Here is a 54,043-nt window from a genome sequence, read left to right as displayed (position 1 = left end):
AGTTCGACGGCGCGACGGTCGTCGGCACGCCCGAACTCACCGGCTACGTCGAAGCCGAGATGGGCGTCGACGAGACCATCGGCATGAACATCGGCGGGACGGTCGAACTCGGCGACGCGTTCGTCACGATGGTTCGCGCCGACCACACCAACGGTATCAACACCGGCTACGAGCACGAGGCCGGTATGCCCGGCGGCTACATGATTAGCGACACGCTGCCGACACAGGAGTCCGACGCCGACTCCACGACGTTCTACCACGCCGGCGACACGGGCCTCATGACCGACATGCGCGAGATTTTCGGCGCGTACTTCGAACCCGACGCGGCCGCGCTCCCGGTCGGCGACCACTACACGATGGGGCCGTGGCAGGGCGCTATCGCCGCCGACTGGCTCGGCGTCGACCACGTGTTCCCGATGCACTACAACACGTTCCCGGCCATCGAAATCGACGTGCGCGACTTCGAGCGCGAGGTCAAAGCCGCCGGCAGTCAGGCCGAGGTCCACGCCCTCGACGGCGACGAGTCGTTCACCCTCGAATAGCCCTTCGCCTCGCTCGGCGACGCCCCGTTTCGGGTCGTCGCTTGTGCACACCGTTGTCCTATTGAGGAACTTTTAGGGTCGGTCGCTCCGTTCCTCGGAATGAATGTCCGACATCCAGACCTCTACTGTCAGCGAGGACGGTTTCGCATGCACGAGTCAGGTCGGCGACTTCGACCTCCAGATCGACGCCACCGACGAGACGGGTCCGAACCCGAACGCCGCGCTCGTCGCGACGTACGCCTCCTGTTTCCTCCCCGCCTTCCGCGTCGGCGGTCAGAAGACGGGCTTCGACGACCTCGGTAAGGTCCAGATCGACGCCGACGCCGACCTCGACGACGGCGACGACCTCACGAGCATCAACTTCGACGTCTACGTGGAGTCCGACCTCTCGGACGACGAGTTCGCCGAAATCACGGAACTCGCCGAGGACATCTGCCACGTCCACGACGCGCTCCGCGACGAGCTGCAGGCCGACGTGACCGTCGTCGGCGACGCGTTCTAAGCGTCGCTCGCCGCTCGCGCCGACACGCACTCGCATTCTTTTCGCAGAAATCGAAGCCGCCAGCGACGGGTGTCGCGGCGGACTCGGAGACGCCCCGCCGGGTCAGTAGCGGCGCTTCTTATAGCTTCGAAGACTCATAGCCTCGCCTTCCACGATGATAACCTCGCGGTCTTGGGGGTCCGATTCGACGACGTCGTCGACCTGTTCGCGGAAGTACGGGCTGTTCGGCTCTTCCATACCACTCCCTTCGTCCCCCCTAATAAAAATCTTTGTCAGACATTTTCACACGCGATATCGTGTGAGCGGCTCGGCGAATCAGTCGTCCGCGGCCGCTGCGGCCGGTCCGTGGCTGATTTCGGTGCCGAGCACGTCGAGGAACGCCGCCAGCCACTCGGGGTGGTCCGGCCACGCCTGCCCGGTGACGAGGTTGCCGTCGACGGTCACCTCGTCGACCCACGAGCAACCCGCGCGCTCGACTTCCGCACGGACGGCGGGGTAAGCGGTCATCTCGTAGCCGTCGAGGACGCCCGCGGCGGCGAGAATCTGCGGGCCGTGGCAGATTGCGGCGACCGGCTTCCCCTCGTCGAAGAAGTGCCGGACGGCGTCCAGCACCTCGTCGTAGCCGCGGAGATACTCCGGCGCGCGGCCGCCGGGGACGACGAGCGCGTCGTAGTCCGCGGGGTCGATATCGGCGAACGTCGCGTTCAGCGCGAAGTCGTGACCGCGGGTCTCCAGATACGTCTGGTCGCCGCGGAAGTCGTGGACGGCGGTCTTACACCGGTCGCCGTCCTCCTTTTCGGGACACACCGCGTGGACCTCGTGACCCACCATCTGCAGCGCCTGGAACGGTACCATAATCTCGTAGTCCTCGACGAAGTCGCCGGCGAGGAGCAGAATCTTCTTTCCGGACATGGGCATCACCCGGTCGGTAGTTGTCGCGTCAGAACGATAATGATTGTGCAGGTGGGGATGGCGACGGGACAGAAGTCGAGTTTCGACCGCTCTCGCGGCCGAACCGAGCTACTCCGACACGATGCGCCCGATGTCGCCGAGGCCGTCGAGGACGTAGTCGGGTTCGTACTCGCTCGCCGCGAGAGCCGCGTCGTCGGTCACGCCGGTTCGGACGAGCGCGGTCCCCATGCCCGCGTCGAGGCCGAACGCGATGTCGGTGTCGAGACGGTCGCCGACGATGAGCACCTCCTCGGGCGGCAGGCCCAACTTGTCGAGGACGTACTCTTGGGCGACCTTCGAGGGCTTGCCGAGAATCGCGTCGGGGTCGCGCTCGGCGACGCCCGCGACGGCGTTGATAATCGCGCCCGACCCGGGGATGTCGCCGTCCGCGGTCGGGATGATGACGTCGGGGTCGGTGCCGTAGAAGGCGGCCCCAGAGCGGAGCGCGCGGTTGGCGTCGCGGAGGTCGTCGTAGTGGAACTCGCGGTCGATGGCGACGACGACGACTTCGGGGTCGTCGCCGGGGCCGACGAGTTCGAGGCCGGCGTCGCGGAGTTGGTCGCGGAAGCCCGCCTCGCCGACGCAGAACGTCCGCGCGCCGGGATGTCGGTCGGCGAGGTACGCCGTGGTGGTCGTGCCGGAGGTGACGACCTCGTCGGCGGTCGCGTCGATGCCGGCCCCGCGGAGCCGCGCCTCGTAGGCGACGGGGGCCTTCGTCGGGTTGTTCGAGACGAACAGTCGGTCGAGCCCGGCGGCGTCGACGGCGGCGAGCCCGTCGAGCGCGCCCGGAATCGCTTCGTCACCGCGGACCACGGTCCCGTCGACGTCGAGAACGACACCTCGGTAGTTCATCGTCCTCGGTAGGGTGCCGGGGCTGTTGAACGTTCGCCCGAGAGAACCATTATGTTCATTGGTGACATACGTTGTCGTATGGGTGTCTCTTCGAAGCGGTTGGTCGGGTGGCTTCGCGGGCCGGCGACCGGCAACAGCGCCATGGGCGTCTACGGACTCGTGACGGCGATGGTCGCGCTGTTTTTGACCTACTCCATCGTGGCCACGTTCTCCGTCGTCGTCCCGCTGTTGTCGACGACGGCTATCGTCCTCACAGCGCTCGTCGTGTGGGTGCTGACGTGGGCGGTCCTCGACGTGGTCGCCAGCCGGACGATTCGCGATTCGTCGGCCTGAGTCGCCGACGACTCTGACGGCGTGACGCGCTCGCGTCGGCGGTGAGCGCGCCGCGAGCGTCGCGTGCGTCGGTTCCGAGGTTGCGGCGGGACCGTCACAGAACCAAAGACCAATATGCGCGTCGCCCTACTCGTCTACCGTGACGAACACGCAGCTGACACTCGTCCAAATCGACAACTACGGGCCGTGGACGGTCACTCCGGACCCGCGGCGGGAGATGGACCTCCAGACGCTCCAGTCGCGGCTCTTCGCCGACTTGGCCCAGTTCGTCGGCTCTCGCGACGGGTACGCGTTTTTCACCCGGTTCGACAACATGGTCGCGGTCACGAACGGACTCGACCGCGATGACCACGAACTGCTGCAGGAGTCTATCGGGAACCGCTATCCCGTAACGCTCAGTCTCGGTATCGGTGCCGACCGGTCGCCCGCGGTCGCGCTCGAACGCGCCACCGACCGCATCCAGCGCGCCGGAAGCGCGCAGGACGGCGACCGCCGCGAGGTGCTCTCCGGGGAGACCCTCGCGGACGCCGACCGCTCGGACACCGACCTCCAAATCGCGCACTTCGACGTGAACGACGCGACGGGCAAGTACACCGACCGCCTCAACGAGTTCGACACGTTCATCCACATCGAACAGGGCTACGCGTCGCTCATGCGCCACCTGCGCGAGGAACACGGCGCGCTGTCGTTCTTCGTCGGCGGCGACAACATCATCTCGGTCACGCCCGACCTCACCGAAGACCAGTACCGCGCCGCCATCGACCACGTCGAGGCCGAGGCGGACGTCGAACTGAAAGTCGGCGTCGGCACGGCGTCGAACGCCCACGAGGCCGGCTTCGCGGCCAAGCACGCGCTCGAAGACTGCCGCCACCGCGGCACGATCGTCGAGTTCGCCGACGCCGCCGTCGAGACCGCAGACGACTGAACGATGGAGGGTCGCGCGGTCTACTTCGTGGCCCCCGAACGCGTCGAGGTCCGTGACCGCGACGTGCCCGCTCCCGGCCCCGGCGAGGTCCGCGTCCGCACCCTGACCTCCGCCGTGAGTTCCGGCACCGAGCGGCTCGTCTACCGGGGCGAGGCCCCGACCGACCTCGCCGCAGACGAGTCTATCGCGGCGCTCGAGGGCGACCTCTCGTTTCCGCTCCGCTACGGCTACGCCGCCGTCGGCGAAATCGAGGCCGTCGGCGACGACGTGCCCGACTCGCGGCTCGGAAGCCGCGTCTTCGCGTTCAACCCCCACGAGAGCCGCTTTCTCGCGTCCCCCTCGGAACTCATCTCCGTCCCCGACGACGTGACCGACGAGCGCGCCGCGCTCCTGCCGACGATGGAGACCGCGCTCAACTTCGTGATGGACGGTCGGCCGCTCATCGGCGAGCACGTCGTCGTCTTCGGGCAGGGGGTCGTCGGTCTCGTGACGACCGCGCTCCTCGCGCAGTTCCCGCTCGGGAGCCTGACCGCGGTCGACTGCGTGGCCGAGCGCCGCGCCATCGCCGAGGCGCTCGGTGCCGACGAGGCCGTCCACCCCGAGTCGCTGGACGCGCCCGCCGACGGGGCCGATCTGACGCTCGAACTCTCGGGCGACCCCGACGCGCTCGACGACGCGCTGTCGGTGACGCGGTACGACGGCCGGGTCGTCGTCGGGTCGTGGTACGGCACCAAGCCCGCCACCCTCGACCTCGGCGGGCGGTTCCACCGCTCGCGCATCAGCGTCGAGAGCAGTCAGGTCAGCACCATCGACCCCGACCTCCGGGGACGTTGGGACGCCGACCGCCGCTTTTCCTTGGCGTGGGACCACCTCGAAGACCTCCCGCTGGACCCGCTCGTGACCCACCGAATCGGCGTCGAGTCCGCCGCGCGTGCCTACCGACTCCTCGAAGACGCCCCCGACGAGGCTGTCCAAATCCTCTTTACCTACCGGAACGCTTGACAGTTCATGTACCGCGTCTCGGTTCGCAGGGACCTCATCGCCCAGCACTACCTGACGGTTCCGAACCCCGGACCGGAAGGTGAGCTTCACTCCCACGCGTTCACCGTCGAGGTCGAACTCTCGGGCCCGGAACTCGACGAGTACGGCTATCTCGTCGATATCGACGACGTGAAGGCCGCGCTGGACGCGACGCTGGCCCGCTACCGCGACGAGACGATGAACGAACTCGTGGAGTTCGCCGGCGAGAACCCGAGCGTCGAGCGGTTCGCCCGCGAGGTGTGCGAGCGGTTCGTCGAGGCGGCGTCTCTCGACGCGCCCCAGCACGTCTCGGTCCGCGTCTGGGAGGACGACGTGGCGAGCGCGACCTACGAGACCCCGCTCTGACGTGCGGGTCGGCCTCGTCGTCTACGGCCCGCTCGACGCCCGTTCGGGCGGCTATCGCTACGACTCCGAACTCGTCCGCGGGCTCCGCGCCGCCGGCGACGACGTGACCGTCGTCTCGCTCCCCGAGCGGCCGTACCGAAAGCGCCTCCGGGACAACGTCACCGCCGTCCGTCGCCTCCGCGGCCTCGACGTGGACGTGCTCCTACAGGACGAACTGTGCCATCCCTCGCTCGTCGGCGCGAACGCCGCGCTCGACGGCGACGTTCCGGTCGTCTCTGTCGTCCACCACCTCAACTCGCTGGAGCGGTTCCGCCGGTGGCGACGACACGCCAGACGCGCCGTCGAGAGTCGGTATCTCCGCTCCGCGGACGCCTTCGTGTTCAACAGCGAGACGACGAGGGAGACGGTCGCGGCCGTCACCGACCCCGAGCCGAGCGTCGTAGCGCACCCCGCCGGCGACCGCTTTTCGTCGTTCGGCGCGCCCCTCGGCGACGACGAGATACGGGCGCGCGCCGCCGACGGGCCGCTCCGGGTCGTCACGGTCTGTAACCTCGAACCGCGGAAGAACGTCGACGGCCTGCTCCGCGGCCTCTCCCGCGTCCGCGGCGACTGGGAGTTGACAGTCGCCGGCGCGGCGGTCGACGCCGACTACTCCGACTCCCTCTCCGACCTCGCCGTCGACCGCGGCATCGACGACCGCGTGACCTTCGCGGGCCGGCTTTCGGACGCCGACCTCGCCGCGACGCTCCGGGAGTCCCACCTGTTCGCGCTCCCCTCGCACTACGAGGGGTTCGGCATCGCCGCGGTCGAGGCGATGGGGTTCGGCCTCCCGGCGCTCGTCTCGTCGGCCGGCGGCGCGAGCGAACTCGTCACGCACCGCGAGGACGGCTTCCTCGTCGACCCGACGGATTCGGCCGAAATCACCGACGCGGTGGCCCCGCTGTGTCGGAACCGTCGGCGGTTACAGTCGCTCTCGCTTTCGGCCCGTGACCGCTTTCTCGCGCATCCGACGTGGGACGAGACGGCGGCGACGGTTCGCTCGTTCCTGCTCGACCTCGTCGGCGACGCCGACACCGACGCGGCCGCGACTCCGCCCGGACCGCCGAACCGGCGTTAATCGCCGCGGGCGGGAGAGGGACTGCCACCGCCACCCTCACCGACCTCGACGGTTTCGCCGACCTGCGTGTAGACGAGGAGGAGTCCGACCGAGCCCAGCGCGGTCGCGGCCACGAAGGGGACGGCGAAGCCGAACCCGACGAGGATGCCGGAAAACAGCGTTCCGAAGGCGACGCCGAGGCCGAATCCCATCGTGAGAATCGAGAGCGTTGAGCCCGATTGCCCGGCCTTGGCGAGGTCGCCGGCGAGGGCGAGCGAGGGCGCGAAGACGGCGGCGACCGCGACGCCCTGCAGGAACCGCGCGAGAATCATCACGAGCGGCGACTGGACGAACCCCTGTGCGAGCGTCGTCGGGAGCAGGAGGACGAACCCGCCGACGAGGAAGGGCCGCCGCCCGTAGCGGTCGCTCAGCCGACCGATGGGGTACTGGAAGACGACGTTGGCGAGGACGGTCGCGCCGAACTGCACCGAAAACAGGAACGTCCCCTGGTCGAGTCGCTCGTTGATGACGTTGGCGAGCGGGGCGTACATGGCGATGCTCAGCGCCATGACGACGGTGGCGACGCCGAGGGCGAACACGGGGTCGAGCCCGGAACCGTCGGGATTCCGCACCGAAAGCGAGATGTCGTCGGCCGCCTCGCTGTCGGTCCGTTCTGGGTCCTCGATGAGGAGCGCGATGAGGACGAAACTGACCGCCGCGCCGACGACGGCGACGAGGAACGCGGCGTCGAAGCCGGATATCTCGACGCCGGCGACCGAGTAGGGCCCGGCGGTGACGACCGCGCCCGCGACGAGCGGGCCGGTCCCGAACCCGAGCAGTCGGAAGGTGTTGAACAGGCCGAAGTTGCCGCCGCGTTCGTCCTCGCCGGAGAGTTCGTTCACCAGCGCCACCGTGACGGGGATGGTGAACGCCGCGCCGATGCCCTGCAACGCGCGCATGACGAGTATCGAGCCGTAGTCCGCGAACACGAGGTAGCCGGCGCTCCCGACGGCGACGAGCGCGAGGCCGGTCAGGAGAAAGACCCGTCGACGACCCGTGCGGTCCGACAGCGACCCCGTGAACGGCTGGCTGAAACTGTTGAGAAAGCCGAACAGCGAGAGCACGACGCCGATGAGGAGCTCAGTCGAGAGGGGTAATCGGACGGGGCCGAGGGGAAGCGTCGTGCCGACGAACGACGGCATCGACACCAGTTGGCTCCCGATGTACAGGGGGAGAACGACGACCAGAAACGAGTTGGCGAGGGCGTCGACCATCCGAGCCAGCGCGAGCGCGAGAATCCGCGTGTCGACGTTCGGACGCATCGTCGCCCGCTACGGACCTCCGGCGTATCAAGCTACGCGCCCCAGCGGGCCTCGCCGCGAGTCGCGTGGGGCTGTTTCGAGCGGCCGCGTGCCGCCGACCTCAGTCGCGGTCGACCCGGACCCATTCTTGGAGCGTGAAGCCCTCGTAGTCGGTCTCCGAGTCGAGTTCCCACTCGTCGTCGTCCCACTCGGGGTAGTACGTGTCGCCCTCGTACTCGCCGGGGACGCGGCTCAGCACCATCCGGTCGAGATGCGGCTGGAACAGCCCGTAGATGGCGGCGCCGCCGATGACGTAGGCCGTCTCCGCGCCCAGCGACTCCGCGATATCGACCGCGTCCTCGACGCTCGCCGCGCGGTGGGCGGTGTTGACCGAAAACGACCGCTCGCTCCGGCTCATGACGATTTGGGCGCTCCCCGGCAGGTCGTCGAGCATCGACTCGAACGTCGTCCGGCCGAGCACCACCGGGTCGCCGGCGATGCGGGCGCGGTACTGCTCTTTGTCGGCGGGGATGCTCGGCCACGGGAGTTCGCCGTCGCGGCCGATGACGCGGTTCTCGGCGAGCGCGGCGACAGAGACGAGTTCCATCACTCTCACGTCGGGCGCGCGAGAGAAAATCGTTGTGCAGCGGCGGCGTCGCCGAGGCAGTCGAGGCCGCGACGCGAACGGGGCGGGGTGGGCCGAGGCGGGCCGGGGCGACGCTCAGCCGCTTCGGTCGACGATTCGCCGACAGTCCTCGATGAACCGCAGGAGGTCCGTCCCGGCGTCGGTCCCGATGCTGATGATGATTCGCTCGGCTTCGGAGAAGGGGAACTGCAGGACGAACGCGTTCTCGTAGTAGTGGACGACGGCGCGGCGCTCGCCGATGGGGTGGGTGTCGATGCCGGGGGTCGAAAACGGCGTCTCGACCCGCAGGTCGGAGATGACCGCTGTCAGGGTTCCGTCCGTGTACCGCTCCGAGAGGTCGTCGCGGAGGTACTCCAGTTCGAAGCCGTCGTCGTCGGCGATGACGACCGTTCGGAGCCCGTCGCCGATTCGCCTGCTCAGGTACTCGGCGAGTCGCCGGGCTGTGTCCCGTACCATACCGCGCTGTCGCTCCAAGCGCCTATAGTTCATTGGTATCTTTGTGGTATTTTCTCGGTTCGAAGCCAATTGTTTTCAGACGAGCGACAACAACTGCGGGGTATGGAGAAGCAACCGCGGGACCTCCGGCGCGACGGCGTATTGGTTCTCCTCGGGTTCGCGGGAATGGCCGCGCTCCGGGTGTTCGCCCCCACGGACTCGGTCACGGGCGTTGCCGAGATATTTCGGGGCGCCCTCTTCGGGGGGTCCGTTTCGGTGATGGCCGCGGGCGTCCTCCGCGTGCCGGACGAGCAGGCAGTTCGGCTGACGGCCGCGGTGGCCGCGGGGTTCGCGCTGGGAGCACTCTCGCTGTTGTAGCATCGGTTCGGCGCGGTACACGGCCGTATAGCCCGCCTAAAATGAGTCTCGGTGAACTCCGCCGCTCACTTAACCAACGACCGAACGTCGTCGACCTCACGCAAGTCGGCGTCGAAGAACTCGACGTTTCGTCGTTGCTTTTCTTCGGACCAATCCCACCACGCGATTTCTTGAAGCGCCTCGATTGTCTCCCGGTCGAACCGGTACTTCTTGTGTCTCGCCGGGACGCCGGCCACGAGTGAGTACGGTTCGACGTCGTCCACGACGACCGAGTTCGCCGCGATTACCGCCCCGTCGCCGATTGTGACGTCTCCGAGTATCTTCGAATCCGAACTTATCCACACGTCGTTTCCGATGTCGATCGGTCCCTTCGAGATGTGCGGTAGGTCAGCGCCGATTTCGCTGTAGAAACTGCTCTGGATTCCGGCTTTGTACGTCGGATGGTCGACGGTTCGTATCCGCGACCGCGGCGCGATGGCGCAGTACTTTCCGATTGAAACGTCGCCGAGAACGAGGTTCTCCCCGTTCAGATTCGTGTTCCTCCCGATTTCGACGCTCCCGTCGATTTCGACGTTCGAGGAGACGGAGACGTTCGGCCCGATATCGACGGTGCCCGTAATCTGCGTCTTCCGCCCGATGTCGGCGGAACTGTCGATTGTGACTACGGAGTCCGAAACGCGGTTTACGAGGCGATTGAGGAACGGCGTGTGGCCGAATAAATTCGTGTAAGACTCGTACACGACTGTCTTAATATCGTCATCCATTCGGCTTCGCTGTCGGCTTGGCGCGTGGGTATGATACGTGTTTTGATACCTGACATCCAGCTAACGGCACGGCGTCGCTCGCGGAGAACGCACCTCCTGTGTGGGTTAGCACCCACGCGAGAGCGTCGCCACTCCGGATGAAACCCTGCGTTAGAATTAAGATTAGCGTGGGGCCGGAGAGATTGTGAACCTCGGTCGCTCACTACGTTCGCTCTCTGGTTCAAATCCCTCCTCTGTTCATATTACATCCGCTCACGAGAGGCGAGCACACGAGGTGCTCGCCGTGTGGTTCGCGGAAGAAAGTATGGGGCCGGAGGGGAGCAAGAAATCGGCAGACAGCGGCAGGGTGGCCCGTGAAACCATCGAACTCGCGCACCCCCTCAGTCATGGTTCTGAATATCGAGAGACGCGCTCAGTTCACGACGCCGCTGGCGGAACCGCTCGTGCTCGTCCGCCTTATCGTAGTACCGGCGAATCGTCGACGGCGTCGCGTTCACACGCTCAGCCACCAGTTCGATAGGCACGCCACGGTCGAGCTGCCACGTAATCGAGCCAGTCCGTATCGCGTGTAGTGCTCTCGAAGACGGGCACTTACTGCTCTCACTCCGAGACGTGAACGAACACGAGTGACGCTCCCGACCGTGCGGGCACTCCATGTAGAGACACGGTTGCGTCCCCTGGTACGACCACGACCGGAGCGTCGTCCGAGACGGACGCCCCTGCCGAGCCGCGAACAGCGGTTCACGTCCGTACTCGTCGCGCTTGTCCGACCGCTCACGAGCGACGTACACGTCGAGCGCATCGACCACCGGTTCCGGGACACCGACGACACGCTCGCCGTCCTCCTTGTTCTTCAACGGCGTGCCCGTCTCCGGTTGGTGTCGGAACTCCAGCGAGCGTTCCTCCCGGTCGAAGTCGCCCAGGTCGAGCGCACGCAGGCCGCCCATCCGCGCGCCGGTGTGCCACGTCACTTCGAGCAACGCGTGCCACGCGGTTCCGAACAGACGACGCGAATCCCGATACATCGACAGCAGGTCGAGAGCGTCCTCAGCAGCCAGCTTCTTGTCGCTGGTCTGCTGGTCCTTCGACAGCTTCGGCACCTCGATTTTGTCCAGCAGGTCCGGGTCGACGGCCTCGATGCGCTGGCAGTACTTTACCAGTTGCCGCAGTGCGACAATCGAGCCCTTGACCGTCGATGGAGACACGCCCTGTCCCTCACGGTGTGCTTGGTACTCGTCGACGAGCCAGCCGTTCAGGTCAGCCATCGATTCGACGTTCTCTGATTCGCACCAGTGAACGAACGCGTTCAGCCGATTCCGGTACGACCGAATCGTCGCTTTCGCCTGTGTCTGCGCCCGTCGAGCAAGGAACCGCTCACGCGCTTCACGCGGTGAGAGGTCCCGCAGTTCGTCGCTCATCACAGCACCTCCCGCGTCACCCGCCGGGTGTTCACCTCGGCGTCGAGGAAGTCGGCCAGTCTCTCCGCGTCGATCTCCTCCGGCGTCACGAAGATGATCGACTCGTCGAAACCGAAGGTCGCGCTTCGACCATCGGCGAGAGCTTCCCGCTGTTCCTCGGACAGCTGAAGCACGGTGAGTTCCTTACTCATCGTGCCGCACCTCCGGTTCAGCTACACTCCGGTCGCTACGCTTACGGTGGTTGCTTTCGTAGTTGCTCATGGCTTTCGCGTCGGATTCTTGGCGTGGGCCACACCGGTCGGGAAAGCAACCTAGACACGTTCCCTCCCGGCCGGGGACCTTCAACCGAGAGAGACGTTGGTGGGTAGACGTATAAACCCCAAATCCACTCCCCGGAGTGAAAGTGAAGGTTTGAGCGAAAGTGAAACTCGGACGTGCCGCCGAGGTCGATTCTGCCGGGATTCGTAGGGGTTCAAGGCCCCTCGGATTGTTGTTGAACATGCTTCCGTAGCCTGATTACGGGAGCCACCGCGGGCCAGTGTTGTCGCACTGGGTCCGCTTTGATTCTGGATGGACCCGACACAGTCAGGTCCGCGTGTAGCTTCCGTATACGCTGAGTCTTCACCGACGTAACATTAAACTTTGCATACGCAATGTTTTTCAGATTTTGTAGCACAGTATCGACTCTTCATATAGGGGTTCTAAGCACTCCCTCTATAGGAAATCCTATATGCGTCAACGGGCGGACTGGATGGTTCCTATCGACGACGCGATTCTCGAATACGTCCGTGACGCAGGTGAAGTCCCACCTGCAGTAATCGGCCGAAACATCGGTTCTCACAGGAACTACGTCGGTGTACGCTGTCGAGAACTGACGAAGTACGAACTCCTTTCCCGTGAGGAGGATGGCTACTATTCTCTGACCTCTCTTGGTAGTCGCTATCTCAACGAAGAACTAGACGCTGGCGAGCTCGACGAAGACGAGTGAGCACCCACCACCCTGACCCGTAAAGGGGGCGGGTGGATGGGTGGCGAAACCGGTGGTTTCGCTGGTGATGCGTCCCGTCCTGCTTGTGCATTCACCTCTCCGAATAAGGATTCTTATCAGCATCATCGGCAGCACAGACATTTTTGAGAGACCGATGGCGAATACCTCAGAATGTGACACGAACCGCGTGACACAGACAGAGGGTGAGTCTCTCAGGAGTTCCCCTCCAGTTGATTGCGACGGAATACACGAGTACTACATCTATCTGAGTGGTTGACAAGGCATTTATCCTGTTAACCTCTGTCCGGATGTATGCCTGAATTGAACTCGGATTTTCTCACTTCTGAATCAGTTGCAAAGCCTCTCAAATTCGGTGCTGGGCTTGGTTTGCTCGTCACATTGCTCGCACGTTGGTTAGTGGCGTTCGACGCAATGACAGTCGCAGTTCTCTGTCTCGTTAGTGGGGCGGTTCTTGGAGTTTGGGGAGAAGATTGGTGGCCGGACGTTGGGTGGACGCTTGTGGGGACAGGACTCGTCGTATTAGTCGTTCTTCCTCCGCTTTCAGGGCTCTGAGCAATCAGAATTCAGACGAACTGTATCAATCGACTTGATTGCGAGATTAGCGCTCTGTATTCAGCACGACTTCAATATAATATCACAAATTGGGGAGTTAGACACAGCTGTTTCAGACTATTTCGCGGGGTGCCGCATGCACTCTCTGTCTTCGTCGTAGTAGTCATCTACCAGCAGTACATTGTCCGCACTCTCCGGGTCCGTGATACCGTGCTCCCCGACGAAGTGACGTGCGTGCATCGTCCCGTCGTCGTGGTACGCGAAGTTACACTTCGAGCACCGCCACATCTCTCCACGTCCGAGACTGTGCTGTAGTCTCGTCTCGTCGAGGATGCGCTGTACCGGGAGTTTCAGCGGGGCCATATCGACGCCGCCGCCGTTCGGCGCGTGCTCCTCGCCGTCGCGGTCGACGATGGCCTCTAGGTGCCACTTGGAATCGAGCGACGCCCGGCGGAACGATTCCGGTTCGGAGTCGTCCTCGCCGTTCATCACCGATTCGACGAACTCGGCGTGCTTCGGGTCTATCATGTTCCGACCGAGCATTTCGGCTACCGTTGGTGCATCGTCACAGTACTTCAACTCCGTTTCGACGCGCTTCCGTATTCGAGTCTTCGTGGTTGACTCTCCGACGCTTGCCGCCGCGGTCGCGGTCGGCCAGCGTTCGGCCAGCGTCAGCTCGCGCTCAGTCTCGTCCGACTCCCCTTCGGCGTCGAGGGCGTCGCTCAGGTCGTCGTCGGAGACGGGCGCGTCGAGCCGCGACTGGTCTATCGCCCATCCAGAACCACAGCACTCGCAGACGACATCAGGGCCACGGCCGTCGTCCCACACGACCGCGTCGCCGTGCGCGTCGGTCTGGTTCGACTCGTCGGACTCAGCCCGCTGTTCGCAGGCGTCCGCGGCAATCGCTTCGGTGAGCACCTTCGAGCGTGAGGTGCGACGGCGCGCCGCCGACCAGTAAATCGAGCCCCACGCGAGGTACTCGATTGGCTTCTCTAGGAGTTCTTCGGTGTATCCGCCCATGTACGCCGCGAGGTACGAACCCATGTTCTCCACGCTCGCGTTCAGGGAGATACAGCCGTTCGACTCCTCTACGTAGTCGGTTATCGTATCGTAGTCGTGTGCCGACCGACCGGCGTACTCGCACACTTCGACGTGTTTGTCGATGACCCGCTCGAACTCGGTGCCGACGCTGTGCAGGTCGTCGTCGAGTCCCAGCGGTTCCGTATCGAAGTAGACGCCCACGTGGAGATGCGTGTAGCACGCGTTCATCCCGCTCCCGTCGCCGCCCATTCCGTGCGGCTCTGCCTGTAGCCAGTAGCCCCACTGGTCGGCGTCGAGCCCGAGATGATACTCCATCGTGTTGCGGAGTGTGTCGCGTACGCCGTCGTACGAGAACGAGTCGTGTACGGCGTCAGCATGTTCTACCGGCGGTACCCGAGTCCCGTCAGGAACCGACGACGCGGTGAGGGTGAGCATCGCGGTCGCGGGCGAGTCCCACGCCGCGATTGATTCACCGCCACTCGGTCGGTCGCCGCCGGCCATCTGCCGCTGGAGCGCCATCGCCCGTGCGTACTGTTTCTTCGAGTACTCTTCTCCCCACGCATCTACCAGCGGTATCTCAAACTCGTCGCCCTGCTCGTTGGCGAATCGGGCGCGGAGTCCGTCGTACCGTGCGTGCGCGGTGAGGAAGGCACTCAGAGCGTCCGCCCACGTCGAGGCTTCACGTTTCGCTAGCTCCGTCACTTGGAACGCGTTTTCGGTGGGCTGTTCTGGTTCGACCCACTGGTCTCGCCAGTCCGCTTCCGTAACGATGCGTCTCAGCTTGCGCCCGTGTGTTTCGCACAGGGGCGTCTCGGCCAGTTCCGGGTACTTCTGTGCGAACTCTAGAACTCGCTCGTGTACGAGTTCGTCGGGTTCGCTAGAGTCCCGTGAACGCTCGCGTTGAGCCTCTACAGAGTTAGTCTCCTTGGAGGGCCAAGGCTCAGCCCCCGGTTGAGTCCCTTCGACTCCTCCGGTGGGCTGGTCGCCATCGCTACTCACGCTCCCCGTCGTCCGCGACTTCGTAATCGCTCAGACGCCGCTGGGGCTTTTCACGTCCCTCGGGGTCGGGGACCCCTCGGTGCGGCCCGGCTTCCGGGTCGAGGGGCGAGCCCTCGCTTCCGGCGGGCTCCTCCCTCCCGCGCCTCGGGGCGCTCGGCGCGGGCAGGACGGTCGTCGCCTCTCCGGACCTTGCGGTGGAATCCCGGGCGGCCAAATGCGCCCACAACAAGGATGTGACTCGGTGGTCCTTGATTTCATCCTCCGCAGCAGGGACCCGCGCGCAGTCACGGCATTGACGCAGTTTCGCGGCGCGCTCTCCGTGATCGACGAGGCACCACTTGTGGCAGGGCCCACAGCGGTACTCGACGAGTCGCCACGCGTTCTCTGGTGCAGGTGGGTCGCGCGAGGGACTATCTTGAACGTCAGTCTTCGCTTCGTAGGGAGGTTCAGGGTCCGTCCAGTAGTTCTTGTATCGACCACCGGACCGAGTCGCTTCGACTGGGAGCCTGCTGAACGCGACCTTCCGGCCGTGCTCAGTCGGCTTCGCTGAGAACTCGTGAGCCCGTTTCTTCGCAAGATCCGACTCGTCGACTTCGGCGTCGTACCAGAGGTCGCCGTCCCCGTCGTCGACGGCGCTGTGGCTCTTCTCTGGTGGAGAATCGCTCACAGAGAACGCACCTCCGGGGTTCCGCTAAACCGGCGGTACAGCGCCTCTGCTACTAAATAAAACCCTACGAAAGGATTAAGTTTGGAGTGGGGCCGGAGGGATTTGAACCCCCGATCGACTGATATCTCCGGTGGGCACCTCGGAACTCCAGAGGGTCGTCAACACGACCGATGATCAGTCGGCCGCTCAGTATATCAGCTGGAGTGTCGTCCCGGGCGCCAAGCCTCTGGAGTCAGTCGCCATGCCGGGCTTGGCCACAGCCCCGATTCGCTCTGTCTGCACTCTGTCGTATGGCGATTTTTCTTAAAGGGGTTTCGATTCTACTCGTCGCGGTCGTCGTCGGCCCAGTCGCACTCTTGGCACTTGTAGGCCGTCACGAACTCCGTCACGCTCGGCATGTAGCCCACCTGAATGACGTTCTCGCCGCACTCCGGGCAGTCGAAGTCGGCGTCCTGAATCGGCTCGGCGTCCATCGGCCGCTCGCCCTCGACGAGTTCGGCGAGCGTCTCGGGCGTGACCATCCGTCCTTGTACGACGCGGTTGCTCATACCCGTGCAACCGTCCCGAAGTAAGTAAGCCCTCCGCCAGCGGTCGGCGTCAGCCGCGGTTTCGACGCACTCGGCGTCCGCGAGGTCACGCCGCGGGCGGGTTCAGGGCGTCGCCACCGTCACGGTCCGAGTGCGCGGGCCGTCGCACTCCACGAGGAGGACGGACTGCCACCGCCCGAGGTCGAGGGAGCCGTCTGCGACGGGTATCGAGACGCCGTTGCCGACGAGGAGCGCTCGGAGATGTGAATCGGCGTTGCCGTCGAGTTCGTCGTGGTCCCAGCCGTCGTCGGGGACCGCCTCGGCGAGCATCGACTCGATATCACCGAGAAGCCGCGATTCGGCCTCGTTGACGCAGACGCCGGTCGTCGTGTGTTTCGAAAAGACCGTACAGACGCCGTCGTACTCCCGCGGAAGGGCCGCCTCGACCTCGTCCGTCACGTCGATGACCTGAAGCCGGCGCTCGGTTCGAACGTCGAAGGTCCGTCGCATGCCACGTGGTTCGTCGGCCGGGAGAAAAAGTCGCCCGGCGGGTTACAGCCAGGGCGCACGAGACTCTTCTTCGCCGGGGTAGCCGTACCCCGGTTCGGAGCCGTCGTCGTCGGTCTCGCCCGCGCTGTCGTCGACCAGCGCGTCGTAGTCATCAGACTGGTCGCCGCTGTCACCGCCGTCGGCGACTGCCCCGTTGGCGTTCGGCGTGGCCGACTCGGGGGAAGCGGCGTCGGCGACGAACTCGTCGAGGTCCGCGCCGTCGGAGCCGGGGTCGAACGCGAACAGCGCGGTGACGCCGAGGACGCCGAGGGCGACGGGGGCCTGCGTCGGCATCAGCCCGAGCACGTCGAGCGCCAGCATGCCGAGGGCGACCGAGCTACCGAAGCGGAAGAGGTCGATGTCGACGTTGCCGCGAAGCCGCGGGGCGAACAGCGCGACGGCCCCGGCGAAGCCGACGCCCGTGCCGGCCGCCGCGCCGGCGCTGAGGAGGCGCATCGGGTCGGGGTTGACGATGAGTTCGAACCCGGCGGGGTTGAAGCTCGCGACGAGGCCGAGGCCGATGATGATGCTCGGCGACGGGAGGTACTCGCCGACCTTCGAGGAGGCCGTCTTCGCCGCCACGGCGAGGATGACGAGGCCGGCGAAGCGGTGGAACACCTCGAAGTTCAGGAGCGTCTCGATGGTCTCCGCGACGGCGGCCTCGGCGACCGCGACCGGGATGAGCAGCGCGCCGAGCAGGAGGATGGACGTGAGCTGTTCGCGGCGCGTGCCGTCCATCTCGGCGAGGATGACCGCGACCGTTGCCGACCCGCCGAAGATGAGCAGGCCGGTCTGGAGGATGCCCGCGACCGAGGGGTCCCCGGCGGCGGTCGTCAGCGCCCCCGCGATGATGAGGGCGGGGAAGATGCCGTCGACGAGGGGCAGCCCCATGACGGTTGCGAGCAGACGGGTGGCACCCCCCACCTGTTGCTCGAGGCGAAGGGCGACTGGGTGGCGTGAGACACTCATTCGATGTTACTGGCCGTCACCATGGCCCAAGCGGCGATAGGGACGTAATTCGGACAGAGGGGTGCGGACGCTCCGCACGCGAAGTCCATTTCGTCCGATATTGAACTCCCGTTTAAATGTCTGCCACATCGCTGTAAAGAGAATGCCGGAGTCGGAGGTCGTTTGACCGGCAATGCGCGATGCGGCGGGACACGTGGAGTCCATACGAGATTACAATAGGACAGGAGTATTAAACGTTGTGTGGGATACGCCCGCACGGGACACGAGTATCTCTGCCGCCAATATAAAAAGCGCTGACGATTCGTCGGCTATAATCTGAAATCTCGAAGATATTGTGATACACATTCGTGAATATGGTGATTATTCACGATGGTCTTGTGATTCGGTACACCGTGACGAGGGGATGAACGTCCCGGAGCGGTCGGGGTCGGCGGCGTCCGTCGCTCGCGGGCGTCGTCACGTGCTTCGGTGGTCGTCTTGGTCGATCGACGATGCAGAGAATACTCACGCACATGTACATATGGCCGGACTGGTTTGCGATACATCGACACGCCCGTGCTATCTCGCAACCCTTTTGTCGTCGCCGCAACCACGCTTGATATGGCGAACGACGTTCCTGACCGAGAACCCTTCACCGAGAAGCTACGGGTACCCGAATCCCTCACATTCGACGACGTGCTGCTCCGCCCGATGGAGAGCCGGGTCGAACCCGACGACGCCGACGTGTCGACGCGCGTCTCAAAGAACGTCGAACTCAACATTCCCATCCTTTCGGCGGCGATGGACACCGTCACCGAAAGCGGGATGGCTATCGGGATGGCCCGCGAGGGCGGTCTCGGCGTGCTCCACCGCAACATGAACGCCGAGCAGATGGTCCGCGAAATCGAACGCGTCAAGCGCGCCGACGAACTCGTCATCCGCCGCGAAGACGTCGTCACGGCCAACCCCGGCCAGACCATCAGCGAGGTCGACGAGATGATGGAGCGCGCCGGCGTCTCCGGCGCGCCCGTCGTCGACGACGACGACGTGGTCCTCGGCATCATCTCCGGCACGGACATCCGCCCGTACCTCGAAGTCGGCGAGTCCGACAAGGTCAGCGAGGCCATGACCGACGAGGTCATCACGGCCGAGCGCGACGTGACCGCCCGCGACGCGCTCGAACTCATGTACGACCACAAGATAGAGCGCGTCCCCATCATCGACGACGAGAGCCACCTCGTCGGCCTCGTGACGATGCAGGGTATTCTCCAGCGCCGCGAGTACGAGAACGCCGCCCGCGACGACGACGGTCGCCTCGTCTGTGGCGTCGCCGTCGGCCCGTTCGACGACGAGCGCGCGCAGATGGCCGACGACGCCGGCGTCGACGTCATCTTCATCGACTGCGCCCACGCGCACAACCTCAACGTCATCGACACCGCCCGCGACATCAAGGAGTCCGTCGAGGCGGACGTCGTCGTCGGGAACGTCGGTACGCGCGAGGCCGCGGCCGAACTCGTCGACTTCGCGGACGGCATCAAGGTCGGCATCGGCCCCGGTTCCATCTGTACGACCCGCGTCGTCTCCGGCTCCGGCATGCCCCAGATTTCGGCCGTCGCCGAGGTCGCCGACGTCGCCGCCGACTACGACATCCCCGTCATCGCCGACGGCGGTATCCGCTACTCCGGCGACGCCATCAAGGCGGTCGCCGCCGGAGCCGACGCCGTCATGCTCGGCTCCTACTTCGCCGGCACCGACGAGGCCCCCGGCCGCGTCATCACGATGAACGGCAAGAAGTACAAGCAGTACCGCGGCATGGGCTCCGTCGGCGCGATGCAGTCCGGCGGTGCCGACCGTTACCTCAAGGAGGACAACGAAGACGAGGAGTACGTCCCCGAGGGCGTCGAGGCCGCGACGCCGTACAAGGGCTCGCTCGCGTCCGAACTCCACCAGCTCGTCGGCGGCATGCAGTCCGGCATGGGTTACGTCGGTGCCGAGACCATCCCCGAGGTCAAAGAGCGCGCCCGCTTCGTTCGCGTCTCCTCTGCGGGCCAGACCGAGGGCCACCCCCACGACGTGATGATTACCGACGAAGCGCCGAACTACAGCCCGAGCGAGTAACGCGCGCTTCCGTTTTCCAGTCTCTGTCGGTTCTCTCGGCTCTCCGGGTTCTTTGGTCTCTCTCGTTTCTTCGGTCCCTCTCGTTTCTCTCGCCGCTCTCGATTTCGTCGCGCGCTCGCCGCTCACGCCGAATCCGCGGTTTGGCGGCTCATTACCTGGGTCGCACGCGGGACGAGGACATGCGATAATTAATACGGATGTATATCGTGCATCTACAAGCGATGGATACCGCGGAGCTACGTACCGCACTTCGGAACGCTGGGTTGTCACAGTATCAGGCGGAGGCTTACGTCGCGCTTCTACAGCTCGGAGCGGCGAGTGCGACCGAACTCGCCGACGCCTGTGCCGTCCCAACCGCCCGTATCTACGATGTTCTCCGCGACCTCGAAGCGAAGGGTTACATCGAGACCTACGAGCAGGACAGTCTCCACGCGAGAGCGTGCGACCCGCGGTCCGTGATGGAGGACCTCAAGAGCCGCGCCGTCCAACTCGACGAGGCGGCGGAAGAAATCGAGACGCGCTGGCAACAGCCCGCGGTCGACCGGCACATGCTGAGCATCGTCAAGCGCTTCGAGACGGTGTTCAAGCGGGCCGAAGAGATGATTCGGGAGGCGGACGGCGAGGTGCAACTATCCGTCACCCCCGAGCAGTTCGACGAGCTCAAACCGGCGCTCTCGGAGGCGTACGAGAACGGCGCGCTGGTGAAGGTCGTGTTGCACCCCGAGCGGACCGACGAAATCGACCCGTTCGCCGAGCGGGAGTATCGAGGGGTCGCCACCGAGGTCAGACACCGCACTCTCCCGACCCCGTTCGTCGCCATCGTCGACCGGACGGGCGCGTGCTTCGCGCCGCACGACAACTCGATGAACCAGTACGGCGTCCTCGTCGACGACTACACCCTGGCGTACGTCTTCCATTGGTACTTCCAGACGGCGCTGTGGGAGGTCTGGGAGGTCGTCTACGACGCACAGACTGACGAGCCGCCGCTCGTGTACTCAGACATCAGACACTTCGTACAGGACACGGAGCCGCTCATCCGCGACGGAAAGCGCATCGTCGCCCACATCAAGGGGTACGAGACCGACGAGCGCGACCCGGTCGAGTTCACCGGCGAAGTGACGGACCTGTACTACACGGCGGTGTCCGCACCGACGGACGCGCTATCGTTTTCGGAACTCGCGGGGCAGGTCAGTCTGACCGTCGAGACCGACGACGGGACGTACACCGTCGGCGGGTGGGGCGCGGTCTTAGAGGACATCGAGGCGAACCGCATCACCGTCGAAGAGATATCAGAGACATCTGACAGGTAGAATCTGTTCGATTCGCCGGAATGTATAACAACTCCGGGGGGCAATTAGTGCGCACAAGCGCAGTTTCGGACGGCGTTAGACAAGAGGTATTTTGATATACCACTACACGACATTGAGTTTCGTGAGCGTCTCCGGAACACCACTACAATACCAATGAGCGCAGAACAGCCACTGGTGCTCATCGTTGAAGATGAGCCTGACCTCGCCGATCTGTACGCAACCTGGCTTAGGAACGACTACAGCGTTCGTGTCGCCTACGGCGGCCGAGAGGCGCTCGACAAGCTCGACGACGAGGTTGACGTTGTTCTCCTCGACCGTCGAATGCCCGACCTCTCGGGCGACGAGGCGCTCTCGGAGATACGGGACCGTGGCTTCGAGTGCCGCGTCGCGATGGTGACCGCAGTCGAGCCCGATTTCGACATCATCGCCATGGGTTTCGACGACTACCTCGTCAAGCCCGTCTCTCGTGAAGCGCTGACTGACACCGTCTCTAACCTCATCTTGCGAAACGCTTACGACGTGGGTATTCAAGACCTGTTTTCCCTCGCGTCGAAGAAGGCGCTCCTAGAGTCCGAAAAGGACGAAGCGGCGCTCGAAGAAAACGAAGAGTACCAACGGCTCACCGCCCGGCTGACCGAACTCCGGCGCGAACTCGACGAGACGCTCGGCCAACTCGACGAGACCGAAGGTATCTCCGCGGTCTACCGCGACATCGGCGGCGGGGCCGACGTCGACAACTCCTGACCGGCGCGGTCGTTCCGGCCGCCGACTGCGCTCTCCCGTTTCTCTCGTCTATAGCGCTGTGCGCTCCGCAAACGATTAGTTGCGACTCCCGTTCACTTAATTAAGTTATTTTCATATCAGATATACACGAAAAATTATATTTCGTGCTCGCTCCTTGGAGTAAGTGCACATGTCCGACGACAGCAATCAGATGGTCGCGTACCTTCGTCAGAACCCCCGCATGATGGGCGTCCTGTTCACGCTCACGCTCCTGCTCTCACAGGCCGGAAGCGTGGCGGCCGGAAACACGGGAGTCATCTACGGTCCGTAATCACGAGAGGAATTCGCAGTCCCAGTAGACCGTATCGTCGTAGACGACAGGAATCTGTTCTAGTGAGAGGAACTCTCGAAGCTCTGCCTCTGTGAGCCTGATATTAGAGAGCCCATGCGACGAGAGGTAATACTCGTTTGTCCCGGGTAACGCAGGGATGATAAGCGAACCGGGACCGCATCGTGAGGTCGGATACGAGTTGTACGAGAGACTGTACTCGTCGTCCGATAGCTGTGAGACTTCACAGAGCACCGCGACTCCGCTCTCAGTTTGAACGACTGAAAGTCCTCCGTCCCCGACGACACCGTACTGGTGTGCGATGTCGCTGTCGGTCCGAACGACGTCGAGCGACGCCTGAAGCGGGAACCCGCCGTTAAGCAGCCGAGCCAACGTGCGTCCCACGCCGACCGCCTGACTGTTGATGACCTCGCTGAACGTGACGATGCCGCCGATAGCGCCGGCCTCGACGAGCGCGAGTCCTTGGTCGTACGACTGGCACGCGTTGAGGAAGAACGCGCCCGTCCCGACGCGGTCGAGCGTCTCGGCGTCGACCCGACCGTCGTGGCACTGGAACCCCTCGTCGTCGATGTGGCCGATGTAGTGGAGGAAGTCGGTCGGCTCGGCGAGTAGCTCCCGAAGCTCCGCTCGGCTGAGGTCGTAGTGCGCGTCCACGTCGAACGACAGCCCGTCGCGCGAGCCGTACACCTCGTCGACGATGTCCGTCTCGGCGAGCATCTCGGGGTCGTTACAGACGACCGTGATGCCGATATCTCCCTGCGTCGGCTTGCGCTGGAGGCGGTTCCGGTAGGCGGCGGGCGTGGTCTTGCTCGCGCCGACCGGCGTCCCGTCGCTGATCCACGCCTGCTCGACCGAGTCGGTCGAACTGGGCTTGACGTACGTCTCGCTCGGCGTCGCCGCGCCCGCGCTCCTGACGATGTCGTCGCGGAGGAAGTCGTCTACGACGGCCGCCTGCACCTCCGAGTGGGGAACCTCGGTCCCCGAAGGCGTCCGGACGACCGCGAGGTCGTTCGTGACGAAGGGGAGCAACTCGACGTTGTCGATCTGCGGGGCGATGTGCGTCGTCAGCTTCCACTCCGGAACGAGGTCGGCGATGTGCTCGTAGGGAATCTCGAAGTACGCCGAGAGCTGTTCGCCGAGCGACGCGTCGTACAGTCGCTCGACGTCGATATCGGTCCGTGATTCGACGGTCTGGCGCTCGTGGAGCGGCACGTCGTAGATTCCCTCCGTTCGAACGACGCAGTCGAGGAAGAACGTCCGCTTGAGCGCGCGCGCGACCGACTCCTCGAAGCCGTGGGGGCCGTCGAAATCGTGGACGAACCCCTCGTCGGTGACGAGTCGGGGAGTGTCACCGGGGACGAGTCTCGCGCCGAGATAGTACGCCAGCGGCGTCGCCACGAAGATGTGACTCAGCGTCGGCGGGAGCTCGATTCGGACGCCGGTGTCGGGGACGTGAAGTCCCTCGGGGATGTCGAGTTCGTCGCCCAGTTCGAGAAGCGGCGGGTGTCCCCGGAGCGTCGGATACGACCGCTCGACGCTCGTGGTCTTGAGCGAGGAGCTGAACGCCGAGACGGCCTGCATCACGTCCAGCGGGTCGTCGGTCGTCGTCACCGTCGTCGCGGGGCTCTCGTGCGACGACCGCGCGCCGACGTACACCGTCCGCGGCTCCTCGAACGAGAGCACGGTTTCGAGCGGTTCCGCGTCGACCGTCAGCGGCCCCTCGACTCGGAGGTACGTCTTGACCGCGCCGAAGAGTTCGATGCTGTACGTCCCCGCGCCGAGTTCCTCGTGTCCCTGTTGGTCGACCTGCGCGAGCATCGACCCCGATTCGTCGCGGACGCAGACGACCGTGTTCGCCGCCAATCCGATGCGGTCGGTCTCGATGCGGACCGCGGCGTCCGTCGGGAGGGAGAACCGACGACGGTCGGTCGGCTCCGGCGCGACTGGCGACGGCGTTCGAAGCATGAACTGGTGGCGTTCGACGTTGTCCCGAACGACCAACCCCGTGCCTTCTGAAGGGAGCGAAAAGCCGACTTCCAGCGTGGAAGACGCGTCAGCCCGCTTGCCCTGCCCGGACGATTCCATTGTGTCTATGTGACACGATTAGGGTAAAAAACGTATTGGTCGTGAGAAGTTCACGATTCCAACGGGAACCAGCCGGACGAGACGTCTTTCTGTCGGAGGTGCCAGCGCTGACGCGCCTCCGCGCCCTCGACGTCGAGTTCGACGACGGCGTCGAACAGCGGTTCGAGCATCCGGTTGAGTTCGTCCTCGCGGTCGCCCGGGGACCAGACGTGGACCATCCCGTTCCGCGCACGGACGTGGGTGGTCATGACGTGGAGGAACCGAAACACGTGGTCCCGCTCGTACCGCGAGAGGAGCGACGGCAGACAGTCGAACGCGACGCGGAGTTCCGCCGGAGAGAGTCCTCCGGCGAGGCTGTCGAATTCGGTTACGTCGTTGGCGAGTTCCGCGCCGAGTTGGCCGAGGCCGCCGCCCACTCGGCGCTCGCAGGTGTCTATCGCGCTCGGCACGGCGGCGGGCGGTGTCGGCGAGGCCGCGGCGCTCCGTTCGAGCGTGGAGTACCGAACCACGCGCGTCCACTCCTTGGAGCGCTTGATGTCGGCGTCGAGACGGTCGTCAAGCGGCGTCGAGTCGTTGAGGACCAGAAGGCGGCGTCGCGGCTCGTCGGGAGCGCCGAGCATCTGCTTGGACGCGCGCGAGTAGAGTTCCGTCGGAACCGACCCGACGACGAGGAGCGCGCTCCCTCGTCGTTTGAGGTCGTCCAGCCCGAGTTGGAACGTAGACGTGTCCTCCGTCACGGCGATGTCCGTGTCACCTCCCGAAACCATTCGTGTTGCACGAGGAAACCATATTTAATAATACTTTGCGTGTTGGTCTCCCGAAATGTGCCAACAGATGTCATCATCGATTATGCAGTCGGATGGTGACGTTGCCGGCCGCTTTGACCGCTTGAATCGGCGGATTCGACTACTCTCCCGCCCGGACCGTTAGCACGGGAACCGGCGCGCTCCGGACGACGCGCTCGGTGACGCTCCCGAGGAGCACGCGCTCGACGCCCGTCCGGCCGTGGGTCGCCATTGCGATGACCTCGACGCCGTGTTCGGTTGCGTAGTCGAGAATGGTTTCGTGCGGCGCGCCCCGACGCACGGCTCCGACCGTCTCGATGCCTCGGCTCTCGCCGCGCTCGACGACCTCCTCGACGACGCGTGTACCCTCCCGTTCGAGCGTTTCGAGGACCGTCCCGCCGACGATACCCGCGTTGTCCCGCGTCGTGTTCACGACGAACAACACGTGTACCGTCGCGTCGCACCGCTCCGCGAGGTCGAACACGTGCGGCATCGCCTGTTCTGCCGCCGGACTCCCGTCGACCGGGAGCAGGATTTCGTCGTACATCGCTGGATGTACGCGCCCGAACTGTGTGAATGCTTCGCATACTCATGATGGTCGCTCGTTCGGGAAAAAGCGGGTTACGGGTGTGTCCGGTCGGCTCAGTCGCTGACGTACGCCTCGATGCGGTCCATCGCCTCGCGGAGTTCGCGCATCCCCGTCGCGTAGGAGACTCGGAGGTGGCCCGAGCCGCCCTCACCGAAGACGCTTCCGGGGACGAGCGCGACGTTCTGTTCTTCGAGGAGGCCCTCGGCGAACGCCTCGTCGTCGCCGTCGGGAGCCTCCGGGAAGACGTAGAACGCCCCCTTGGCCTCGAAGCAGTCGAGTCCCATCTCCTCGAAGCGGGCGAGGACGAACCGCCGTCGGCGGTCGTACTCGCGGCGCATCTCCTCGACCGAGTCGTCGCACGACCGCAGGGCTTCGAGCGCCGCGTACTGCGCCGTCGTGGGCGCCGAAAGCATCGCGTACTGGTGGACCTTGTTCATCGCGTCGATGGCTCCCGGCGGTCCCATGGCGTAGCCGAGGCGCAGGCCGGTCATGGCGTAGGCCTTCGAGAAGCCGTTGAACACGATGGTCCGCTCGCGCATGCCGGGGTGGGTGGCGATGGAGGCGTGGTCGTCCTCGTACCGGAGGTCCGAGTAGATTTCGTCGGAGAGCACCACGAGGTCGTGGTCCCTGACGAACGAGGCCACGTCGGCGAGTTCGTCGTCGGTCATCACCGCGCCGGTCGGGTTGTTCGGGTAGCAGAGCACCAACACGTCGGCCTCGTCGGCCCCGGCGGCTTCGAGCGCCTCGGGCGTGAGTTTGAACTCGTCTTCGGCGCGGGTCGGCACCGGGAGCGGTTCGCCGCCGGCGAAGATGGCCCCCGGCGTGTACGAGATGTACGACGGCTGGGGAATCGCCACCACGTCGCCGGGGTTGACGAACGCCCGGAACGCGAGGTCGACGGCCTCGCTCGCGCCCGTCGTGACGATAATCTCGTCTTCGGGGTCGTACTCCTGCCCGTAGCGGGTGACGCGCTCCGAGATTGCCTCGCGGAGTTCGCGCATCCCGCGGTTCGACGTGTAGGAGGTCTTGCCGCGTTCGAGCGAGTCGATGGCGGCGGTCCGGGCGGCCCACGGCGCGGAGAAGTCGGGTTCGCCGACGCCGAGGGAGATGACGTCGTCGACCTCCTCGGCGAGTTCGAAGAACTTCCGAATCCCCGACGGCGGCACCTGTTTGACGCGGTCCGAAAGCTGGTCGCCGAGCGTCATGGCGACACGGAGAGCCGGTCGTCGTCGTCGCCGTCACCGAGTTCGATGCCCTCCTCCTTGTAGGAGTCCATCACGAAGTGCGTGACCGTCTTCGTGACCTCAGGGATGGGGGCGATGCGCTCGGAGACGAAGTTCGAGACGGCGTGCATCGACGCGCCCTCGACCTCGATGAAGAAGTCGTAGTCGCCGGAGACGAGTCGCAGTGTGGCGACCTCGGGGAACCGCGCGATGCGGCGGGCGATCTCCTCGTAGCCCGTCTCGCGGTCGAGTTCGACGTCGACTTCGACCTGCGCCCGGACGTGCTCCTCGTCGACGTTGTTCCAGTCGACGACCGCCTGGTAGCCGCGGATGACCCCGTCGTCTTCGAGTTCCTCGAGCGCTGCTGCCACTGCTTCGGCGTCTGCGCCCAGTTGGCGGGCGATGTCATCTACGCTCTCGCGAGCGTCGTGACGCAGCAAGTCGAGCAGTGACTGCTTGTCCATGGGCACTCCGTTGCAGGCATCCGTAAAATGGTTTGCCCAACCGGGCGGAATTGTCGCGTCACACGGTAGCAATAGTCATGGCCGGCGGCGGCCCGCGCCCGGCGGAACACTATTCCACCGCCGGCGGGAACCTGTCCGCTATGGACACCGAGTTTGATTGGCTCACCCTCGACGACGACGAAGAGGTCCTCTGGGCCGACACCCCGCATCCCTACAGCCTCGTGCCCTCCTTCATCGTCGGCGTCCCGCTCTCGTTCGTTCTCGTCGGCATTCCGCTCCTCGTCGGGTCGTACCTCTCGCACAAGAACACGAACTACGTCGTCACCTCCGACGCGCTCTACCGGAAGACGGGCGTCCTCTCCCGGAGCGTCCAGCGCATCGAGTTCGACAAGGTACAGGACACCTCCTACAGCCAGACGTTCCTCGGCGCGCAGTTCGGCTACGGCTCCGTCAACATCAGCACCGCCGGAGGGAGCGGCATCGAGATGAGCTTCCAGAACGTCGCCGAACCGCAGTCGCTCCAGACGCTCGTCAACGAGCGAATCAAGCGCCGCTCCGGGCCGGAGACCGACGCGGAGGGGAAGGCCGCCGTCCTCGACGACATCCTGACCGAACTCCGCGCGATTCGACAGGCCGTCGAAGGCGGGGAAGGCGTCGTCGCGGACGACGACGCGCCTGACGGGAACGGAACCGAGTCCGCCCCCGACGCGTCGGCCGACGCGCTCGAACCGAGCGACTTCGAGTTCGACGCGACGACAGACGAGCGATGACGGCCGACTCAGCGACCGACTCGGAGGCCGTCGCGGCCATCGACGACTGGCTGGCCCGCGGCGACGACGAGACCGTCCGCTGGGAGGGTCGGCCGCGGATACAGACCGTCATCCCCGCGGCCGTCGTCGGGCTCTCCGTCGTCGTCGTTGCGGCCGTCGCGGCCGCCGCGAACGGTGTGCCCGAACTCGCGGTCGTCGGCCTCGTTGGCTTCTTCCTCCCGGCGTGGTCGTACCTCCGGGTCACCAACACGCGCTTCGTCGTCACCGACCGGGCGCTCTACCGGAAGACGGGCGTCCTCTCTCGGACGGTCCAGCGCGTCTCGCTCGACCGCGTCCAGAACAGCGCGCTCTCGCAGGGCGTTGCGGGGTCGCTGTTCGGCTACGGGACCGTCTCGGTCGAGGCCGCGGGCGGCGGCGCAATCCGCTTCGAGGACGTTGACGACCCTGGTGCCGTGCGCGACCGAATCGAGGGGCACGACGGCCGCGACGAACTCCCCGGGTCGGTCGAACAGTGGGTCGCCGTCCGCGACGAGGTGCGGGCGCTCAGAGCGGCGGTAGAGCGGTGAGAAAACGGTAGTGTTCGGTTCGCGGCGCGGGTTCGCGTCGCGTCAGTCGTCGTCCGACGCCGGAGCGGCGGGACCGGGCTGTGCCGTGCTGTTCCCCGAGAAGCCGACGCCAGCGAGGACGAAGGCGAACAGCACGAGCGGCGAGAGGTAGCCGAACATGTAGTACGGAGCGTACTGGAGGGTCGAGACGCCGAGGACGCCGGCCATGTACGCGCCGCCGGCGTGCCACGGGAGGAGCGCGCCGGTCGGCGTCCCGGCGGACTCGATGGCCTGCGAGAGGTCCGAACTGTCGAGGCCGAACTCGTCGTAGGTGTCGCGGAGCGTCATGCCGGGGACGACGATACTCATGTACTGCTGGGCGGTGAGCGCGTTGGTCAGCATCGCCGAGATGCCGGTGGAAGCGACGAGTAGGCGCGGGCTCCGCATGCCGCGCTGGAGTCGGTGAGCGAGGACGGCGAGCACACCCGTCTGTTCGAGCAGGCCGCCGAGCGTCAGCGCCGCGACGACGACGGCGATGGTCCACGCGGAACCGGAGACGCCGCCAGACGCGAGCAGGCTGTTGACGAGTTCGGACCCGGTCTCCGGGCCGGTGCCGCTCATGAACGTCTGCCACGCCGTGACGAACGACGCTCCCTGCACGAGGATGCTCGTGAACGCGCCGGCGAACGCGCCGGCGAGGAGGACGGTCAGCGCGGGGTAGCCCGCCGCGGCGAGGCCGAAGGTGACCGCGAGCGGCAGGAACGCGAGGAGCGTGATGTCGTACGAGGAGGCGAGCGCGGTCTGAATCTCGGTGATTTGGCCGGCGGGAATCGTCCCGGTGATACCGAGGCTGAGGACGACGAAGCCGACGAGCGAGAGGCCGAACGCGACGGCCGTCCCGCTCTGCATCGCGCGGATGTGGTCGTAGAGGTCGGTGTTCGTGACGGCGGCCGCGAGGTTCGTCGTGTCCGACAGCGGCGACTGCTTGTCACCCGCGTACGCGCCGGTGAGAATCGCGCCGGCGGTCATCGGTTCGGGGACGCCGAGGCCCGAGCCGATGCCGATGAAGGCGACGCCGAGGGTGCCGACCGCGGTCCACGACGAACCGATGGCGAAGGTGGCGATACCGACGAGGAGGGCGGTCGCCGGCAGGAACACCTGCGGCGACAGCAGGTCGAGGCCGTAGTACATCAGCGCCGGAATCGTCCCCGCGGCGACCCACGTCGAGACGACGCCGTAGATGGTAAACAGGATGAGAATCGCCTGTAGTCCCATCGCGAGACTGCGTTCGATGCCCTCGTAGAGGTCCTCCCAGGTGTAGCCCCAGACGAACCGGCCGAGGAGGCCGACCAGCGCGATACTCCAGATGAGGGGGATGTGTGGGTCGAGTCCCAGCCACGCCGACCCGACTCCGAGGAAGGCGACGAGTCCGAGCACCGGAACGAGCGCCTGTTTCAGCGTCGGGCGCTGGTCCGGGGCGATGTCGTCGTACGACCGCGGTGTGTACCTATCAGTTCCCATCGTAGCTCGACAAATAACTTTAGAGCATAAAATTGTGTCGTGTTATAATTCAAGAGCATTGTTATGCAATGACGTACTTTTATCTGACAGACTAATGTCCCACAGTAATCCATTTGCCGAATCGCCCCCGCGAGCGCCTCGAACGTTCACGTATTCCGATAGGTCGATATTTCGGAACGTGTCAATTAATAGGGAAACAGCCATACCGAAGGCGCGCCACGGGTCGGGCATGGTCCTCGACGAGTTCTTCTTGTTTCCCCTCGGGCTGGTCGCCCTCCTCGGGGCGGTCCCCCTCGTCATCCTCTATCTGCTGCGGCCGGAGCCGGTCCGCCGCACCCTCCCGACCTTCCGGTTCCTCGCGGACTCGGCGGGACGAAACGCCTCGAACCCCATCTTCGACCGCCTGCTCCGGAGCCTGCTGCTCCTCATCCAACTGCTCGCGCTCGTCGCGCTCGTCGGCTCGCTGGCGACGCCGTACGTGCTGGTTCCCGAGTCGGAGACGGTCCAAGAGACCGTCCTCGTCGTGGACACGAGCGCGAGCATGGGCGTCCGCGACGGCGGGGGGACCCGATTCGACAGCGCCCTCGCGGCGGCACGAGACGAGGTCTCCGGCACGACGTCGGTCGTCGCGGCGGGCGCGAACGCGAACGTGGTGCTCCGCCGGGGGAGCGCGACCGACGCCCGCGCCGCCCTCGACGGCCTGCGAGCGAGCGCGGCCCCCGGCGACCTGCGCTCCGCGATTACCGCCGCCGCCTCCATCGCCGGCGAGGACGCCCGCGTCGTCGTTCTGAGCGACTTCGCGGACGACTCGCCGTGGAGCGACGCGGTCCGCGAGGCCCGCGCCCGCGGCCTCGTGGTCGAACTCCAGCAGTTCGCGGGCGGCGGACAAGGCAACGTCGGCATCGTCGACCGGCGCTTCTCCGGCGCGAACGTCACCGTGACGGTGAAGAACTACGGCGACTCGGCGGCGACGCGGACGCTCTCGCTCGCCGGAGCCACCCGAGAGGTTCGCATGGACCCCGGCGACGTGGCGACCGCGACGCTCCCCGTTCCCGCGGGCGGCGGGCGCGCCGAACTCTCGCCGGGCGACGCCTTCCCGACCGACGACGCGCTGTACGTCGCGGCCCCCGAGGACGCCTCGGTGGACGTGCTCGTCCTCACGAACGACGAGAACCGCTACCTGACGGCCGCGCTGTCGGTCATTCCCGAGGTGTCGCTGACCGTGGACAACCCGCCGACGGCCGTCTCGACGAACTACGACGTGATTATCTACAGCAACGTCAACCCCGGTCGCCTGCTCTCGGGCAACGTCGAGGCCGGCCGCGAGGTCGTCGCCGACGGCGGCGGCGTGGCGATTCAGGCCCAAGAGGAGTCGCCGAGCTACGGCGACCTCCAGCTCGTCTCGCAGGCGAGCATCGAGACGAACCCGACCATCGGGACCGTCGAGAGCCACGAGATAACCCGCGACATCACCTTCCCGCCGCCGACCGAGTACGTCGCGGGCGACCTCCGCGCGGGCCAGTCGCTCGTGACCACGACCGGCGGCACCTCGCTCGTCGCCGTCGAGCGCCGCGGGGCCGGCCGCGTCCTCTACTACGGCTTCATGGAGGACAGCTCGGCGTTCAAGTACAACTACCAGTACCCCGTGTTCTGGAAGCGCTCGGTGTTCTACCTCGCCGGGCGCTCGACGCTCTCCGAGCTGAACCGGGCGACCGGCGGGTCGCTCGCGGCGGGCGCGAACCAGACCGTCGAGACGCCCGGCGGCGAGGCGACCGGCCCCGAGGTCCGCCTCGCCGACGCCGGCTTCTACCGCGTCGGCGACGAGCGGTTCGCGGCGTCGCTCCTCAGCGAGGCCGAGTCAGACGTGGTCGCCGCGCCGCTGGACGGCGAGTCGGCCCCCTCGGACTACCCGACTCGGGTCGAAGAGCGCGACGTGCCGGACCCGCTCACCGAGTGGGCCGCGTTAGTCGCGCTCGCGGCGACGATGCTCGAATTGGCCTACCTGCGCCGGCGGGGTGACCTCTGATGGCGGCGCTCGGCTCGGCGTCCGCCGCGCTGACAGCGCTCGACGCCGTCGCCGCCACGACTCCCGCCGCCGCGACGACGCCCCTCGCGTGGACGGTCGAGGCCGCCGGGCGGACGCTCGGCATCCAGCGCCCGCTGTTCCTCGTCGCGCTCCCCGTGGCCGCGCTCCTCGCGTGGGCGCTCATCTTCCGCGGGGCCGACGGGACGGCTGGCAGGCGCTCCCGCAGGCTCCTGTTCGCGTCCCGGTTCCTCGTCGTCGTCCTCTTGGTCGTCGCGGCCGCGGGGCCGTACACCGTCACGACGCGGATGACCGACGGCGACCCGCAGGTGACGCTCCTCGTCGACGACTCCGACAGCGCGGCCGTCACCGAGGACGTGGCGTCGCAACTCGCGGCGGACATCGAAGCCGAGGGCGTCCCCGTCACGACTTCGACCGTCGCCCGCGGCGAGGAGTCGCCTATCGGAGACGCCGTCGCGGCTAACCTCAGGCCGGACGGGACGGTCGTCCTCGTCTCCGACGGGCGGGTCACCTCGGGGCGGAGTCTCGCCTCCGCGACGACGCTCGCCCGCGACCTCAACGCGACCGTGAGCGCGGTCGCGCCCGAACCGACCGACACCGAACACTACGTCACCGTCAGCGGCCCGTCGAAGACCAGCGTCGGCGTCGAAAACGCCTTCCTCGCGCAAGTCGACGGGGTCGTCCCCGACGACGTCGAACGCGCGACCGTCGAACTCGTCGTGGAGGTCGACGGCGAGGCGGTCGCCCGCGAGACGGTCAACACCAGCGGGGCCGTCGAGTTCTCCCAGACGTTCGAGACCACCGGCACCCACCGCGTCACCGCCCGCATCGAGAGCGACGACCGCTTCCAGACGAACGACGTGTTCCGCAAGACGGTCCGCGTGGTCGAGCCGCCGCGGGTGCTGTACGTCTCCCGCGGCGACTACCCGTTCCGCGACTACCTCTCGCAGCTGTACGACGTGGAGACCGCCGAGGCCGTCCCCGCGGACCTCTCGTCGTACCACGCCGTCGTCCTACAGGACATCCGCGCCGAGGACGTGGGCAACACCGATGCGCTCCAGCGGTTCGTCATCGACGGCGGCGGCCTGCTGACCGTCGGCGGGCGCAACTCGTTCGAAAACGGCGGCTACGACGGGTCGAGCCTCGCGTCGATGCTCCCGGTCACGACCGGCGAGGGCACGTCCCAGCAGACGAACCTCGTCTTCGCCATCGACGTGTCCGGGAGCGCGGAAAGCGGCATGCGCGTCCAGAAGTCGGTCGCGCTCGACGCGCTCGACCAACTCGGCGACGAGAATCAGGTCGGCATCGTCGGCTTCAACTACCGCGCCTACGAGGTCTCGCCGCTCCGCCCGCTCGGGCCGAACCGCGAGTCGACCGCCGACCTCATCCGCCGCCTCCAGTCCGGCGGCGCGACCGACATCGCCGTCGGCCTCGAAGGCGCGGCCCAGCAACTCGGCGACAGGCGCGGGACGATTATCCTCATCAGCGACGGTCACGACCGGTTCCAGGACGCCGCGACGGTCGCGGACCAACTCGGCCGCGACGGCGTCCGCGTCATCACCATCGGGACCGGCCCGAGCCCGAACGAGCAGACTCTCAGGACCATCGCGCGGGCGTCCGGCGGGAACTACCTCAGGGCCGACGAGACCGACCGGCTCCGCATCCTCTTCGGCGGGTCGAACCGCCAGTACGCCGGCGACGGCCTCACGGTCGTCGACCAGAACGACTTCGTCACCGCCGGCGTCGAACTGACCGCGAACCCCGGCAGCGTCAACGACGTGTCTGTCAGGAGCGGCGCGAACTTCCTCGTCGCGGCCGACGACGGCACCCCCGCGGTGGCGTCGTGGCGCTACGGCCTCGGCCGCGTCGCCACCATCACGACGTACGCGGGCGACGGCACGCTCGACGGCCTGCTCCAGAGCCCCGACTCGCTCCTGCTCACGAAGTCCACGAACTACGTCATCGGCGACCCCGAGCGGAAGGCGTCCGGCGTCGCCGAGGTGTCGGACACCCGTCTCGACCAGCCGACGACCGTCGTCTACCGCGGCGGCGAGCGGCCGCGGGGCGTCGAAGGACTGTCCTTCTCGGCGGTCAGCCCCGGCGTCTACGAGGCGACGGTCGTCCCTACTGAGACGGGCTATCGGGACGTGCTCGACACCGCCTTCGCGGTGAACTACCCCGTCGAGTACGCCGGGTTCGGCCGCTCGGCCGCGCTCGAAGCCGCCGTCTCCGACAGCGGCGGGACGATGTACGACCCCGAGGACGCGGCCGAAATCGCCGCCTCCGCCCGCGACAGCGCCGCCGGCGTCCAACCCGTCCGCGACGACTGGGCGGCCGCGTTCGTCGCCGCCGCGTTCCTCCTCTACCTCGCTGAGGTGCTCGTCCGGCGTCTTCAAGTGTATCGGGGTCGAACGCAAAGTGAAGGTGGTTTGATATGAGTGCCCTGGGTCGGTCCCTGAACCTCGGTCTCGTCCTCGTCGTCGTCCTCCTCACCGCCGGAACCGTCGGCGCGACGATGTTCTACCAGTACTCGGTCGACTCGCTCGACCAGCAAAACGAGCAGTTGCGCGAGCGAAACGAGGCGCTCGAACAGGACCTTTCAGAAACCAGACAAAATCTGTCGGCGACGCAGGCGGAGCTACAGGAGTTGAACAGCAGCCTCGAACGCACCCGCGGCGACGTCTCGCAGGTCTCGAACAACCTCGAAGACACGGAGTCACAGCTCGAATCGACCCAAAACGAGCTGTCGTCGGCGCGGAGCGAGCTCCAAGAGACGGAAAGCAGCCTCCGAGACGCCCGGAGCCGAATCAACGAACTCACGGCGACGCTCGACACCCTCGAAGAACAGCGCAACCGACTCGAAAACCAGATAGACGGCCTCGAAGCGGAAAACGAGGAACTCGAGGAGACGAACGCCGAACTGGAGACCGAGATAGAGACGCTCCAGTCCGACATCGCCGACCTCGAAGACCAGGTCGACGACCTCGAAGCCGACCTCCGGCGGGCCTGTTCCGAGTTCGAAGACGGCAACGAACCGGCGGTGTGCAGCGGTGTCTGAATCGCCCCCGCCCGAACCGGGCACCGACGACGACGCACCTGACGCATCCGACGCGACCGGCGCAACTGACGCGACCGCCTCGGCCGCCGACTCGGACGCGGGGGCCACCCGTCGCGAGGAGATGGCCGACGCCGTCACCGAAGTCCGCCGGGAAGCCGTGAAGGCGGCCGTCGTCTCCAGCGTCGTCGATGCCGCGGTCGCGACGCTGTTGGCGAACATCGCGTTCCGGGTCGTCGAGTTACCCATCCAGTCGGCGGTGTCGCTCGGCTTCCTCCCGAGGGTCGACCCGGCCGTCTCGGTCCACGTCGCCGTCCCAATCGCCCTCGCGGTGGGCGTCCTCGTCGGCGTCGCGGAGTACCTCATCCTGATGCGGGTGCCGCCGGTCGAGCAGTTCGAGGCGGTGAACCCCTCGGTCGCCGAGGCGCTTCGGACCGCCCGCGACCTCGTCGCCGACGAGGGGAACCCGAACCGCGACTCGCGCATGTCGGTCGCGCTCTACGACGACGTGCTGTCCCGCCTGCGGGAGTCGTCGTCGGTGGAACTCCTGCCGACCCGCCGCATCGTCGGCGCGCTGGTCGTCGCCCTGCTCCTCTCGGCGGGGAGCATCCAAGTCGCCGTCTCGGACATCCAGTTCGAGGGGCTCGCCGGCGACGGCGGCCCGGCGGGCGACAGCCTCGACCAACCCGACGAGGAGACGGGGCTCCAGAACGGGAGTTCCATCCTCGGCGACCCCGAGGACGTGGCCGCCGGTTCGGAGCAGTTGAACGCCACCGTCGCCGGCACCGGCGGGAGCGGTGACGGACCGGAGTCGTCGGCCGCGGCCTACGACTCGACCGGCTACGGCGGCGACAGCGCCGTCGAGAGCCAGCGCGCCGGCTACCTCGCCGACGACACGCTCGAAGAGGCCGACCTGATTCGCGACTACACCCTGAAGATACGAGAGAACGACGATGAGTGACAAACGAGACTGGCTCGGCGACGACGGACAGCAGACCGCGCCCGAAGGCGATATCGCGGTCGAGACAGACGACGACCTCGACCTCAGCATCGAGGACCTCCAAGCGAGCGTCGCGGCGGTCAGAGACGAGGTCGGAAAGCGCATTATCGGCCAACACGACGTGGTCGAGCGACTGCTCGTCTGCGTCCTCTGCGACGGCAACGCGCTGCTCGAATCGAACCCCGGACTGGGGAAGACGACGCTCGTGCGCGCCCTCTCGGACGCGACGGACCTGCAGTTCTCGCGGGTGCAGAACACGCCCGACCTGATGCCCTCGGACATCACGGGCACCGAAATCATCCGCGAGACGCCGGAGGGCCGGGACTTCGTGTTCGAGCGCGGCCCCATCTTCGCCAACGTCGTCCTCGCCGACGAGATAAACCGGGCGACGCCGAAGACGCAGGCCGCGCTCCTCGAAGCCATGCAGGAAAAGCAGGTGACCGCCGCGGGCGAGACCTACGAGCTTCCGGACCCCTTCTTCGTCCTCGCGACGCAGAACCCCATCGACCAGGGCGGCACCTACCCGCTCCCGGAGGCGCAGACCGACCGCTTCCTGATGAAGATTCTCGTCGACTACCCCGAGTTCGACGAGGAGCGGACCATCGTCAAGCAGTACGCCGAGGGCGCGGCGTCGCCCGAAGTCGAGCGCGTCCTGCCGCGGACGCACCTACTCGCCGCACAGCAACTCGTGCGGCAGGTCCCCATCTCCGACGACATCCGCGACCGGACCATCGAACTGGTCCGCAGGACCCGCGAAGACGAGCAGGTCGAGTTCGGCGCGAGTCCCCGCGCGAGCATGGCGCTCGTCCTCGCCGCGAAGGCGCGGGCGTTCGTCCACGGGCGCACCCACGTCTCGTGGGAGGACGTGGTCGAGATGGCCCCGCCGGTTATCAGACACCGCATCATCCTCGACTTCCGGGCGGAGCGCGAGGGGCTCGACCCCGACGACGTGATTGCGCGGCTGTTGAACGAGTGACGGACCGATGATAGACCCCGGCTTCCTCGACGAACTCGACCGGTTCGACACCTCGCTGAAGCGCGTCTCGACCGCCCGACAGCAGGGCGACCAGGAGTCGCCGGACGTGGGCGAGGGGCTCACCTTCAGCGACCACCGCCGGTACGCCGCCGGCGACGACCCGCGGCTCATCGACTGGAAGGTGTACGCCCGGACCGAGGAGCTGTTCATCAAGCGGTTCGAGGCCGAGCGGAACCTGACGGTCCACGTCCTCCTCGACGCCTCGGCCTCGATGGACTTCGGCGAGGGCGACGCGAACAAGTTCGAGTACGGCGCGAAGCTCGGCCTCGGTTTCTGCCACCTCACGGCCGAGGAGAACAACGACTTCCGGTTTACGCTCCTCGGGGACCTGCCCGACCGCATCGACACCGACGCGTCGAGTCGCGGCGAGGTGCTCCGACTCGTCGAGCGGCTCAACGAGACGACGCCCGGCGGCGACGGCGACATCACGGCTGCGCTCTCGACCTACGCCGAGAGCATCCACTCGCGGTCGCTCGTGGTCGTCGTGAGCGACCTGCTTTTCGACCCCGACGACGTGGCCGCCGGCCTCGCCGCGCTCGCGCGGAACGACGTGCTCGTCGCGCAGGTGCTCACCCCGGAGGAACTCGGTCCCGAGGCGACGGGCGACGCCATCTTCGAGGACCCCGAGTCCGAGGCGACGCGCCGGACCTACTTCGGCGGGTCGGCGGCGCGACAGTACACCGACCGGCTCCAGAGCCACCTCGCGGCGGTCGACGAGCGGTGTCAGGCGCTCGGCATCGAGCGCGAACTCGTCGACACCGGCGAGGACTTCTTCGACACGTTCGCCGACCTCTGGCTCGGCGCGCGGCTCAGGGGCGAGCGCCCCGGTCGCGGCTAACTCGCGTTCCGAACCAACATCGCCGCGGACCGCGGGCTTTTCACGAATCACCGCTCAGTAGTCGGTGTGACGGAGACACAGGAGCGCCGCGTGGTCGGCCTCGTCGCGGGTTCGCACGTCGTCAACCACGCCTACCTCGTCGCGCTCGCGCCCGTCATCGGCCTCGTCGCCGACGACTTCGGCGTGAGTATCGCCGCCGTCGGCCTCGCCATTGGCGTCCAAGGCGGCGTCGTGACGCTCCTGCAACTCCCCTTCGGCTACCTCTCCGACGCGCGGAGTCGGACGCTCGTCCTCGCCATCTCGCTCGTCGCCGGCGCGGCTGGCATCGTCGCCACCGCGCTCGCGCCCTCGTACCTGTGGCTTCTCGCCTCGCAGACGCTCCTCGGCGTCGGCATCGCGGGCCACCACCCCGCGCACTACCCCCTGTTGGCGACCGCTTCCTCGGAGACGAACCGCGGGCGGGCGTACTCGCTGCACGCCCTCGGTGGCTCGCTCGGCTTCGCCGTCTCGTACGCCATCGCCGCCGGCGTCGGCGCGCTCGGCTTCGGCTGGCGCTGGACCGTCGCGGGCATCGCCGTCTTCGGCGCGGCGTTCACGCTCGTCGCGCTCCCGGTCGCCCGCGGGTTCCCCGAGCGAATCCGGAAGCCGGCCGCGGAGGACCGCCCGACTGCTCGCCCCACGCTCGCGGGGATTCGGCGGGGCGCGTCGGAACTCCTCTCGTCGGCGGGGCTGATGGGGCTCGCGCTCCTCTCGTTTCTCACCTCGGCGGCCGCGTGGTGCATCCGGACGTACTCGCCGCAACTGCTCACCGCCGGCTACGGTCTCGCGTCGGGCACGGCGAACCTCCTCGTCTCGGGGATGCTCGTCGTCGGCGCGGGGACGATTCTCGTCGGCGGCGCGCTCACCGACCGCGTCGGTCCCGGAACCGTCGCCCTCGTCGGCTACGCCGCGCTCGCCGGACTGGCGGCGCTCTTAGCCAGCGGGTCGCTCCCGCTCGCGCTCGTCGTGTTGATTCTCCCCTTCAGCGGGACCATCAGCGTCTCCCGGCCCGCGCGCTCGACGCTCGCGGACCGCCTCTCCGAGCGCGCCGACCTCGGGAAGAACTTCGCCGTCGTCACCATCGGCATCTCCCTCGGCGGGGCCGTCGCGCCCCCGGCGTTCGGGGCGCTCATCGACCTCGCCGGCGTGCGCGTCACCTTCGGCGTCGTCGCCGTCCTCGGCCTGCTCTCGTTCGGGCTGACCCGGTGGCTCCTCCGGCGGGTCGACGGGTCGGCCCGGCGGCCGCAGGCGGCCCCGAGCGACTGACGGCGGCGCGGTCGTGGAGCGACCGGGAGATGCTACCACTTCTCTTTCGATTCCCTTCTCCGGCGACGTTCGTGATACCAAGAATCCATAACTAAGCCGCTATCCGTCGTCTCTCCGAACGGTGGTGGAAATGGCAGCAACATCTGAGAAAGAACAGCAGCACCGAGACTCGTTCATGCGCGTCGCGGACGAACTGTGGAACAAGCGCGAGTACGAGGTCATCAGAGAGGAGTACGACCCGCTGGTCGAGGTACACGCCTTTTCGGACCCCGAGGGCATCATCGGAACCGACGCGGTCGAAGAGTGGGCGCGGCGGTACCACGACGCCTTCTCGGACTTCCACGTGGAACTGTTCGACGTGGCAGCGCGAGACGACAGCGTGTACGCCCGGTATCACCTGACCGGCACCCACGACGGGACGCTCCGAAGCGCTCGCGGCGACATCCCGGCGACCCACCGCAAGATGGACACCTGGGGTATCGTACAGGCCCGCTACGAGGGCGGCCTGTGCGTCGAAGAGTGGAACAGCACCGACATCATGACCATGCTGTCGCAACTCGGCGTCGCTCCCGAGTGAACCGACCGAGTCGCGAAAAACAACCGTTTTTGGCCGCCTATCCGGACCACTCGCCGCGAACGTCGTCGGCGACCGCATCGCGCCACATGCCGAACCCCTGTTGACAGATGGGGCTCTCTTCGAGGTGTTCCATGAACCCCTCTCCTTCGCTCTCCAGTTCGTCGAGGCAGAACGGACACCGAGTCGGGTCGTCCCACGTGTGCGCGATGACCGAGGGTTGTACTTCCTGGGACATACCCACCAATACGCGATAATACTTGATAAAAATTTGGTCGTTGGAGATATCTAATACCACTTGTCTATCTAAACGAGGATATTGTACTTGATTCTAAATCAAGTCACATCCTGCCGTCACCGTGTTATCGCGGCTCGCTCGCGTCGGCGTGCGGCCGAATCGTAACCCTATACACGACTCGGGGCCGCGTTCTATCCGTGAACTACATCTCGTGGGCGGTCGTCGCGCTCGGGGCCTACTCGCTCGTCGCGCCGCTGATGAAAGTGGCGACGACCGGGCAGGGCAAAATCCCGAGCGACGTGGCCGCGCTGGTCGCTAACGGCGTCCTCGTCGTGGCGACGGCCGGCGTCATCGTCGTCTCCGGCCAGACCGTCACGGACTCGGTCATCAGCCCGAAACTCCCCTACGTTCTCGCCGCCGGTGCCTGCCTCGCGGTCGGCATCCTCGCGTACTACCGGGCGCTCGCGCTCGGTCCTGTCTCCGTCGTCGCGCCCATCTTCGGGATGTTCCTCGCGGTCTCGTCTATCGTCGGCATCGTCGCGCTCGGCGAACCGCTGACGGTGCGCAAGGTCGCCGGCATCGGCCTCGCGGTCCTCGCAATCGCCCTCGTCTCCATCGACTGAGCGGTCGTCTCGGAGCCGCCGACACCAACGTGGCACTGCCGCGGGCCAACCGCTTTTCATGCTCGCGGGCCAACGTGGCGACATGGTACTCCTGGAATCCGACTCCGAACTCGAACGCGGCGACGCCGCCCCCGACTTCGAACTCCCCGGCACCGACGGCGAGACGTACACCCTCTCGTCGTTCGACGACTCCGACGCCCTCCTCGTCGTCTTCACCTGCAACCACTGCCCGTACGCGAAGGCCAAGTTCGAGGAACTGAACCACCTCGCCAGCGCCTACGACGACCTCGCGGTCGTCGGCATCAACCCCAACGACGCCGAGGACCGCCCCGAGGACTCCTTCGAACGAATGCAGGAACTCGTCGAGGACGGCACGATTGGGTACACCGCCTACCTCCGCGACGAGTCGCAGGACGTCGCCGCCGAGTACGGCGCGGTCTGCACGCCCGACCCGTTCCTCTTCGAGAACACCGGCGACGGCTTCGAACTCGCGTTCCACTCCCGCATCGACGACGCGATGAGCCCCGACGACGAGGTGTCCGACTACGAGATGCGGACGGCCGTCGAGGCGCTCCTCGCCGGCGACGACATCCCCGTCGAGGAGTACCCCTCGCAGGGCTGTTCCATCAAGTGGAAAGACCAGTAAAATAGCGCAATCGGAAGCGATTCGACCGGCTCGCGGGCGGCCCTACTCGTCGCCCAGGAGGGCGTCGCGGGCGTTCTCCACCGCGGCTTCTTTCTTCGCCGGGTAGGCCTCGACTTTCGCGCGGAGGGTGAGCCCCCCGCCGCGACGGGCCTCGCCCTTGAACGCGGCCTGTTTGTCCAGTCGCAGGAAGAACTCCGTGTTGTCCGTGACGCGCTGGTCGAGTTCGTCGAGGAGCGTCTCGAAGTCGGGGAGGTCGCGAATCTTGGCGAGGACGTGCCGCACGTCGTTGGCGCGCTCGACGCGCGCGGAGAAGACGATGATGCGGTCGCCGTGGTGGCCGGTGCTCTCGACGCGATCGACGTCGAACTCGTCGGGGAGGAACGTCCGAAGCGCCTCCTCGACCCGTTTTTCGTCTTCCGTCTCGTAGCAGAACGTCCGGAGGTCGATGTAGTGGAAGGGAACGCGTGGCATAGTGGGTCAGGGAGGCGTCGGTCGGTCGTCAGTCGATTACTCTTCGTCGGCTTCGTCTTCGTCGTCGCCGTCGGCGGCTTCGAGCTGGTCCTGCGCGATGCCGACTTCCTGGCCCTCGTCGAAACTGATGGTGTAGGTCGGCTCGCCGAACATGCTCTCGATGACCTGCGTGACCGTGCCGGTCTCGCCGTCGTACTCGCTGTGCTTGTCGTGCAGAACGACCTTGTCGTCTTTCTCGAAGCTCATACGCACAGGTTCCGCGTCACCGGATAAAAGAGCGATGATTGGCCGCGAAGTCGTCGCCTCCGCCTCGCGACGACGCGTGTCGAAGCCGATTTGTGGAGTCGCGCCGAACCGTGAGCTATGCCGAGTCGCCCGCTCGCACATCGACCGCCGGACGCGCGCCGATGACGGTCGACGACCTGTGGTTCCTCGCCGACGAGGCGCGACAGCGCGCCGAGCAGGCCTACCATCGCCTGCGCCGGAGCCACGCCGACGCCGACTACCTCGAACCGGTCCACACCCGCCGCGTCTCCCGCCCGCGGTTTCGGACGCTCGCCTCCCGAGTGAAGTCCACGGGGACGCCCTACGGCGTCCACACCGTCGTCCGCCGCCGCGACGACGAGATACTGCTCGTCCGCCACGAGGGGGTCGACCTCTGGGTCCTCCCCGGCGGCGGCGTCGACGACGGAGATGAGGGGTTCACCGAGGCCGCCCGGCGCGAACTCGCCGAGGAGGCCGGCATCACCGCCGACTACGGCGGCCTCGCGATGGCCACCCGAATCGATATCCGCTGCGACGGCCACCAGACGTGGGGCGTGATGCCCGTCTACCGCGCCCGCGCCGACGGGGCCGCGGAACTCAGCGTGAACGACCCCGACGAGGAAATCTCGGCCGCGCGATGGTTCCGCGTCTCGGAGCTTCCGGCGGACACCCGCGACCGCGACGACCTGTTGTCGTGGTACGACCACGTCGCCGGCGACTGAGCGGACCGCCGGCTCAGTCGGTCGGTCTCTCTGCTTCTGGGGGTTCGCCCGCTCGGTCCTCGTCGCCCTCAACGTGTTGGCCCCAGAACCCGGGGTACTTCTCCACCCAGAGGTCGCCGAGGACGACCGTCTGGCACGCCAGTCGGAGTCCCGAGTCGGGGTCGTGCGGCGGGAACCGGAGCCGGCGGCGCTCCTTTTTCGTCCGGTAGGTCACGGGGCCGCGGACCCGGACGGCGCAGGTACCGCACGAGCCGCCGCCGCGGCAGTTGAACCACGACGAGTGACCGTTGTGCGGGGGTTCGCCGGCCGCTCGGAGCACGTCGCGGAGCACGTCGCCGCGGTCGCACTCGATTTCCCGGCCGCGGAAATGGACGGTTGGCACGTGTTGGGTGACGCTACACGGGGCTTAAGCGGTGTCGTTCGCAGGACGACGGAAACGGAACCACCCGCGGTCGCCGCGCCGCCGGCCGCCACAGTTCCCGAATCGAACCACGAAAAGCGGCAAGCGCGTCCGAAACCCGGCGATTCGCCTCGGAGAATCTAAGTTCGTCCGTCCCCGACCCCGACCATGCGCAACACACGACGCGCGTATCTCGCCGCAACGGCGGGTGCGCTGACGCTGGGCACCGCCGGGTGCCTCGGCGGTGGAAGCGGCGGTTCCGGCGACGGCGCTGTCGCCGCCATCGGTTGCGAGGTCCCGGAGCGCGACACGGTCAGCTCTCTCCCCACGCCCGTCATCGGGTCCGAGGACGCGAGCGTCGTCGTCGACGTCTGGGAGGACTTCGCCTGTCCCCACTGCGCGACGTTCGCGGTCGACGTCGCTCCGCAACTCCGGTCCGAGTACGTCTCGGAGGGCATCGTCCGCTACCGCCACCACGACTTCCCGATTCCGGTCGACGACTGGTGGTCGTGGAAGGGGGCCTCGGCGGCCCGCGCCGTCCAGGACGAGGCCGACGACGAGACCTTCTTCGACTTCGCTCACACGCTCTACGAGAACCAATCGGAGTTCGGCGGCGGCGACGCCGAGGGCTCGCTGTCGACGCTCCAGTCGCTCGCGAACGACGCCGACCTCGACGGCTGTTCGGTCGCCGCGGCCGCCTCGCGCGAGCGCTACCGCCCGCTCATCGAGGCCGAGCGGACCGAGGCCGTCGACGAGCGCGGCTTCCAAGGGACGCCGACGGTTCTCGTCGACGGCGAACAGGTCGCCCCGCGGTGGTCCGACCTCCAGAGCGCCGTCGAGGACGCCCGGTAATCGGATTCGACGCCCACACCTCTCGCGCGGGATTCGTGCACGACACCAGCGATGCTTTAGGGCGAGATTCACTAGCCACGAGTATGGACACGACGCGACCGCGCTCCCGACTCCGGCGAGGTGACGACCGGTGAGACGACGCGCCCTCCTCTCTCTTCTCGCGGGCGCGGGCGCCGCCGGTCTCGCTGGTTGTCTCGGCGACGGTGCGGCCCCCGCGGAGGCGACTGAGACGACCGCGGACGACAGCGCCGGGACCGCCTCAGCGGCCGCGTCGCCCGAATCCGGCGACCTCCCGCTCGTCGTCGACACTATCGACGCGCAGGGGTCGGCGGCCGGCGAGGCGCAAATCCCCGCGGCGGGGACGCCGACCGTCCTCGACCTCTTCGCGACGTGGTGTGCGCCCTGCGTCGCCCAGATGGAGTCGCTTCGGATGCTCCACGAGGAGTTCGGCGACGACGTGGCGTTCGTCTCGGTGACGAACGAGCGCCTCGGCGGCGGCCTCACGATGGACGACATCCGCGCGTGGTGGGCCGAACACGACGGGAACTGGACGGTCGGCCACGACCCCGACAGTAACCTGATGCGCGCGGTCCGCGCGAACGGCCTCCCGTACCTCGTCGTCTTCGACGCCGACGGGTCGATAACGTGGACCCACCGCGGCCTCGCCAGCGAGGAGAACCTCCGCGCCGCCGTCGAGGACGTCGCCTGATGCCCGGGTTCGGTCTCGGTCCCGTGCTGGGACTCGACCCCGCGTTCGCCGGCACGCTCGCGTTCGCCGTCAGCGCGGGCGTCGCCACCTTCTTCGCGCCCTGCGCCTACCCGCTTCTCCCGGGCTACGTCGGCTACTACCTCTCCCGCGAGGAGGCCGATCTCGGCGGCGCGGTCGTCCGCGGGTCAGTCGCGTCGCTCGCCGCGCTGGTCGTCCTCGGCGCTATCGGGAGCGCGCTCGCGGTCGTCGGCGGCCGCATCGCCTCGCACCTCGCGCTCCTCGAACCGCTCGTCGGCGCGGCGCTCGTCGGCTTCGGCGTCCTCATGTTCACCGGGCGCGCGCCGAGCCTCCACGTCGTCCTCCCGGAGTACCGGTCGTCCGTGACCGGTTTCGCCGTCTTCGGCGGGGTGTACGGCCTCGCCGCCGCCGGCTGTGTCGTCCCGATTTTCCTCGGCGTGGTCACCCAGTCGCTCGCGCTCCCGACCGCGCAGGCGGTCGTCTCGCTCGGGGCCTACGCCGCGGCCGCGGCACTCCCGCTCGCTCTCGTGACCGTCGCGGCCGCGCTCGGCGGCGACCGAATCCGGTCGCTGTCGGGCTACGTTGGCTCGGTCCAGAAAGCCGCCGCGGTCGTGATGGTGCTGGCCGGCCTCTGGCAGATTTGGCTGGCGCTGTCGTTCTTGGGGCACGTCTGAGGGTGCAGGAAGGCGCGAGCAGCGGCCGACTCAGCCGTCCAATCCCGGAGCCTCGCCGGTCGGCGTCGGCAACGACCGAATCTCTCGCGGCGGCACGAGGAAGTTGCCGCGGCGCTTGACGAAGATGTACTCTAAAATCCCGTTGTTGACGCGCTGGCGGACGGTCGGCACGTCGGTCAGGTCGGTTCCGTTCATCGCCTCGCGGACCTCCTCGAACGCCGAGATGCCGCGCTGGAGCGACGGGAAGTGCAGGCTCGCCACGCCGTCGTCGGCCGACTCGAAGTGCCTGCGGAGGAGTCTGACGTTTCCCTCCTCGTCGCGGTTGGCGCGGGCGGCCTTCTGGGCGTGGCCGACGTGCCCGAACTCGAAGGCGTCGTCGCGGAGGCGGTCGAGCATCGCGTCGATACCGCTGTCGTCGCCGAGGTTGTCGCCGACGCCGTCGACGAGGTCCTGCTCGGCGTGAGCGGGCGAAAACAGTTTCATGACCCGATGGTAGCGGTCTTCCTCGTCGTACCAGTCCGAGAGGCGCTGGCGGACGTTCGCCACGTGCTTCGTGGTCGCGCCCGCGAACGGCCCCTCGTCGATGGTGACGTACTCCTCCGTGGCCTGATTCTTCGCGAAGCCGGCTTTGAACCCCATGAACAGCGGCGACGCCTCGGGGACGGGGTTCCCGTCGGGGATGCCGTTCAGGTCGGACTGGTGTTCCGCCGGGAGTCCGGCCCCAACGAACCCCGTCCGCCGGGAATCTACTGAGAAGACGCCCGAGAGGTCGGCTTCGACGGCGACGCCGTTGGCCTCGTCCGCCTCACCGAGAAGCGCCTGCTCGGCTTCGAGAACCGCGTCGGCGCGGTCGGACGCGAGGTGGACGAGCGCGTCCTGTCGGTCGAACTCGGGCGTCTCGAAGGGCGACAGCACCCGCGGTTCGGGCAGGTCCACGCTGTCGGGAAGCGGGTCGTCGAAGCGGTCGAAGTACCGGGGGGAGTAGGCGACCGACCAGATGACGCCCTCGTGGCTCCGCTCGTAGGCGCGGTCGAGGACGCGGAAGGCGTTCTCGACGGTCTCGCGGTCGGCCTCGTCGGGCGGCTCCTCACCGTCGAGGTCGAGATAGAGGAGCACTTGATGGCGGGGAATCTCGACGTTGCCGTGGTCGTCTTCCCGGCAGAACTCGTTCCACGCGTGCTGCCGACTCGGGAGCGTCTCGAACGCGTCGGTCCCCGCCGGGACGGGGTCGTCCGGTGCCCTGTCGAGGCAGGCGGAGAGCGCCGCCGCGCCGCCGGCGGCGACCGCGGCCTTCAGGAACTCCCGGCGGGACGGAGACCCGTCGAACATACGCCCGGCTAGGGACCTCGCGGGGAAGTCCGTTCTGGTGTGTGCGTCGAAGATTTCGCGTCGGTCGTGCGGGACGAGAACACGCGCGCTGGCGTTCGAAACGCACACCAAACGGCATTTGAGTACCGGGCCGCTAGCGAGGGTAATGAAACGACGCACGTATCTCCGCGCCGCCGGGGCGGGCACGGCCGTCGGTCTCGCTGGCTGTCTCGGCGGCGGCGACGCCAATCCGAACGTGTCGCTGTCGCGGCCCGACCGCGAGAACGACGTGTCCAGCGAGGACCTCCCCTACCCGGCGTGGGGCCAGCAGGTCCCCGACGTGACGCTCTCGGACCCCATCGCGGGAAGCGAGGTGTCGGTCCGCGACATCGACGGGCCGCACTTCCACACGTACTTTTTCACCAACTGCATGACCGTCTGTCCGGTCCTCATCAGCGCGCTCCGCGAGGTCCAGATTCACTCGGTCAGCGAGGGCTACGCCGACGAGGTGTCGTTCTACCCCATCACGTTCGACCCCGCCCGCGACGACGCCGACGCCTTCCGCGCGGAGGCCGACCAGATGAACGTCGACATGGACGCGGGGAACTGGCACTTCCTCCGCCCCGCCGACGAGGCCGAGGCGAAGTCGGTCGTCGAAGACCAGTTCGGCGTCTTCTTCCAGAAGAACGAGCCGAACGACGAGGGCAACTACATGTTCACTCACCTCGGCCTCGTCTCGCTCGTCAACGGCGACGGCTACGTCGAGCGGACCTACCGCGGCAACCAACCGGACGAACAGACGCTCATCGACGACCTCACCGCGCTCCGGGAGGCATGACGAGTCGGCGTCGCTTCCTCGCGGCGAGCGGGACCGTCGCGGCCGCGGGTCTCTCCGGCTGTCTCGCCGAACTCGGTCGGCTCTACACCTCGAACGAGCCGCCGGTCGTCTCGAACCGCCCCGACGAGGTGTACGTCCCGACCCACACCGAGGGGATGCGCATGGTCGGGAGCGCGGACGCCGGCGACCTCCGGGTGGGCGTCTTCTACAGCTATCCCCACCGGTTCTGGGTCATGTCCGACGAGGGCGACGGCTTCGGCACGTCGAAACTGTCTGTCGAGGCCGGCGACGACGTGCATCTCATGGCCGCCGTCTGGGACGCCGAGACGGGCGTCGTCGTCCCCGACACCGGCCTCTCGCTCGAAATCGCCCGCGACGGCGACCTCGTGAGCGAGGAGGTCGTCTACGCGATGCTCTCCCAGCGGATGGGCTTTCACTACGGCTCGAACTTCGGCCTCGACGGCGACGGGACCTACGAGGTGACGGTGGACGTGGGCGCGCCCTCCCTGCACCTGTTCGGCGACCTCGCCGGCCGGTTCGACTCCCCCGCGACCGCGACGCTCGACTTCGAGTACAGTAGCCGCGACCGCGACGACATCCCGTACACGATGCTCGACGACCAGCAGGGCGACCCCGGCGCGGTCAAGCCGATGGCGATGGACGCAATCCCGCTCGGCCGCGCGCCCGAGACGCTTCCGGGGACGGCGCTCGGGGAGGCGACGACGGGGAGCCTCCGACTCGTCGGCACCGTCCTCGACGCCGACCGCTTCGGTGACGACCCGTACCTCGCCGTCTCCCCGCAGACGCCCTACAACCGCCTTCTCGTCCCGCGACTGGGACTCACCGCGACCGTCGCGTCCGGCGGGGCGACCCGCTTCGACGGCCGACTCGAACCCGGCCTCGACGCCGACCTCGGCTTCCACTACGGCGCGTCGGTTCCGGGGCTCGCCGGCGACGACGCGACCGCGGACCTCACGGTTGACGTGCCGCCGCAGGTCGCCCGCCACGAGGGCTACGAGACGGCCTTCCTCGAATTCGACCCCGTTCGTCTCGGGTAACGGCAACCGAATCGAACAAGGACAGGGCTATTTTCGTCCGGGGCGACCGACCCCGTATGGACTCGACGCGCCGCGAACGCGCGACGCTCGCCCTCGCCGTCTGGGGCGTCCTCGTCTCGCAGGTCCTCCTCTACCCCGGCGTCTCCGACCTCGTGACCGCCCTCGGCGGTGGGCAGGGAGAGTACGACCTCTCGGCGGGGATGCTGTTCCTCGTCGCCGAGTTCGCCTCGTTCGTCGCCTTCTCCAGCGTCTGGGGCGCGCTCTCGGACACGCTCGGCCGACGGACGTGGCTCATCGTCGCGGGCGCGCTCGGGGGCGCGGCCAGCTACGTCGCGCTCCTCGCGCTCGCCACGCTCCCGTGGCTCGACGCGACCTTCGGCGCGGTCCTCGCCGTCCGCTTCGTCGGCGGCGCGATGACTATCGGCGCGTTCTCGCTGTCGATTACGATGCTCGCGGACCTCTCGGGGGGCAACGGTCGGAACATGGGCGCGGCGGGCATCGCCATCGGCCTCGGCGCGGCGCTCGGCTCGGTCGTCGGCGGCCAACTCACCACCATCGACCCGCTCGCGCCGCTGTACGCGTCGGCCGCGTCACTCACCGCCGTCGCCCTCCTCGTCACGACCGTCACCGACAGGACGCCCGATTCGACCCGCGTCGGCGTCGGCGTCGTCCTCAAGAAACTGGCCGCCCGCCCGGCGTTCGCGGTCCCGTACGCCTTCGGCTTCATCGACCGCATGACCGCCGGCTTCTTCGCCCTCGTCGGGGTGTACTACTTCCGCGAGGCGTTCGGCGTGAACGCCGCTGTCGCCGGCGGGGTGCTCGCGCTCTTTTTCGTCCCCTTCGCCCTCCTGCAGTACCCCCTCGGCTCGCTGTCCGACCGCGTCGGCCGGTTCGTCCCCGTCGTCGCGGGGTCGATGCTCTACGGCGTCGCAATCGTCGCCGTCGGCGTCGCCCCGGCCTTCGAACTCGCGGCCGCCCTGATGGTCGTCGTCGGCGTCTTCGGCGCGCTCGTCGCGCCCGCGACGATGGCGCTCGTCACCGACCTCGCCGAGTCGGGCGAACGCGGGGCGGCCCTCGGCGGCTTCAACGTCTTCGGGAGCCTCGGCTTCCTCGCCGGCTTCCTCATCGGGGGCGTCGTCGCCGACGCGGTCGGCTACCTCCCGTCGTTCCTCGTCGTCGGCTTCGCCGAGGTCGCCATTGCCGTCGTCGCGCTCCGGGCGGTGAAGCGACTCGACGGCATTAACGCGACTCAGACGCCGTCGAGCGCCGACTGAAGTTCGGCGTTCACGACGAGCCACATCCCGCGGAGACAGACGACGACCGCGAGGCCGACGCCCGCGAGGACGAACGCCAAGAACAGGCCGACGAAGACGCCGCCGCCCCGCGGGTCGGGGACGGTCGCCGCGAACTCGCCGAGTTGGACCGCGAACGCGACGATACCGGCGACGAGGAACGCGAGCAGCAGTTCGAGGAGTCGCCAGAACGTCTCGATTCGCAGGCCGCCGCGGCCGGTGAGGAGGAGGGCGATTCGCCGCGACGCGGCCAGAAGCGAGACGGCCGTGAGCAAAAGCGTCGCGGCGGCCGCGAGCCCGAAGCCGACATCGGCGAGCGGGAGCGACGACGCGAGCGGCGAGACGAGCGTCAGCGCGACGCCGAGGAGGACGGCGGCCGCGAGAAACGACTCGACGCCGAGAATCGCCGTCTCCGGCTCGTCGCGGGCGATTCGAGCGAGTGTCCCGTGCACGGCCGACTCTCTCGGCGGGCGCTCAAGGCTGTTTCCCTTAGCCTTAGTCGTGTCCGGAGACGCGGACCGGCTGGTAGGGTTCTTCGAGGTAGTCGATGTCGGAGTCCGAGAGCTTGATGTCGAGGGCCTCGACCGCGTCTTCGAGGTGTTCGATACTGCTGGTGCCGACGATGGGCGCGTCAACCCAGTCCTTGTGGAGCACCCACGAGAGCGCGAGTTGCGCCATCTTGACGCCCTTCTCGTCGGCGAGTTCCTCGACGCGCTCGTTCACCTCGCGGCCGCCGCCCTCGAAGTACGGGTGGCCCTTGGCGTGTTCGTCGGTCCGGCCGCGGGTCGTCGCCTCGAACTCCTCGTGGGGGCGGGTGAGGTAGCCGCGGGCGAGCGGCGACCACGGCATGACGCCGACGCCCTGCTTCTCGCAGAGGGGGAGCATCTCGCGCTCCTCCTCGCGGTAGAGCAGGTTGTAGTGGTTCTGCATCGTGGCGAAGCGGTCCAGTCCGAGCGAGTCGGCGGTGTACTGCGCCTCGGCGAACTGGTGGGCCCACATCGACGACGCGCCGACGTAGCGCGTCTTGCCGCGGCGGACCGCGTCGTCGAGCGCGCGCATCGTCGTCTCGATGGGCGTGTCGTAATCGTAGCGGTGAATCTGCAGCAGGTCGAGGCTGTCCATCCCGAGGCGGGAAAGCGAGTTGTCGAGTTCCTGCTCGATGGCCTTCCGCGAGAGACCGCCGGAGTTCGGGTCGTCCTCGTCCATCTGGAAGTACACCTTCGAGGCGACGACGGCCTCGTCGCGGCGGCCCTCCAGCGCCTTCCCGAGGACGCGCTCGGACTCGCCGTTCGAGTACATGTTCGCGGTGTCGAAGAAGTTGATACCGAGTTCGATGGCGCGGTCGACCAGTTCGAGGCCCGCCTCCTCCTCTAAGACCCACTCGCGCCACTCCGGCGTGCCGAAGCTCATACAGCCGAGACAGATGCGGGAGACCTCCATGCCGGTGTCTCCGAGCGTCGTGTACTCCATGTGCGAACATCCCCGCGAGTCGGCAAAAAGATGGACCAAGCGGTAGCCGCGGCGGGTGACCAGCCGACCGTCTGGGGAGGTCCGCGGAATCGCCCGGCCGGTCAGCGAGCCGAGACAGTCGGCCCAAACGGCCGTTTCTCGGCGTTTGAAACCGTCTCTCTCGGTTTATGCCCTCTGGAGTCGTATCATTAATCCGAGGCGTAGCCTCGGTGATTCCGATGTTCACAACCAAACAACTGGTCGCGGTCCTCCTGAGTCTCCTCGTGGTGGGGTCGCTCGCGGGCGTCGCGGCCGCACAACAAGGGCCGGCGGCCGGCGGTGCCGTCGTCGTCGACGAGGGTGAGATCTTCGACGGCGACCTCGACGCGGTCGGCGGCACGGTCGTCATCGCCGGGACGGTAACCGGCGACGTGTCGGCGACGGCCGGGACCGTCCTCCTGACTGAGACCGGAACCGTCGACGGGAACCTCGACGCGGTCGCGGGCTCCGCGACCCTCGAAGGCACCGTCGGCGGCGACGTGAGCCTCGCTGGCGGCGCGGTGTTCGTCCGCGACACCGCCGACATCGGCGGGTCGTTAGACGCCGCCGGCGGCACCGTCCGACTCGACGGCGCGGTCGCCGGAACCGTCCGCGTCGGGGCCGACGAACTCGCTGTCGGCCCGACCGCTCGGGTCGGCGGCTCGCTCGAATACGACGCGGCGACCGCGACCGTCGACTCCGCGGCCGTCGTCGACGGCGGCGTGCGGCAGGTGGACGACCTCGTGGTCGCCACCCCCGTCGTCGCCGGGACGCCGTTCCAGTTCGGCCAGTTCGAAGGCCCGGTCATCCCCGGCTGGGTGGTCTCGGGCTACTGGCTGCTCGCCAACTTCGTCCTCGGCGCGATTATCGTCCTCGTCGCTCCCGACTTCGCCCGCCGCGTGACGGGCCTCGGGACGAAGAAAGCCGTTCGCAGCGGCGGTGTCGGTCTCCTCGCCATCGTCGCGATACCCATCGTCCTGCTGCTCCTGCTGTTGACCATCGTGGGCATCCCGCTCTCGCTGGCCGGCGGGGTCGGCTTCCTGCTCGCCCTCTGGGTCGCGGGCATCTACGGCGCGCTCGTCCTCGGGACGTGGCTCCTGTCGCTCGCGGACTACGACAACCGCTGGGCCGCGCTGTTCGCCGGCCTGTTCGTCCTCGCCGTGCTCGACTTCGTCCCCCTCGGGGGCGTCCTCGAGTTCGTCGTCCTCCTCGTCGGGCTCGGCGCGTTCGCGCTGGCGCTCCGCGGGGAGTCCGGCGACGACGGCGACGAGAGCGTGAGCGCGCCCGACGAAGGGCCACAAGAGGGCTCGCCGATGGCCTGACGGCGCGGCGCTCTCGCACAAACCGGACGAACAATTATTATGGTCTGTTCTGTCTGTCGAGCCATGGCAGTCGAGTACGAGGCCGAGTCGGAATCGTTCGAGTGGGACATCCCCGAGGACTACAACATCCCCGCGGTCATCGAATCGCACGCCGACGCCTTCGGCGACCGCGTCGCCCTGAAGTTCCGCGACGCCGACGGCGGCCGCGCGGAGCGGACCTACGGCGACCTCCGCGACGACATGAACCGCTTCGCCAACGCGCTCGAATCCATGGGCGTCGGGAAAGGCGACCGGCTCATCCACCTGCTTCCCCGCGACCGCGACGTGTTCGCCGTCCAACTCGGCGCGCTCAAACGCGGCGCGCTGCTCGTCCCCAGTTCGTCGATGCTCAAGCCCAAGGACATCGCGTTCCGCGCGAACGACTGTGAGGCGACGACCGCCGTCGTCCACGAGTCGCTCGTCGGCATGGTCGACGAGGTGCGCGACGAGACGCCGCTTTCGAACTTCGTCGTCCTCGGCGGCGACGCCGACGGCTGGACCTCGTTTTCGGACCTCGTCGCCGACGAGTCCACCGCGCACGACGGCCCCGACCTCCGGGCCGAAGACCCGATGTCCATCAACTACACGTCGGGGACGACCGGCCAGCCCAAGCCGGTCCGCCACCGCCACCGCTGGATGCGGTGTTTCGAACTCGTCAACGCTCCCTACTGGTGGGGCGTCACGGCCGACGACGACCTCTCGGACGAACTGCTCTGGGCGACGACCGGCACCGGCTGGGCCAAGTGGTTCTGGAGCCCCGTCGGCGTCGGCCTGACGACCGGCGCGACCCAGTTCGTCTACCGCGGTGACTTCGAACCGGACGCGTTCCTCGACATCATGGAAGAGGAGGGCGTTACCCGCCTCTGTGCCGTCCCGACCCAGTACCGGATGTTCGCCCAGCGCGACCTCGGCTCGTACGACCTCCG

General features: G+C 67.1%; 62 protein-coding genes and 1 tRNA gene (1 of these 63 only partly in view). 35 read left to right on the top strand and 28 right to left on the bottom strand.

Annotation, left to right across the window (positions count from 1 at the left end; all coding sequences use genetic code 11):
• Positions 1–542: the 3' portion of a metal-dependent hydrolase gene (locus AUR65_RS13480; RefSeq protein ID WP_058567354.1), read on the top strand. The gene continues 175 nt to the left of window position 1, outside the view; 542 of the gene's 717 nt are visible here — the last part of the coding sequence; the start codon falls outside the window, past its left edge; its stop codon occupies positions 540–542.
• 103 nt (positions 543–645) lie between these two features.
• On the top strand, positions 646–1,044 hold the full coding sequence (locus AUR65_RS13475) for an OsmC family protein (protein ID WP_058567353.1): 399 nt from the start codon (positions 646–648) through the stop codon (positions 1,042–1,044).
• A gap of 102 nt (positions 1,045–1,146) precedes the next feature.
• Here AUR65_RS13475 and AUR65_RS20460 read toward each other — a convergent pair whose 3' ends face one another.
• The 3 genes from AUR65_RS20460 to AUR65_RS13465 all read right to left on the bottom strand — a co-directional run bounded on the left by AUR65_RS20460 (position 1,147) and on the right by AUR65_RS13465 (position 2,847).
• Entirely contained in the window at positions 1,147–1,281 is a 135-nt protein-coding gene (locus AUR65_RS20460) for a hypothetical protein (RefSeq protein ID WP_004968055.1), read from the bottom strand.
• Positions 1,282–1,359: 78 nt separating this feature from the next.
• Positions 1,360–1,956: a DJ-1/PfpI family protein gene (locus AUR65_RS13470; RefSeq protein ID WP_058567362.1), complete on the bottom strand. Its 597-nt coding sequence runs from the start codon at positions 1,954–1,956 to the stop codon at positions 1,360–1,362.
• A 108-nt stretch (positions 1,957–2,064) separates the two neighbouring features.
• On the bottom strand, positions 2,065–2,847 hold the full coding sequence (locus AUR65_RS13465) for an HAD-IIA family hydrolase (RefSeq protein WP_058567352.1): 783 nt from the start codon (positions 2,845–2,847) through the stop codon (positions 2,065–2,067).
• Positions 2,848–2,925: 78 nt separating this feature from the next.
• On the opposite strand from AUR65_RS13465, the gene AUR65_RS13460 reads away from it, so the two are divergent.
• From AUR65_RS13460 to AUR65_RS13440, 5 genes are all read left to right on the top strand, one after another.
• Positions 2,926–3,180, top strand: a complete 255-nt coding sequence (locus tag AUR65_RS13460) for a hypothetical protein (RefSeq protein ID WP_058567351.1) — start codon at positions 2,926–2,928, stop codon at positions 3,178–3,180.
• A 139-nt stretch (positions 3,181–3,319) separates the two neighbouring features.
• Positions 3,320–4,105, top strand: a complete 786-nt coding sequence (locus AUR65_RS13455; RefSeq protein ID WP_058567350.1) for a GTP cyclohydrolase III — start codon at positions 3,320–3,322, stop codon at positions 4,103–4,105.
• 3 nt (positions 4,106–4,108) lie between these two features.
• Entirely contained in the window at positions 4,109–5,107 is a 999-nt protein-coding gene (locus tag AUR65_RS13450; protein WP_058567349.1) for a zinc-binding dehydrogenase, read from the top strand.
• Positions 5,108–5,113: 6 nt separating this feature from the next.
• Positions 5,114–5,491, top strand: coding sequence for a 6-pyruvoyl trahydropterin synthase family protein (locus AUR65_RS13445; protein WP_058567348.1), 378 nt, complete (start codon positions 5,114–5,116; stop codon positions 5,489–5,491).
• A gap of 1 nt (position 5,492) precedes the next feature.
• Positions 5,493–6,608: a glycosyltransferase family 4 protein gene (locus AUR65_RS13440; RefSeq protein ID WP_058567347.1), complete on the top strand. Its 1,116-nt coding sequence runs from the start codon at positions 5,493–5,495 to the stop codon at positions 6,606–6,608.
• Here the strand turns inward: AUR65_RS13440 and AUR65_RS13435 are convergent.
• The 3 genes from AUR65_RS13435 to AUR65_RS13425 form a co-directional block, all read right to left on the bottom strand.
• Positions 6,605–7,909, bottom strand: coding sequence for an MFS transporter (locus AUR65_RS13435; protein WP_058567346.1), 1,305 nt, complete (start codon positions 7,907–7,909; stop codon positions 6,605–6,607). The genes AUR65_RS13440 and AUR65_RS13435 overlap by 4 nt on opposite strands.
• A 100-nt stretch (positions 7,910–8,009) precedes the next feature.
• On the bottom strand, positions 8,010–8,495 hold the full coding sequence (gene hdrA, locus AUR65_RS13430) for a dihydrofolate reductase HdrA (protein ID WP_058567345.1): 486 nt from the start codon (positions 8,493–8,495) through the stop codon (positions 8,010–8,012).
• Positions 8,496–8,609: 114 nt separating this feature from the next.
• The gene (locus tag AUR65_RS13425) at positions 8,610–8,990 is read right to left on the bottom strand and encodes a hypothetical protein (RefSeq protein WP_058567344.1); all 381 of its coding nucleotides are present in this window, start codon (positions 8,988–8,990) and stop codon (positions 8,610–8,612) included.
• Positions 8,991–9,092: 102 nt separating this feature from the next.
• Between AUR65_RS13425 and AUR65_RS13420 the strand changes: the two genes are divergently transcribed.
• A complete protein-coding gene (locus AUR65_RS13420; RefSeq protein WP_058567343.1) occupies positions 9,093–9,347 on the top strand; it encodes a hypothetical protein in 255 nt (84 codons plus the stop codon).
• A gap of 65 nt (positions 9,348–9,412) precedes the next feature.
• On the opposite strand, the gene AUR65_RS13415 is transcribed toward AUR65_RS13420, so the two are convergent.
• From AUR65_RS13415 to AUR65_RS13405, 3 genes are all read right to left on the bottom strand, one after another.
• Positions 9,413–10,111 carry a xenobiotic acyltransferase family protein gene (locus AUR65_RS13415; protein ID WP_084816456.1) on the bottom strand — a complete coding sequence of 233 codons (699 nt, stop codon included), beginning with the start codon at positions 10,109–10,111 and terminating at the stop codon, positions 9,413–9,415.
• 380 nt (positions 10,112–10,491) lie between these two features.
• Positions 10,492–11,529, bottom strand: a complete 1,038-nt coding sequence (locus tag AUR65_RS13410; RefSeq protein WP_058567341.1) for a tyrosine-type recombinase/integrase — start codon at positions 11,527–11,529, stop codon at positions 10,492–10,494.
• The gene (locus AUR65_RS13405) at positions 11,529–11,720 is read right to left on the bottom strand and encodes a hypothetical protein (protein WP_004968043.1); all 192 of its coding nucleotides are present in this window, start codon (positions 11,718–11,720) and stop codon (positions 11,529–11,531) included. The genes AUR65_RS13410 and AUR65_RS13405 overlap by 1 nt, the downstream gene beginning before the upstream one ends.
• 560 nt (positions 11,721–12,280) lie before the next feature.
• Between AUR65_RS13405 and AUR65_RS13400 the strand changes: the two genes are divergently transcribed.
• Positions 12,281–12,517 (top strand): hypothetical protein, encoded by a 237-nt coding sequence (locus AUR65_RS13400; protein ID WP_233194373.1) that lies wholly within the window; start codon positions 12,281–12,283, stop codon positions 12,515–12,517.
• A gap of 312 nt (positions 12,518–12,829) precedes the next feature.
• Positions 12,830–13,090 carry a hypothetical protein gene (locus AUR65_RS19570; RefSeq protein WP_146047425.1) on the top strand — a complete coding sequence of 87 codons (261 nt, stop codon included), beginning with the start codon at positions 12,830–12,832 and terminating at the stop codon, positions 13,088–13,090.
• Positions 13,091–13,207: 117 nt separating this feature from the next.
• On the opposite strand, the gene AUR65_RS13395 is transcribed toward AUR65_RS19570, so the two are convergent.
• The 6 genes from AUR65_RS13395 to AUR65_RS13375 form a co-directional block, all read right to left on the bottom strand.
• The gene (locus AUR65_RS13395; RefSeq protein ID WP_084816455.1) at positions 13,208–14,833 is read right to left on the bottom strand and encodes a hypothetical protein; all 1,626 of its coding nucleotides are present in this window, start codon (positions 14,831–14,833) and stop codon (positions 13,208–13,210) included.
• Positions 14,834–15,122: 289 nt separating this feature from the next.
• Positions 15,123–15,797, bottom strand: coding sequence for a hypothetical protein (locus AUR65_RS13390; protein ID WP_058567339.1), 675 nt, complete (start codon positions 15,795–15,797; stop codon positions 15,123–15,125).
• Between the two features lie 87 nt (positions 15,798–15,884).
• A tRNA-Trp gene (locus AUR65_RS19755) sits at positions 15,885–16,061 on the bottom strand.
• A 56-nt stretch (positions 16,062–16,117) separates the two neighbouring features.
• On the bottom strand, positions 16,118–16,345 hold the full coding sequence (locus AUR65_RS13385; RefSeq protein WP_013035372.1) for a DUF5795 family protein: 228 nt from the start codon (positions 16,343–16,345) through the stop codon (positions 16,118–16,120).
• A 102-nt stretch (positions 16,346–16,447) separates the two neighbouring features.
• On the bottom strand, positions 16,448–16,834 hold the full coding sequence (locus AUR65_RS13380) for a secondary thiamine-phosphate synthase enzyme YjbQ (RefSeq protein ID WP_058567338.1): 387 nt from the start codon (positions 16,832–16,834) through the stop codon (positions 16,448–16,450).
• Between the two features lie 42 nt (positions 16,835–16,876).
• Positions 16,877–17,764 carry a DUF5794 domain-containing protein gene (locus AUR65_RS13375; protein WP_058567337.1) on the bottom strand — a complete coding sequence of 296 codons (888 nt, stop codon included), beginning with the start codon at positions 17,762–17,764 and terminating at the stop codon, positions 16,877–16,879.
• Positions 17,765–18,442: 678 nt separating this feature from the next.
• Between AUR65_RS13375 and guaB the strand changes: the two genes are divergently transcribed.
• The 4 genes from guaB to AUR65_RS20040 all read left to right on the top strand — a co-directional run bounded on the left by guaB (position 18,443) and on the right by AUR65_RS20040 (position 22,303).
• Positions 18,443–19,939: an IMP dehydrogenase gene (gene guaB / locus AUR65_RS13365; protein ID WP_058567336.1), complete on the top strand. Its 1,497-nt coding sequence runs from the start codon at positions 18,443–18,445 to the stop codon at positions 19,937–19,939.
• Between the two features lie 221 nt (positions 19,940–20,160).
• Entirely contained in the window at positions 20,161–21,249 is a 1,089-nt protein-coding gene (locus AUR65_RS13360) for a TrmB family transcriptional regulator (protein ID WP_058567335.1), read from the top strand.
• A 153-nt stretch (positions 21,250–21,402) separates the two neighbouring features.
• Entirely contained in the window at positions 21,403–21,993 is a 591-nt protein-coding gene (locus AUR65_RS13355; RefSeq protein ID WP_058567334.1) for a HalX domain-containing protein, read from the top strand.
• 169 nt (positions 21,994–22,162) lie between these two features.
• Complete coding sequence (locus AUR65_RS20040; protein ID WP_008093006.1) at positions 22,163–22,303, top strand: DUF7503 family protein; 141 nt, start codon at positions 22,163–22,165, stop codon at positions 22,301–22,303.
• On the opposite strand, the gene AUR65_RS13350 is transcribed toward AUR65_RS20040, so the two are convergent.
• From AUR65_RS13350 to AUR65_RS13330, 5 genes are all read right to left on the bottom strand, one after another.
• Complete coding sequence (locus tag AUR65_RS13350; protein WP_058567360.1) at positions 22,304–24,322, bottom strand: hypothetical protein; 2,019 nt, start codon at positions 24,320–24,322, stop codon at positions 22,304–22,306.
• Positions 24,323–24,456: 134 nt separating this feature from the next.
• A complete protein-coding gene (locus AUR65_RS13345) occupies positions 24,457–25,173 on the bottom strand; it encodes a DUF7504 family protein (protein ID WP_058567333.1) in 717 nt (238 codons plus the stop codon).
• Between the two features lie 139 nt (positions 25,174–25,312).
• A complete protein-coding gene (locus tag AUR65_RS13340; RefSeq protein ID WP_058567332.1) occupies positions 25,313–25,738 on the bottom strand; it encodes a universal stress protein in 426 nt (141 codons plus the stop codon).
• A gap of 95 nt (positions 25,739–25,833) precedes the next feature.
• A complete protein-coding gene (locus tag AUR65_RS13335) occupies positions 25,834–26,985 on the bottom strand; it encodes a pyridoxal phosphate-dependent aminotransferase (protein ID WP_058567331.1) in 1,152 nt (383 codons plus the stop codon).
• Positions 26,982–27,467 (bottom strand): Lrp/AsnC family transcriptional regulator, encoded by a 486-nt coding sequence (locus AUR65_RS13330; RefSeq protein ID WP_058567330.1) that lies wholly within the window; start codon positions 27,465–27,467, stop codon positions 26,982–26,984. Before AUR65_RS13330 ends, AUR65_RS13335 begins: the two co-directional genes overlap by 4 nt.
• 140 nt (positions 27,468–27,607) lie before the next feature.
• Here AUR65_RS13330 and AUR65_RS13325 point away from each other — a divergent pair, with 140 nt between their 5' ends.
• Together AUR65_RS13325 and AUR65_RS13320 are read left to right on the top strand one after the other, a co-directional pair.
• Positions 27,608–28,237, top strand: coding sequence for a PH domain-containing protein (locus AUR65_RS13325; protein WP_058567359.1), 630 nt, complete (start codon positions 27,608–27,610; stop codon positions 28,235–28,237).
• Complete coding sequence (locus AUR65_RS13320) at positions 28,234–28,803, top strand: PH domain-containing protein (protein ID WP_058567329.1); 570 nt, start codon at positions 28,234–28,236, stop codon at positions 28,801–28,803. Before AUR65_RS13325 ends, AUR65_RS13320 begins: the two co-directional genes overlap by 4 nt.
• Positions 28,804–28,845: 42 nt before the next feature.
• Here the strand turns inward: AUR65_RS13320 and arcD are convergent, their stop codons facing one another.
• Positions 28,846–30,303, bottom strand: a complete 1,458-nt coding sequence (gene arcD / locus AUR65_RS13315) for an arginine/ornithine antiporter ArcD (RefSeq protein ID WP_058567328.1) — start codon at positions 30,301–30,303, stop codon at positions 28,846–28,848.
• Positions 30,304–30,532: 229 nt separating this feature from the next.
• On the opposite strand from arcD, the gene AUR65_RS13310 reads away from it, so the two are divergent.
• From AUR65_RS13310 to AUR65_RS13275, 8 genes are all read left to right on the top strand, one after another.
• Positions 30,533–32,329, top strand: a complete 1,797-nt coding sequence (locus tag AUR65_RS13310; protein ID WP_058567327.1) for a vWA domain-containing protein — start codon at positions 30,533–30,535, stop codon at positions 32,327–32,329.
• Positions 32,329–34,785, top strand: coding sequence for a VWA domain-containing protein (locus AUR65_RS13305; RefSeq protein ID WP_084816453.1), 2,457 nt, complete (start codon positions 32,329–32,331; stop codon positions 34,783–34,785). Before AUR65_RS13310 ends, AUR65_RS13305 begins: the two co-directional genes overlap by 1 nt.
• Positions 34,782–35,405 (top strand): AAA family ATPase, encoded by a 624-nt coding sequence (locus AUR65_RS13300; RefSeq protein ID WP_058567326.1) that lies wholly within the window; start codon positions 34,782–34,784, stop codon positions 35,403–35,405. Before AUR65_RS13305 ends, AUR65_RS13300 begins: the two co-directional genes overlap by 4 nt.
• Before the next feature lie 121 nt (positions 35,406–35,526).
• Entirely contained in the window at positions 35,527–36,363 is an 837-nt protein-coding gene (locus AUR65_RS13295) for a DUF7502 family protein (RefSeq protein ID WP_058567357.1), read from the top strand.
• Positions 36,356–37,378 carry an AAA family ATPase gene (locus AUR65_RS13290; protein ID WP_058567325.1) on the top strand — a complete coding sequence of 341 codons (1,023 nt, stop codon included), beginning with the start codon at positions 36,356–36,358 and terminating at the stop codon, positions 37,376–37,378. Before AUR65_RS13295 ends, AUR65_RS13290 begins: the two co-directional genes overlap by 8 nt.
• A 7-nt stretch (positions 37,379–37,385) precedes the next feature.
• A complete protein-coding gene (locus AUR65_RS13285) occupies positions 37,386–38,276 on the top strand; it encodes a DUF58 domain-containing protein (protein WP_058567324.1) in 891 nt (296 codons plus the stop codon).
• Between the two features lie 66 nt (positions 38,277–38,342).
• Complete coding sequence (locus AUR65_RS13280) at positions 38,343–39,581, top strand: MFS transporter (protein WP_058567323.1); 1,239 nt, start codon at positions 38,343–38,345, stop codon at positions 39,579–39,581.
• A gap of 130 nt (positions 39,582–39,711) precedes the next feature.
• A complete protein-coding gene (locus AUR65_RS13275) occupies positions 39,712–40,158 on the top strand; it encodes an ester cyclase (protein WP_058567322.1) in 447 nt (148 codons plus the stop codon).
• Positions 40,159–40,195: 37 nt separating this feature from the next.
• Here the strand turns inward: AUR65_RS13275 and AUR65_RS13270 are convergent, their stop codons facing one another.
• Positions 40,196–40,393, bottom strand: a complete 198-nt coding sequence (locus AUR65_RS13270; RefSeq protein WP_058567321.1) for a DUF7501 family protein — start codon at positions 40,391–40,393, stop codon at positions 40,196–40,198.
• Between the two features lie 197 nt (positions 40,394–40,590).
• On the opposite strand from AUR65_RS13270, the gene AUR65_RS13265 reads away from it, so the two are divergent.
• Complete coding sequence (locus AUR65_RS13265) at positions 40,591–41,016, top strand: EamA family transporter (protein WP_058567320.1); 426 nt, start codon at positions 40,591–40,593, stop codon at positions 41,014–41,016.
• A gap of 82 nt (positions 41,017–41,098) precedes the next feature.
• Positions 41,099–41,662 (top strand): thioredoxin family protein, encoded by a 564-nt coding sequence (locus AUR65_RS13260; protein ID WP_058567319.1) that lies wholly within the window; start codon positions 41,099–41,101, stop codon positions 41,660–41,662.
• 42 nt (positions 41,663–41,704) lie between these two features.
• Here AUR65_RS13260 and AUR65_RS13255 read toward each other — a convergent pair whose 3' ends face one another.
• Together AUR65_RS13255 and AUR65_RS13250 are read right to left on the bottom strand one after the other, a co-directional pair.
• Complete coding sequence (locus AUR65_RS13255) at positions 41,705–42,133, bottom strand: RNA-binding protein (RefSeq protein ID WP_058567318.1); 429 nt, start codon at positions 42,131–42,133, stop codon at positions 41,705–41,707.
• Between the two features lie 36 nt (positions 42,134–42,169).
• Entirely contained in the window at positions 42,170–42,379 is a 210-nt protein-coding gene (locus tag AUR65_RS13250; protein ID WP_058567317.1) for a hypothetical protein, read from the bottom strand.
• 161 nt (positions 42,380–42,540) lie between these two features.
• Between AUR65_RS13250 and AUR65_RS13245 the strand changes: the two genes are divergently transcribed.
• Entirely contained in the window at positions 42,541–43,119 is a 579-nt protein-coding gene (locus AUR65_RS13245) for an NUDIX hydrolase (protein ID WP_058567316.1), read from the top strand.
• Positions 43,120–43,132: 13 nt separating this feature from the next.
• Here the strand turns inward: AUR65_RS13245 and AUR65_RS13240 are convergent, their stop codons facing one another.
• The gene (locus AUR65_RS13240) at positions 43,133–43,501 is read right to left on the bottom strand and encodes a 2Fe-2S iron-sulfur cluster-binding protein (RefSeq protein ID WP_058567315.1); all 369 of its coding nucleotides are present in this window, start codon (positions 43,499–43,501) and stop codon (positions 43,133–43,135) included.
• A gap of 186 nt (positions 43,502–43,687) precedes the next feature.
• On the opposite strand from AUR65_RS13240, the gene AUR65_RS13235 reads away from it, so the two are divergent.
• The 3 genes from AUR65_RS13235 (at position 43,688) to AUR65_RS13225 (ending at position 45,772) form a co-directional block, all read left to right on the top strand.
• Positions 43,688–44,371 carry a DsbA family protein gene (locus tag AUR65_RS13235; RefSeq protein ID WP_058567314.1) on the top strand — a complete coding sequence of 228 codons (684 nt, stop codon included), beginning with the start codon at positions 43,688–43,690 and terminating at the stop codon, positions 44,369–44,371.
• Positions 44,372–44,501: 130 nt separating this feature from the next.
• Entirely contained in the window at positions 44,502–45,080 is a 579-nt protein-coding gene (locus AUR65_RS13230; RefSeq protein ID WP_058567313.1) for a TlpA family protein disulfide reductase, read from the top strand.
• Positions 45,080–45,772, top strand: coding sequence for a cytochrome c biogenesis CcdA family protein (locus AUR65_RS13225; protein WP_058567312.1), 693 nt, complete (start codon positions 45,080–45,082; stop codon positions 45,770–45,772). The genes AUR65_RS13230 and AUR65_RS13225 overlap by 1 nt, the downstream gene beginning before the upstream one ends.
• Before the next feature lie 30 nt (positions 45,773–45,802).
• Here the strand turns inward: AUR65_RS13225 and AUR65_RS13220 are convergent, their stop codons facing one another.
• Positions 45,803–47,101 (bottom strand): DUF7405 family protein, encoded by a 1,299-nt coding sequence (locus AUR65_RS13220; RefSeq protein WP_058567311.1) that lies wholly within the window; start codon positions 47,099–47,101, stop codon positions 45,803–45,805.
• A 145-nt stretch (positions 47,102–47,246) separates the two neighbouring features.
• Between AUR65_RS13220 and AUR65_RS13215 the strand changes: the two genes are divergently transcribed.
• The 3 genes from AUR65_RS13215 to AUR65_RS13205 are packed head-to-tail and all read left to right on the top strand — an operon-like array spanning position 47,247 to position 50,250.
• Positions 47,247–47,918 (top strand): SCO family protein, encoded by a 672-nt coding sequence (locus AUR65_RS13215; protein ID WP_058567310.1) that lies wholly within the window; start codon positions 47,247–47,249, stop codon positions 47,916–47,918.
• Positions 47,915–48,976 carry an iron transporter gene (locus AUR65_RS13210; RefSeq protein WP_058567309.1) on the top strand — a complete coding sequence of 354 codons (1,062 nt, stop codon included), beginning with the start codon at positions 47,915–47,917 and terminating at the stop codon, positions 48,974–48,976. Before AUR65_RS13215 ends, AUR65_RS13210 begins: the two co-directional genes overlap by 4 nt.
• A 56-nt stretch (positions 48,977–49,032) precedes the next feature.
• Complete coding sequence (locus tag AUR65_RS13205; RefSeq protein ID WP_058567308.1) at positions 49,033–50,250, top strand: MFS transporter; 1,218 nt, start codon at positions 49,033–49,035, stop codon at positions 50,248–50,250.
• On the opposite strand, the gene AUR65_RS13200 is transcribed toward AUR65_RS13205, so the two are convergent.
• Together AUR65_RS13200 and AUR65_RS13195 are read right to left on the bottom strand one after the other, a co-directional pair.
• Positions 50,226–50,720, bottom strand: coding sequence for a hypothetical protein (locus AUR65_RS13200; protein ID WP_058567307.1), 495 nt, complete (start codon positions 50,718–50,720; stop codon positions 50,226–50,228). The two genes, AUR65_RS13205 and AUR65_RS13200, sit on opposite strands and share 25 nt — an antisense overlap.
• A 43-nt stretch (positions 50,721–50,763) precedes the next feature.
• Positions 50,764–51,738 (bottom strand): aldo/keto reductase, encoded by a 975-nt coding sequence (locus AUR65_RS13195; protein WP_058567306.1) that lies wholly within the window; start codon positions 51,736–51,738, stop codon positions 50,764–50,766.
• 218 nt (positions 51,739–51,956) lie between these two features.
• Here AUR65_RS13195 and AUR65_RS13190 point away from each other — a divergent pair, with 218 nt between their 5' ends.
• A complete protein-coding gene (locus AUR65_RS13190; RefSeq protein ID WP_058567305.1) occupies positions 51,957–53,078 on the top strand; it encodes a bactofilin family protein in 1,122 nt (373 codons plus the stop codon).
• Between the two features lie 63 nt (positions 53,079–53,141).
• On the top strand, positions 53,142–54,043 hold a 902-nt coding region (locus tag AUR65_RS20265; protein ID WP_233194372.1), incomplete at its 3' end, for an AMP-binding protein.

Origin of the sequence: Haloferax marisrubri (assembly GCF_001469875.2) — an archaeon.
Classification (GTDB): domain Archaea; phylum Halobacteriota; class Halobacteria; order Halobacteriales; family Haloferacaceae; genus Haloferax; species Haloferax marisrubri.
This window is presented reverse-complemented; position numbering and strand designations above follow the sequence as displayed.

Excerpts from the sequence above, each read along its gene's own strand:
- AUR65_RS13475 (WP_058567353.1), top strand. The coding sequence starts at position 646 with ATGTCCGACATCCAGACCTCTACTGTCAGCGAGGACGGTTTCGCATGC.
- AUR65_RS20460 (WP_004968055.1), bottom strand. The coding sequence starts at position 1,281 with ATGGAAGAGCCGAACAGCCCGTACTTCCGCGAACAGGTCGACGACGTC.
- AUR65_RS13470 (WP_058567362.1), bottom strand. The coding sequence starts at position 1,956 with ATGTCCGGAAAGAAGATTCTGCTCCTCGCCGGCGACTTCGTCGAGGAC.
- AUR65_RS13465 (WP_058567352.1), bottom strand. The coding sequence starts at position 2,847 with ATGAACTACCGAGGTGTCGTTCTCGACGTCGACGGGACCGTGGTCCGC.
- AUR65_RS13460 (WP_058567351.1), top strand. The coding sequence starts at position 2,926 with ATGGGTGTCTCTTCGAAGCGGTTGGTCGGGTGGCTTCGCGGGCCGGCG.
- AUR65_RS13450 (WP_058567349.1), top strand. The coding sequence starts at position 4,109 with ATGGAGGGTCGCGCGGTCTACTTCGTGGCCCCCGAACGCGTCGAGGTC.
- AUR65_RS13445 (WP_058567348.1), top strand. The coding sequence starts at position 5,114 with ATGTACCGCGTCTCGGTTCGCAGGGACCTCATCGCCCAGCACTACCTG.
- AUR65_RS13435 (WP_058567346.1), bottom strand. The coding sequence starts at position 7,909 with ATGCGTCCGAACGTCGACACGCGGATTCTCGCGCTCGCGCTGGCTCGG.
- hdrA (WP_058567345.1), bottom strand. The coding sequence starts at position 8,495 with ATGGAACTCGTCTCTGTCGCCGCGCTCGCCGAGAACCGCGTCATCGGC.
- AUR65_RS13425 (WP_058567344.1), bottom strand. The coding sequence starts at position 8,990 with ATGGTACGGGACACAGCCCGGCGACTCGCCGAGTACCTGAGCAGGCGA.
- AUR65_RS13420 (WP_058567343.1), top strand. The coding sequence starts at position 9,093 with ATGGAGAAGCAACCGCGGGACCTCCGGCGCGACGGCGTATTGGTTCTC.
- AUR65_RS13415 (WP_084816456.1), bottom strand. The coding sequence starts at position 10,111 with ATGGATGACGATATTAAGACAGTCGTGTACGAGTCTTACACGAATTTA.
- AUR65_RS13410 (WP_058567341.1), bottom strand. The coding sequence starts at position 11,529 with ATGAGCGACGAACTGCGGGACCTCTCACCGCGTGAAGCGCGTGAGCGG.
- AUR65_RS13405 (WP_004968043.1), bottom strand. The coding sequence starts at position 11,720 with ATGAGTAAGGAACTCACCGTGCTTCAGCTGTCCGAGGAACAGCGGGAA.
- AUR65_RS13400 (WP_233194373.1), top strand. The coding sequence starts at position 12,281 with ATGGTTCCTATCGACGACGCGATTCTCGAATACGTCCGTGACGCAGGT.
- AUR65_RS19570 (WP_146047425.1), top strand. The coding sequence starts at position 12,830 with ATGCCTGAATTGAACTCGGATTTTCTCACTTCTGAATCAGTTGCAAAG.
- AUR65_RS13385 (WP_013035372.1), bottom strand. The coding sequence starts at position 16,345 with ATGAGCAACCGCGTCGTACAAGGACGGATGGTCACGCCCGAGACGCTC.
- AUR65_RS13380 (WP_058567338.1), bottom strand. The coding sequence starts at position 16,834 with ATGCGACGGACCTTCGACGTTCGAACCGAGCGCCGGCTTCAGGTCATC.
- AUR65_RS13375 (WP_058567337.1), bottom strand. The coding sequence starts at position 17,764 with ATGGGGCTGCCCCTCGTCGACGGCATCTTCCCCGCCCTCATCATCGCG.
- guaB (WP_058567336.1), top strand. The coding sequence starts at position 18,443 with ATGGCGAACGACGTTCCTGACCGAGAACCCTTCACCGAGAAGCTACGG.
- AUR65_RS13360 (WP_058567335.1), top strand. The coding sequence starts at position 20,161 with ATGGATACCGCGGAGCTACGTACCGCACTTCGGAACGCTGGGTTGTCA.
- AUR65_RS13355 (WP_058567334.1), top strand. The coding sequence starts at position 21,403 with ATGAGCGCAGAACAGCCACTGGTGCTCATCGTTGAAGATGAGCCTGAC.
- AUR65_RS20040 (WP_008093006.1), top strand. The coding sequence starts at position 22,163 with ATGTCCGACGACAGCAATCAGATGGTCGCGTACCTTCGTCAGAACCCC.
- AUR65_RS13345 (WP_058567333.1), bottom strand. The coding sequence starts at position 25,173 with ATGGTTTCGGGAGGTGACACGGACATCGCCGTGACGGAGGACACGTCT.
- AUR65_RS13340 (WP_058567332.1), bottom strand. The coding sequence starts at position 25,738 with ATGTACGACGAAATCCTGCTCCCGGTCGACGGGAGTCCGGCGGCAGAA.
- AUR65_RS13335 (WP_058567331.1), bottom strand. The coding sequence starts at position 26,985 with ATGACGCTCGGCGACCAGCTTTCGGACCGCGTCAAACAGGTGCCGCCG.
- AUR65_RS13330 (WP_058567330.1), bottom strand. The coding sequence starts at position 27,467 with ATGGACAAGCAGTCACTGCTCGACTTGCTGCGTCACGACGCTCGCGAG.
- AUR65_RS13325 (WP_058567359.1), top strand. The coding sequence starts at position 27,608 with ATGGACACCGAGTTTGATTGGCTCACCCTCGACGACGACGAAGAGGTC.
- AUR65_RS13320 (WP_058567329.1), top strand. The coding sequence starts at position 28,234 with ATGACGGCCGACTCAGCGACCGACTCGGAGGCCGTCGCGGCCATCGAC.
- arcD (WP_058567328.1), bottom strand. The coding sequence starts at position 30,303 with ATGGGAACTGATAGGTACACACCGCGGTCGTACGACGACATCGCCCCG.
- AUR65_RS13310 (WP_058567327.1), top strand. The coding sequence starts at position 30,533 with ATGGTCCTCGACGAGTTCTTCTTGTTTCCCCTCGGGCTGGTCGCCCTC.
- AUR65_RS13305 (WP_084816453.1), top strand. The coding sequence starts at position 32,329 with ATGGCGGCGCTCGGCTCGGCGTCCGCCGCGCTGACAGCGCTCGACGCC.
- AUR65_RS13300 (WP_058567326.1), top strand. The coding sequence starts at position 34,782 with ATGAGTGCCCTGGGTCGGTCCCTGAACCTCGGTCTCGTCCTCGTCGTC.
- AUR65_RS13295 (WP_058567357.1), top strand. The coding sequence starts at position 35,527 with ATGGCCGACGCCGTCACCGAAGTCCGCCGGGAAGCCGTGAAGGCGGCC.
- AUR65_RS13290 (WP_058567325.1), top strand. The coding sequence starts at position 36,356 with ATGAGTGACAAACGAGACTGGCTCGGCGACGACGGACAGCAGACCGCG.
- AUR65_RS13285 (WP_058567324.1), top strand. The coding sequence starts at position 37,386 with ATGATAGACCCCGGCTTCCTCGACGAACTCGACCGGTTCGACACCTCG.
- AUR65_RS13275 (WP_058567322.1), top strand. The coding sequence starts at position 39,712 with ATGGCAGCAACATCTGAGAAAGAACAGCAGCACCGAGACTCGTTCATG.
- AUR65_RS13270 (WP_058567321.1), bottom strand. The coding sequence starts at position 40,393 with ATGTCCCAGGAAGTACAACCCTCGGTCATCGCGCACACGTGGGACGAC.
- AUR65_RS13260 (WP_058567319.1), top strand. The coding sequence starts at position 41,099 with ATGGTACTCCTGGAATCCGACTCCGAACTCGAACGCGGCGACGCCGCC.
- AUR65_RS13255 (WP_058567318.1), bottom strand. The coding sequence starts at position 42,133 with ATGCCACGCGTTCCCTTCCACTACATCGACCTCCGGACGTTCTGCTAC.
- AUR65_RS13250 (WP_058567317.1), bottom strand. The coding sequence starts at position 42,379 with ATGAGCTTCGAGAAAGACGACAAGGTCGTTCTGCACGACAAGCACAGC.
- AUR65_RS13245 (WP_058567316.1), top strand. The coding sequence starts at position 42,541 with ATGACGGTCGACGACCTGTGGTTCCTCGCCGACGAGGCGCGACAGCGC.
- AUR65_RS13235 (WP_058567314.1), top strand. The coding sequence starts at position 43,688 with ATGCGCAACACACGACGCGCGTATCTCGCCGCAACGGCGGGTGCGCTG.
- AUR65_RS13225 (WP_058567312.1), top strand. The coding sequence starts at position 45,080 with ATGCCCGGGTTCGGTCTCGGTCCCGTGCTGGGACTCGACCCCGCGTTC.
- AUR65_RS13220 (WP_058567311.1), bottom strand. The coding sequence starts at position 47,101 with ATGTTCGACGGGTCTCCGTCCCGCCGGGAGTTCCTGAAGGCCGCGGTC.
- AUR65_RS13215 (WP_058567310.1), top strand. The coding sequence starts at position 47,247 with ATGAAACGACGCACGTATCTCCGCGCCGCCGGGGCGGGCACGGCCGTC.
- AUR65_RS13210 (WP_058567309.1), top strand. The coding sequence starts at position 47,915 with ATGACGAGTCGGCGTCGCTTCCTCGCGGCGAGCGGGACCGTCGCGGCC.
- AUR65_RS13205 (WP_058567308.1), top strand. The coding sequence starts at position 49,033 with ATGGACTCGACGCGCCGCGAACGCGCGACGCTCGCCCTCGCCGTCTGG.
- AUR65_RS13195 (WP_058567306.1), bottom strand. The coding sequence starts at position 51,738 with ATGGAGTACACGACGCTCGGAGACACCGGCATGGAGGTCTCCCGCATC.
- AUR65_RS13190 (WP_058567305.1), top strand. The coding sequence starts at position 51,957 with ATGTTCACAACCAAACAACTGGTCGCGGTCCTCCTGAGTCTCCTCGTG.